This is a genomic window from Kitasatospora sp. NPDC048194 (genome assembly GCF_043202455.1).
Lineage (GTDB): Bacteria > Actinomycetota > Actinomycetes > Streptomycetales > Streptomycetaceae > Kitasatospora.
This window is the reverse complement of record NZ_JBIDAK010000042.1, coordinates 1-57,177: the sequence shown is the minus strand read 5'-3', so window position 1 is coordinate 57,177 and position 57,177 is coordinate 1. Positions and strand designations below refer to the sequence as shown.

At 74.7% G+C, this 57,177-nt stretch carries 42 protein-coding genes, 3 tRNA genes and 1 pseudogene (1 of these 46 only partly in view); 28 read left to right on the top strand and 18 right to left on the bottom strand.

Annotated features, from left to right (window positions below; all coding sequences use genetic code 11):
- From ACGF07_RS32335 to trpS, 3 genes are all read right to left on the bottom strand, one after another.
- Positions 1-267, bottom strand: the beginning of a protein-coding gene (locus ACGF07_RS32335; protein WP_392904642.1) for a nucleoside/nucleotide kinase family protein. The gene continues 408 nt to the left of window position 1, outside the view; the window shows 267 of its 675 coding nt (coding positions 1-267); its start codon is at positions 265-267; its stop codon lies off the left edge, out of view.
- 131 nt (positions 268-398) lie between these two features.
- Positions 399-1,349: an LD-carboxypeptidase gene (locus ACGF07_RS32330; protein ID WP_392904640.1), complete on the bottom strand. Its 951-nt coding sequence runs from the start codon at positions 1,347-1,349 to the stop codon at positions 399-401.
- A gap of 164 nt (positions 1,350-1,513) precedes the next feature.
- Positions 1,514-2,581, bottom strand: coding sequence for a tryptophan--tRNA ligase (gene trpS, locus ACGF07_RS32325; RefSeq protein ID WP_392904637.1), 1,068 nt, complete (start codon positions 2,579-2,581; stop codon positions 1,514-1,516).
- A 554-nt stretch (positions 2,582-3,135) separates the two neighbouring features.
- Here trpS and ACGF07_RS32320 point away from each other — a divergent pair.
- Positions 3,136-4,623 carry a hypothetical protein gene (locus tag ACGF07_RS32320; RefSeq protein WP_392904635.1) on the top strand — a complete coding sequence of 496 codons (1,488 nt, stop codon included), beginning with the start codon at positions 3,136-3,138 and terminating at the stop codon, positions 4,621-4,623.
- A 128-nt stretch (positions 4,624-4,751) separates the two neighbouring features.
- Here the strand turns inward: ACGF07_RS32320 and ACGF07_RS32315 are convergent, their stop codons facing one another.
- A complete protein-coding gene (locus tag ACGF07_RS32315) occupies positions 4,752-5,285 on the bottom strand; it encodes an NUDIX hydrolase (protein ID WP_392904633.1) in 534 nt (177 codons plus the stop codon).
- Positions 5,286-5,549: 264 nt separating this feature from the next.
- Here ACGF07_RS32315 and ACGF07_RS32310 point away from each other — a divergent pair, with 264 nt between their 5' ends.
- Positions 5,550-6,497 carry an ATP-grasp domain-containing protein gene (locus ACGF07_RS32310; protein WP_392904631.1) on the top strand — a complete coding sequence of 316 codons (948 nt, stop codon included), beginning with the start codon at positions 5,550-5,552 and terminating at the stop codon, positions 6,495-6,497.
- 207 nt (positions 6,498-6,704) lie between these two features.
- Here ACGF07_RS32310 and ACGF07_RS32305 read toward each other — a convergent pair whose 3' ends face one another.
- A complete protein-coding gene (locus ACGF07_RS32305; RefSeq protein ID WP_392904648.1) occupies positions 6,705-10,664 on the bottom strand; it encodes an ABC transporter transmembrane domain-containing protein in 3,960 nt (1,319 codons plus the stop codon).
- A 693-nt stretch (positions 10,665-11,357) separates the two neighbouring features.
- Positions 11,358-12,074: a TetR/AcrR family transcriptional regulator gene (locus ACGF07_RS32300; RefSeq protein WP_392904629.1), complete on the bottom strand. Its 717-nt coding sequence runs from the start codon at positions 12,072-12,074 to the stop codon at positions 11,358-11,360.
- 128 nt (positions 12,075-12,202) lie between these two features.
- Between ACGF07_RS32300 and ACGF07_RS32295 the strand changes: the two genes are divergently transcribed.
- From ACGF07_RS32295 to ACGF07_RS32280, 4 genes are all read left to right on the top strand, one after another.
- A complete protein-coding gene (locus tag ACGF07_RS32295; RefSeq protein WP_392904628.1) occupies positions 12,203-13,915 on the top strand; it encodes a carboxyl transferase domain-containing protein in 1,713 nt (570 codons plus the stop codon).
- Positions 13,916-14,123: 208 nt separating this feature from the next.
- On the top strand, positions 14,124-16,451 hold the full coding sequence (locus tag ACGF07_RS32290; RefSeq protein ID WP_392904626.1) for a biotin carboxylase N-terminal domain-containing protein: 2,328 nt from the start codon (positions 14,124-14,126) through the stop codon (positions 16,449-16,451).
- A gap of 56 nt (positions 16,452-16,507) precedes the next feature.
- Entirely contained in the window at positions 16,508-17,458 is a 951-nt protein-coding gene (locus ACGF07_RS32285) for a hydroxymethylglutaryl-CoA lyase (RefSeq protein ID WP_392904645.1), read from the top strand.
- Between the two features lie 167 nt (positions 17,459-17,625).
- Positions 17,626-18,816 (top strand): acyl-CoA dehydrogenase family protein, encoded by a 1,191-nt coding sequence (locus tag ACGF07_RS32280; RefSeq protein WP_392904624.1) that lies wholly within the window; start codon positions 17,626-17,628, stop codon positions 18,814-18,816.
- A gap of 245 nt (positions 18,817-19,061) precedes the next feature.
- Here the strand turns inward: ACGF07_RS32280 and ACGF07_RS32275 are convergent, their stop codons facing one another.
- Positions 19,062-19,538, bottom strand: a complete 477-nt coding sequence (locus ACGF07_RS32275) for a universal stress protein (RefSeq protein WP_350742688.1) — start codon at positions 19,536-19,538, stop codon at positions 19,062-19,064.
- Positions 19,539-19,709: 171 nt separating this feature from the next.
- Between ACGF07_RS32275 and ACGF07_RS32270 the strand changes: the two genes are divergently transcribed.
- Both ACGF07_RS32270 and ACGF07_RS32265 read left to right on the top strand, forming a co-directional pair.
- Positions 19,710-20,303 carry a hypothetical protein gene (locus tag ACGF07_RS32270; protein ID WP_392904621.1) on the top strand — a complete coding sequence of 198 codons (594 nt, stop codon included), beginning with the start codon at positions 19,710-19,712 and terminating at the stop codon, positions 20,301-20,303.
- A gap of 470 nt (positions 20,304-20,773) precedes the next feature.
- Positions 20,774-21,943: an HAD-IA family hydrolase gene (locus ACGF07_RS32265; RefSeq protein ID WP_392904618.1), complete on the top strand. Its 1,170-nt coding sequence runs from the start codon at positions 20,774-20,776 to the stop codon at positions 21,941-21,943.
- A gap of 340 nt (positions 21,944-22,283) precedes the next feature.
- Here the strand turns inward: ACGF07_RS32265 and ACGF07_RS32260 are convergent, their stop codons facing one another.
- The gene (locus ACGF07_RS32260) at positions 22,284-23,084 is read right to left on the bottom strand and encodes a GNAT family N-acetyltransferase (RefSeq protein ID WP_392904615.1); all 801 of its coding nucleotides are present in this window, start codon (positions 23,082-23,084) and stop codon (positions 22,284-22,286) included.
- Positions 23,085-24,193: 1,109 nt separating this feature from the next.
- Between ACGF07_RS32260 and ACGF07_RS32255 the strand changes: the two are divergent.
- From ACGF07_RS32255 to ACGF07_RS32235, 5 genes and pseudogenes are all read left to right on the top strand, one after another.
- Positions 24,194-25,175 (top strand): annotated as a pseudogene (locus ACGF07_RS32255) (helix-turn-helix domain-containing protein); the annotation flags it as partial.
- A 913-nt stretch (positions 25,176-26,088) separates the two neighbouring features.
- Positions 26,089-26,691: an oligoribonuclease gene (gene orn / locus ACGF07_RS32250; protein ID WP_350742658.1), complete on the top strand. Its 603-nt coding sequence runs from the start codon at positions 26,089-26,091 to the stop codon at positions 26,689-26,691.
- A 357-nt stretch (positions 26,692-27,048) separates the two neighbouring features.
- Positions 27,049-27,124 (top strand) — tRNA-His (locus tag ACGF07_RS32245).
- Between the two features lie 132 nt (positions 27,125-27,256).
- A complete protein-coding gene (locus ACGF07_RS32240) occupies positions 27,257-27,703 on the top strand; it encodes a DUF4442 domain-containing protein (protein WP_392904612.1) in 447 nt (148 codons plus the stop codon).
- A gap of 111 nt (positions 27,704-27,814) precedes the next feature.
- Positions 27,815-28,702 carry a hypothetical protein gene (locus ACGF07_RS32235; protein ID WP_392904610.1) on the top strand — a complete coding sequence of 296 codons (888 nt, stop codon included), beginning with the start codon at positions 27,815-27,817 and terminating at the stop codon, positions 28,700-28,702.
- A gap of 346 nt (positions 28,703-29,048) precedes the next feature.
- Here ACGF07_RS32235 and ACGF07_RS32230 read toward each other — a convergent pair whose 3' ends face one another.
- On the bottom strand, positions 29,049-29,954 hold the full coding sequence (locus ACGF07_RS32230; RefSeq protein ID WP_392904607.1) for a spermidine synthase: 906 nt from the start codon (positions 29,952-29,954) through the stop codon (positions 29,049-29,051).
- A 106-nt stretch (positions 29,955-30,060) separates the two neighbouring features.
- A complete protein-coding gene (locus ACGF07_RS32225; protein ID WP_392904605.1) occupies positions 30,061-30,573 on the bottom strand; it encodes a hypothetical protein in 513 nt (170 codons plus the stop codon).
- 263 nt (positions 30,574-30,836) lie between these two features.
- Here ACGF07_RS32225 and ACGF07_RS32220 point away from each other — a divergent pair, with 263 nt between their 5' ends.
- Entirely contained in the window at positions 30,837-32,468 is a 1,632-nt protein-coding gene (locus tag ACGF07_RS32220) for a tetratricopeptide repeat protein (protein ID WP_392904602.1), read from the top strand.
- 151 nt (positions 32,469-32,619) lie between these two features.
- Here ACGF07_RS32220 and ACGF07_RS32215 read toward each other — a convergent pair whose 3' ends face one another.
- Positions 32,620-33,282 (bottom strand): histidine phosphatase family protein, encoded by a 663-nt coding sequence (locus ACGF07_RS32215; protein WP_392904600.1) that lies wholly within the window; start codon positions 33,280-33,282, stop codon positions 32,620-32,622.
- 363 nt (positions 33,283-33,645) lie between these two features.
- Complete coding sequence (locus ACGF07_RS32210) at positions 33,646-34,527, bottom strand: SDR family oxidoreductase (protein ID WP_392904597.1); 882 nt, start codon at positions 34,525-34,527, stop codon at positions 33,646-33,648.
- Positions 34,528-34,612: 85 nt separating this feature from the next.
- Here ACGF07_RS32210 and ACGF07_RS32205 point away from each other — a divergent pair, with 85 nt between their 5' ends.
- The 4 genes from ACGF07_RS32205 to ACGF07_RS32190 all read left to right on the top strand — a co-directional run bounded on the left by ACGF07_RS32205 (position 34,613) and on the right by ACGF07_RS32190 (position 39,672).
- Positions 34,613-35,194, top strand: a complete 582-nt coding sequence (locus ACGF07_RS32205) for a helix-turn-helix domain-containing protein (RefSeq protein WP_350747660.1) — start codon at positions 34,613-34,615, stop codon at positions 35,192-35,194.
- Between the two features lie 175 nt (positions 35,195-35,369).
- A complete protein-coding gene (locus tag ACGF07_RS32200) occupies positions 35,370-36,626 on the top strand; it encodes a hypothetical protein (protein WP_392904594.1) in 1,257 nt (418 codons plus the stop codon).
- Positions 36,623-38,242, top strand: coding sequence for a hypothetical protein (locus tag ACGF07_RS32195; protein ID WP_392904592.1), 1,620 nt, complete (start codon positions 36,623-36,625; stop codon positions 38,240-38,242). Before ACGF07_RS32200 ends, ACGF07_RS32195 begins: the two co-directional genes overlap by 4 nt.
- Entirely contained in the window at positions 38,242-39,672 is a 1,431-nt protein-coding gene (locus ACGF07_RS32190) for an AAA family ATPase (RefSeq protein ID WP_392904591.1), read from the top strand. Before ACGF07_RS32195 ends, ACGF07_RS32190 begins: the two co-directional genes overlap by 1 nt.
- 6 nt (positions 39,673-39,678) lie before the next feature.
- Here ACGF07_RS32190 and ACGF07_RS32185 read toward each other — a convergent pair whose 3' ends face one another.
- Positions 39,679-40,164, bottom strand: coding sequence for a hypothetical protein (locus tag ACGF07_RS32185; protein ID WP_392904589.1), 486 nt, complete (start codon positions 40,162-40,164; stop codon positions 39,679-39,681).
- A gap of 245 nt (positions 40,165-40,409) precedes the next feature.
- Here ACGF07_RS32185 and ACGF07_RS32180 point away from each other — a divergent pair, with 245 nt between their 5' ends.
- The 3 genes from ACGF07_RS32180 (at position 40,410) to ACGF07_RS32170 (ending at position 41,607) form a co-directional block, all read left to right on the top strand.
- Complete coding sequence (locus ACGF07_RS32180) at positions 40,410-40,766, top strand: hypothetical protein (RefSeq protein WP_350747675.1); 357 nt, start codon at positions 40,410-40,412, stop codon at positions 40,764-40,766.
- A gap of 111 nt (positions 40,767-40,877) precedes the next feature.
- Positions 40,878-41,435: a bifunctional DNA primase/polymerase gene (locus ACGF07_RS32175; protein WP_392904586.1), complete on the top strand. Its 558-nt coding sequence runs from the start codon at positions 40,878-40,880 to the stop codon at positions 41,433-41,435.
- Positions 41,436-41,533: 98 nt separating this feature from the next.
- Positions 41,534-41,607 (top strand) — tRNA-Lys (locus ACGF07_RS32170).
- 120 nt (positions 41,608-41,727) lie between these two features.
- Here ACGF07_RS32170 and pgi read toward each other — a convergent pair.
- Both pgi and ACGF07_RS32160 read right to left on the bottom strand, forming a co-directional pair.
- Positions 41,728-43,389, bottom strand: coding sequence for a glucose-6-phosphate isomerase (pgi, locus tag ACGF07_RS32165; RefSeq protein WP_392904584.1), 1,662 nt, complete (start codon positions 43,387-43,389; stop codon positions 41,728-41,730).
- A 189-nt stretch (positions 43,390-43,578) separates the two neighbouring features.
- Entirely contained in the window at positions 43,579-45,162 is a 1,584-nt protein-coding gene (locus ACGF07_RS32160; RefSeq protein WP_392904582.1) for a Na+/H+ antiporter, read from the bottom strand.
- 248 nt (positions 45,163-45,410) lie between these two features.
- On the opposite strand from ACGF07_RS32160, the gene ACGF07_RS32155 reads away from it, so the two are divergent.
- The 4 genes from ACGF07_RS32155 to ACGF07_RS32140 all read left to right on the top strand — a co-directional run bounded on the left by ACGF07_RS32155 (position 45,411) and on the right by ACGF07_RS32140 (position 48,370).
- Positions 45,411-46,316, top strand: a complete 906-nt coding sequence (locus ACGF07_RS32155) for an NADP-dependent oxidoreductase (RefSeq protein WP_392904580.1) — start codon at positions 45,411-45,413, stop codon at positions 46,314-46,316.
- A gap of 94 nt (positions 46,317-46,410) precedes the next feature.
- Positions 46,411-46,484 (top strand) — tRNA-Lys (locus ACGF07_RS32150).
- Positions 46,485-46,769: 285 nt separating this feature from the next.
- Positions 46,770-47,741: a GlxA family transcriptional regulator gene (locus ACGF07_RS32145; protein ID WP_392904577.1), complete on the top strand. Its 972-nt coding sequence runs from the start codon at positions 46,770-46,772 to the stop codon at positions 47,739-47,741.
- Positions 47,741-48,370 (top strand): DJ-1/PfpI family protein, encoded by a 630-nt coding sequence (locus tag ACGF07_RS32140; protein ID WP_392904574.1) that lies wholly within the window; start codon positions 47,741-47,743, stop codon positions 48,368-48,370. Before ACGF07_RS32145 ends, ACGF07_RS32140 begins: the two co-directional genes overlap by 1 nt.
- 10 nt (positions 48,371-48,380) lie before the next feature.
- Here ACGF07_RS32140 and ACGF07_RS32135 read toward each other — a convergent pair whose 3' ends face one another.
- On the bottom strand, positions 48,381-49,637 hold the full coding sequence (locus ACGF07_RS32135) for an MFS transporter (RefSeq protein ID WP_392904572.1): 1,257 nt from the start codon (positions 49,635-49,637) through the stop codon (positions 48,381-48,383).
- A gap of 178 nt (positions 49,638-49,815) precedes the next feature.
- Positions 49,816-51,537, bottom strand: coding sequence for a chitinase (locus tag ACGF07_RS32130; protein ID WP_392904570.1), 1,722 nt, complete (start codon positions 51,535-51,537; stop codon positions 49,816-49,818).
- Between the two features lie 223 nt (positions 51,538-51,760).
- Here ACGF07_RS32130 and ACGF07_RS32125 point away from each other — a divergent pair, with 223 nt between their 5' ends.
- Positions 51,761-54,994 carry a S41 family peptidase gene (locus ACGF07_RS32125; protein WP_392904567.1) on the top strand — a complete coding sequence of 1,078 codons (3,234 nt, stop codon included), beginning with the start codon at positions 51,761-51,763 and terminating at the stop codon, positions 54,992-54,994.
- 73 nt (positions 54,995-55,067) lie between these two features.
- On the opposite strand, the gene ACGF07_RS32120 is transcribed toward ACGF07_RS32125, so the two are convergent.
- Positions 55,068-55,292 carry a hypothetical protein gene (locus ACGF07_RS32120; RefSeq protein ID WP_350743709.1) on the bottom strand — a complete coding sequence of 75 codons (225 nt, stop codon included), beginning with the start codon at positions 55,290-55,292 and terminating at the stop codon, positions 55,068-55,070.
- Positions 55,293-55,442: 150 nt separating this feature from the next.
- On the opposite strand from ACGF07_RS32120, the gene ACGF07_RS32115 reads away from it, so the two are divergent.
- Entirely contained in the window at positions 55,443-56,222 is a 780-nt protein-coding gene (locus ACGF07_RS32115; RefSeq protein ID WP_392904564.1) for a phosphoribosyl-dephospho-CoA transferase MdcG domain-containing protein, read from the top strand.
- Positions 56,223-56,398: 176 nt separating this feature from the next.
- Entirely contained in the window at positions 56,399-57,043 is a 645-nt protein-coding gene (locus tag ACGF07_RS32110; RefSeq protein WP_392904561.1) for a dihydrofolate reductase family protein, read from the top strand.
- The last annotated feature ends 134 nt before the right edge of the window (positions 57,044-57,177 follow it).

Sequence of the window (57,177 nt, the reverse complement as noted above, 5' to 3'; positions counted from 1 at the left end):
GCCGTGGGCGTCGAAGGTGGCCGGAGCTCCCTTGCGGTGGGCCAGGCCGAGGCGGTCGAGCTGGGCCGCGGAGAGGTGGAAGCCGTCCAGCGGGACGTACGCGGCGGTGCCGGGGCCCTCGACCCGTTCGACCTCGGCGACCAGGTGGCGGGCCAGGGTGGACTTGCCGGCGCCGGGCGGGCCGGCAAGTCCGAGGATCGTGCGGGCGTTGCTGCCCGGGCCCCGGAGGAATCCGAGGGCGAGAGCGGTGAGGCGGTCCTCGTTCATGGCCGCACCCTACTCACTCGTCCCGCACTCCCCACTCGCTCGTTTCGCACTCCCCCGGTCCTCGGCGAAGTGCTGGGGACCGGCCCTGTGAGGACGAGGCCCCCACGAGGGAGCCGCTGGGGAGGGACGGCTCAGGTGAGGGCGGCCGATTCGAGCGTGAGGGTCCCGGCATCGGCATCGAGCAGGGCGGGGACGCCGAGCGGAACGGTGAGGCTGGACGGGCAGTGGCCGAAGCCGAGTTCCCAGAGCACCGGCACACCGAGGCTGCCGAGCCGGTCGAGCATGACGTCCCGGACGCGTTCGGGGCGTCCGCACCCCTCCCACGACCCGAGGGCTATGCCGGCCACGCCGTCCAGGGCGCCGGAGCGCAGGAACTGGGTGAGCAGCCGGTCGAGCTGGTACGGGTGCTCGTTCACGTCTTCGAGGATCAGGATGGCGCCCGCGTAGGAGGGGCGAGCGGCGGGTGTGCCGCGCTCCGCGGCGAGCACGTGGACGCACCCGCCGGCGGTGACGCCGCGGGCGCGGCCGGGGACGAGCGCGGTGGCGGTGGGCGAGGTGAGGACGGTGGTGGCGGCGGGTTCGAAGAGGGTGCGGCGGAGGTGCTCGGCGGTGGGGCCGTCGTTCACGAAGGAGTCGCCGGAGGCCAGTGGCCCGTAGAGGGTGGCGAGGCCGAGGCGCTGGGCGAAGGCCTCGTGCAGGGAGCTGACGTCGCTGAAGCCGACGAAGGGCTTGGGGCGGGCGGTGCGCATCGCGGTCCAGTCGAGCACGTCGACGATGCGGTGGACGCCGTAGCCGCCGCGGGCGCAGATGACGGCGTCGACGGTGGGATCAAGCCAGGCGTTCTGCAGGTCGGCGGCACGATCGGCGTCGGTGCCGGCGAGGTAGCCGAGGGTGGGGTGGGTGTCGAGGACGTGCGGGCCGACGGTGACGCGCAGGCCCCAGGAACGGAGGATCGCGCAGCCGGCGGTGAGGCGCTCGGGATCGATCGGTCCGCTGGGGGCGACGACGGCGATGTGGTCGCCGGGGCGGAGGTGGGGCGGGCGGGTCAGCGCCTGGCCGGGCGTGGTCGGGTGGTGGTCCATGGGCCGGGCCTTTCGGGCGAGGAGGGACGGTGGGCGGCCGCGGGGCGTGGTCGCGGCCGCCCGGTGACGATATGCCCCCGCGTCAACCGGCCGATGTCCGTGGCGCCGACGGCCTGACGGTGCCTCGGACCGGTCGGCGGTGCTCCGGCTCGGCCGGACGCTCTTCAGACCGCTCCCATCACCTCCCGCACCTCCGCGAGGGTGGCGTCGGCGACGGTGTTGGCCCGCTCGGCGCCGTCGCGCAGGACCTGCCGCAGGTGGCCCCGGTCGGCGGCGAGTTCGGCTCGTCGGGCGCGCAGCGGGCGGAAGTACTCGTTGACGGACTCGGTGACCGTCCGCTTCAGCGTCGCGGCGCCGCCGTCGCCGACCTCCTCGGCGATCGTTTCGGGGGCGCGGCCCTGGCAGAGCGCGGCGAGCAGGACCAGGCCGGAGACCCCCGGGCGGCGCGCCGGGTCGTAGCTGATGCGGCGATCGGTGTCCGTCCTGGCACCGCGGATGATCCGGGCGGTCTCGTCCTCGGTGGCGCCGAACGGGATGGCGTTGCCCCGGCTCTTGCTCATCTTGCCGCCGTCGGTGCCGAGCAGCATCGGGGCTTCGGAGAGCAGGGCCTCGGGGCGGGGGAAGACGGCGCTGCCGTCGGCGTGCGGGTAGCGCTCGTTGAAACGGCGGGCGACGGTGCGGGCGACCTCGAGGTGGGGCAGCTGGTCCTGGCCGACCGGTACGAGGTCGGCCTTGCAGAACAGGATGTCGGCGGCCTGGTGCACGGGGTAGGTGAACATCAGTCCGTTGACGGCCGACTGGCTGGAGTGGGCGATCTCGTCCTTGACGGTGGGGTTGCGGCTGAGTTCGGCGACGCTGACCAGGCTGAGGAAGGGCAGCAGCAACTGGTTGAGGGCGGGGACGGCACTGTGCGCGAAGATCGTGGCGCGTTCGGGGTCCAGGCCGGCCGCGAGGTAGTCGAGGACGAGGTTCTCGGTGTGTTCGGCGAGCCGGTCGGCGAGGTCCCGGTCGGTGATGACCTGGTAGTCGGCGACGAGGACGAACATTTCGACGCCCCGGCTCTGGAGACGGACGCGGTTCCGCAGGGTGCCGAAGTAGTGGCCGAGGTGGAGCGGGCCGGTGGGGCGGTCGCCGGTGAGGACGCGGTGGGCGGTCGGGTCGGTGATCCGCGCGGCGGTGATCGGGGCGGGGGCGTCGGCGGACGTGAGGGCGGGGGTTCGGGTGACGGGCATCGGGGGTTCTCCCTCGGTTCGGCGGTGGTTGCGGCCGTCCGGGGCGAGGGCCCGTCCTGCGGGAGAAACGCAGCAGGGCCGTCCATCCCGGACGGCCCTGGTCAGGCGAGTGGGGTGGCCGTCCTAGGACGGCCACCAGCACAGGCCCGCAAAACACTTCATGTGCTCAACGATAGCGGTGCTCGCCGGGTGGCACCGGCCTTTTGCCGCTGCCCTGCCGTGCTTCGGGCGGGGGCGGTGGGAGCGCAGGAACGGCCGGACGGGCGTGAGCCCGGGCGGCGTCAGCCCGGGCGGCGTCAGCCCGGGCGGCGGCTGCGGGTGGCTGGCCCGGACGACGGTCTCGCCCCATGGCGTGGCCGAGGGCGCGAGGCTGGCGGCGCTCGGCTACGCGTCGGGGCGCAAGGGGTCTGGTGCGCGCGGCAGTTGAGCCGGCACAGCCGGCCGGAAGGGGAGGCGACCTCTCGGTGGTCGCGCGCACACGCCCGGGAACAACGCTTGGAGCTGGTCGCGCGGTGCGGGAGGATCGTCCGGACCGTCCCCCGAAGGGCCAGCCGATGACATCGCTCCGTCGCACCGCCATTGATCCGTCCCTGCCCGGACCGCCCTCCGACGGCGCCGACTCCTCACCGCCCGCCGCCGCACCGCCCGCCGTGGACGTCACGGAGGTCAGGGACGCCAAGGGCATCAGGGACGTCAGGGACGTCAGGGACGTCAGGGACGTCATGGGCGTCGCGGCCAGTTCGGACGCCCTCGGTTCGGACGCCCTCGGTTCGGACGCCCTCGCTTCGGATGCCCTGGGTGGCACGGACATCCCGGCTGCAAGGCCCGGACCGGAAGCGGTGTCCGCGCCGGGCTGCTCGATCACCACGGCGGCCGAGGGTTGCGCGATCGCGTCCCGAGGGGCCGGGCACGACCGTTCCTGCCGCCACGACTCGGTGCCGCAGCCGCGCAGCAAGGAGGACTCGGAGGCCTACCGCGCCGCGACCACGGCCCCGACCCCGGTCGTGAATCCGGCAGTGGACCCGGCGGTGCACACGGCCGTGCGTCCGACCGTGGATCCGGCCGCGGCGGAGGGCGACCCGACGGCGGCACGGCTGCGGGCCGCGTTCGCCGACCGGCTTCGGGCCGCACGCGCGGAGGGGCGCTCGCCGGCCGAACTGGCGGCCGCCTGCCGACGTCCGGTCGAGGAGGTACTGGCACTGCTCGGCGAGAAGCCCGGGCAGGACCACGACGGGGAGGACGCTCCGGTCGTCGGGGCCGAGTCGGAGTCCGTCCGGCCGCAGCAGGCTGCGGTGGCCGTCGAAGCCACCTGGCCGGTACCGGCGCAGCGTACGGTCCCGGAGGCCTGGCGGAGCTTCGGCTTCCGACGGCCGGCCCCCTCGCGTCGGCTGCGCCGGATGCACCCCCGGGCCGAACGGACCGGGCAGGAGGCGGCCGAACGGGAGACGGCCGCACGGGGGACGGTCTCGACCGGCCTGACGGGGTCCCAAGCGCGCGGCGCTGAGCGGGTGGAGGCGCTGCCCGGCGCAGCGAGGTCGGCGGCTGACCACACGGCTTCCGCCCAGGGGGCTGAGACCTTCTCCGGGGGTTCACCGGACGCCTGGTCGGGGCCCTCGTCGAACGCCTCCTCGGGGACCGGGACGGCCGTGTCGGCGGTGCCGAGCGCCGAGCCGGAGACGGGTGTCGGGGTGTCCAGGGCCGAACCGCCGCTCGGCGTCCTGATCGGTGGCGGTCCCGGCCAGCCCGAGGCAGTCGGCCGCTCGGAGGAGCGGACGCCGGTCCGGACGGCGGCGGAGCCGATCCGGGTCGGACGCGGCACCAGTCTGGTGGTGCTGCCCTCCTGGCGTCCCGCCATCGCGGTCTCGGTGTCGACCGAGCAGTTGCTCACCGAAACCGGGCTCACTGTCGAGCAACTGCCCCATGCCGGGCTGACGGTGATGATGAACCCATGGGCGATGCACGACCGGGAGCTGGGCCTGCACAGCTGGTCGGTCGCTCCGGCCGGGAGGCGAGGGCAGGCGCGGCGCAGCGGGCAGGGGTAGCAGCGCCCTTCCGGCGAGCGCGATTGGCCGTGCCCGTCGGGCGGATCGGGTCCGCCGGCCGGCCTACGGGTCGGGACGGCGGGCAGGCGGGGCGGGACAGCGGGCAGCCAACGGCTCGGCGGGGCGGGTCAGCGGACAGTCGGGACGTTCGGGATGTAGCCGAGGTCGACGGGCACCGGAGGGCGCCCGTCGACCGCCCAGCCCGCCCGGACCGCAACCAGCAGCTCGGGGAGCCGGGGCGGCCAGAGCGCGTCGGCGTTCTCATCGGCGAGGTCGGCCGGGGTCCACCAGCGCCAGTCGAGGATCCGGTCCTCGGCGTGCACCGCGCTGACATCGCCGACCGGCCCGCGATGCGGTCCGCGGGTGAGGTAGATGTGCTCGTGCTGGCGGACCGGCGTGCCGTGCCAGGTGAAGTCGTGCTCCCAGGTGCAGAGCAGCGGGCCGGGCTCGAGGTCGGTCCAACCGGTCTCCTCCCACAGCTCGCGCCGGGCGCCGTCCACCGGACTCTCGCCCTGCTCCAACCCGCCCCCGGGCATGGTCCAGTGCACACCGACCTCGTCGTTGTCCGAGCGGAGCAGGAACACCGAGCCGGTCCCGTCCAGGACCACCGTCCGGGCGGCCTGCCGGGGAACGCGTTTGCGGGATCTCAGCAGTTTTCGCACCGGCACACTCTGGCAGCGCCCGACCGGGGCGTCGAGCGGATTCACCGACCCGGCCCGGTGCCGGCATCGCTGAACAGCTGAGCCCCTGAACCGTTGAGTGGTCGAACCCGCCGAACCACTGGACCGCCGAACCGCCGAACCGCTGGGCCGTTGGGCCGTTGGACCGTTGGGCCGTTCCGAGTGGCCGCGCCCGATCGCCCTGGCCGGCTCGCCTCCTGGCGCAAGGGGGCACACGGCCGGTCCGTCGGACGTACTCTGGCCGCCATGCCCGTACCCTCGATCCTCTTTCCCGCCGACCCGCTCAATCCCCGCCGACCCGACCCGCACTTCGCCTGGGAGGCGAGGATCCTGCGGGAGTTGGGCGGCGAGCACCACCTGGTCGACCACGACGCGCTGCTCGCCGGGCAGGCCGAGGAGGCGGTCCGCCGGGTGCCCCGCGGCATCGGCCCGCTCTGGTACCGGGGGTGGATGCTTCCCTCCGCCCGCTACGCCGAGTTCACTGCGGCGCTCACCGCCCGCGGCGGCAATCCGCTGACCAGCGCGCCCGGTTACGCGGCCGCCCACGAACTGCCCGGCTGGTACTCCGTGTTCGAGGGGGCCACGCCGTCCAGCGTCTGGATCCCGTCCGGCGGCTCGGCGGCACCCGGGCCGGAGGAACTGGCTGCCGCCGTGGCCCGGTTGGGCGGCAGCGGGCCCGCGATCGTCAAGGACTACGTGAAGTCACGCAAGCACGAATGGCTCGAAGCCTGCTACGTGCCGGAGTTGGCGGATCTGGCGGCGGTCGGCCGGGTGGTCGGGCGGTTCGTCGAGTTGCAGGGCGAGTTCCTGGCCGGCGGGGTGGTGCTGCGGCGGTACGAGGAGTTCGAGCGGTCGGCCGGCGAGGCGGGCTGCACGGATGGAGCGCCGGACTCTACGGGCGGAGGCTCCGACGGCGCGGACGGGCGGGCCGTGGAGGCCCGGGTGTGGTGGCTGGACGGACGGCCGATCATGGTCGGGCCGCACCCGGACGACCCGCGTCAGCAGGTCGAGCCCGACTTGACCGGTGTCCCCGCGTTGGTGCGAAGACTCGGTTGCCGCTTCGTCACCACCGACCTCGCCAGCCGGGCCGACGGGTCCGGCTGGCGGGTGGTCGAGGTCGGTGACGGCCAGGTCAGCGACCTGCCGCGGGGCATCGACGCCGCAGGGCTGCTGACTTCGCTGATCACGGCCTGAGGGCTCTGCGGCGCCGCGGCCCCTCTCGGCCCCGCTGACTCGGGCTGCGCTGTCCCTGACCGAGTCGCCCCCGTGGTCCGGTGGCCCTGGCCTGAGCCGCCCGGCCGAGTTCCGCTCGTCCGGGTCACCCGGACGAGGACCGCTCCAGGCCGGCCCCGCCCCCTGACCGGGGCCGGGGCCTCACCGGGGCCGGGGCCTCACCACCGGCTACCGGGCGCTGACAGCCTCGGCCGCCGGGTGGCCGTCCGCGATGAACGCCTGCCAGAGCCGGGCGTACGCACCGCCGCGCGCGAGCAGTTCGGTGTGGGTGCCGTCCTCGACCACCCGGCCGTGGTCCAGCACGACCACCCGGTCGGCACGCTCCGCCGTGGTCAGGCGGTGCGCGATGACCAGCGTGGTGCGGCCACCGCTCAGCCGGTCGGCGGCCTGGTTGACCGCCGCCTCGGAGGCCAGGTCCAGAGCTGCGGTGGCCTCGTCCAGCAACAGGATGTCCGGGTCGACCAGTTCCGCTCGGGCCAGGGCGATCAACTGGCGCTGGCCCGCCGACAGATTGCGTCCGCGGCCCGCGACCTCGTGGTCGTAGCCGCCGGGCAGCCGGACGATCATGTCGTGAGCGCCGACCGCCCGGGCCGCCGCCTCGACCTCGGCCGCCGAGGCGTCCGGCCGCCCGTACGCGATCGCCTCGCGGACCGTGCCCGCGAACAGGTACGCCTCCTGGGGCACCACGCCGAGGCGGTGGCGGTACTGGGCCAGGTCGTACCGGGTGAGGTCGACGCCGTCGACCCGGACGGTACCGGCCGTGGCGTCGTAGAACCGGGCGACCAGCTTCACCAGCGTCGACTTGCCCGCACCGGTCTCGCCGACGAGCGCCACCGTCTGACCGGCGGGAATGTGCAGGTTGACGTCGCTCAGCACCTCCGGGGCGCCGTCCGCCCCGCCGTTGTAGGCGAAGCCGACGCCCTCGAAGTCGATCTCGCCGCGCAACCCCTTCGGCACCGGGACCGGGTCGGCCTGCTCGGCGGTGGCGGTCGGGGTGCGCAGCAGTTCCCGGATCCGCCCGAGACCCACCGAGGCCTGCTGGTAACCGTCGAACACCTGGGACAGCTGGTTGACCGGGGCGAAGAACAGGTCGATGTAGAGCAGGTACGCGACCAGCGCGCCGACCGTCAGCGTCCCCGCGTCCACCCGGGCCGCGCCGACGATCAGCACCAGGGCGGCGGCCACGCTGGAGAGGAACTGGACGAAGGGGAAGTAGAGCGAGATGTACAGCTGTGCGCGGACCCGCGCCTCCCGGTAGGCGATGCCGCGGGCCACGAAGCGGTCGGTGTTGGTGTCCAGGCGGCGGAACGCCTGGACGATCCGCATGCCAGCCACGTTCTCCTGCAGATCGGCGTTGACGGCGCTGATCAGGTCGCGGGAGCGCTCGTACTGGTCCCTGGACTTCTTGCGGAACACCAGTGTCGCGATCACCAGCAGCGGCAGCACGGCGAACACCACGAGCGCCAGGCCGGCGTCGATGATCAGCAGAGCGGCGAAGATCCCGGCGAAGGTCAGCAGGCTGACCAGGGCGGTGACCATGCCGGTCTGCAGGAAGGACGTCAGCGAGTCGAGATCGGTGGTCATCCGGGTCATGATCCGGCCGGTCAGCTCGCGCTCGTAGTAGTCCAGGCCGAGCCGGTTGAGGTGGGCGAAGATCTTGAGCCGGAGCGCGTACAGCACGCGCTCACCGGTGCGGCCGCTGACGCGGTTCTCGGCCCCCTGCACCAGCCAGTCCACCAGGACCACGGCCAGCGCGGTGATCGAGGCCACCGCCACTCCGGCCATCATGCCCTTGCGGACGCCCTCGTCTATGCCGTGCCGGATCAGCACCGGGAGCACCAGGCCGGCGGCCGCGTCCAGCGCGACCAGCAGGAAGGCCAGGGCCAGCGGGGCGCGGAAGGGACGGAGCAGTCGGCCGAGGGTGAAGTCGGGGTCGCCGGCCTCGGCCTCGGCGCGCGGGATGGCGGGGACGTCGGAGGCCGGCGGCAGGGCGGCGACCTTGGCCATCAGGTCGGGATCGGCGGTGCGGGCCGCCTTGGCGAGGGCCGGGGTGGCGGCGGCGGGCGCGGGTGCGGGTACCGGGGGCTGTTCGGCGCGACTGCTCTGCCCGGGCTGCTCGTTCCGCTCGCCTGCGTCGGCCTGGGGCCCGGACTGGGACTGGAGCTGGGGCCGGGACTGGAGCTGGGACTCGGACTGCAGTTGGGGCCGGGACTGGAGCTGGGGCTCGGGCTGCGGCGCGGGGTTGGGGATGCGGCCGGCTTCGGGGTCGGTGATCAGGGCCCGGTACTGGGGACATCGGGCTTCGAGTTCCTCGTGGGTGCCGATGTCCAGCAAGCGGCCGCGGTCCAGGACGGCGATCCGGTCGGCGAGTTGGAGGGTCGATCGGCGGTGGGCGATCAGCAGGGTCGTCCGGCCGGCCATCACCGAGCGCAGCGCCTCGTGGATCTCCGCCTCGACCTGCGGGTCCACCGCCGAGGTGGCGTCGTCCAGCAGCAGGATCCGCGGGTCGGTCAGGATGGCCCGCGCCAGGGCGATGCGCTGGCGCTGGCCGCCGGAGAGGGTCAGTCCCTGCTCGCCGACCTTGGTCTCGTAGCCGTCCGGCAGCGCGCGGATGAACTCGTCCGCCTGGGCGGCGGCCGCCGCGGCGAAGATCTGCTCGTCGGTGGCGTCCGGCCGACCGTAGGCGATGTTGGTGCGGACCGACTCCGAGAAGAGGAAGCTCTCCTCGGGGACGATGCCGATCGCCGCACGGACCGAGTCCAGGGTGAGGTCGCGCAGGTCGTGGCCGTACAGGCGGACAGCACCGGCGGCCGGGTCGTAGAAGCGGGGCACCAACTGGGCCACCGTCGACTTGCCGGAGCCGGAGGCGCCGACCAGGGCGAGCGTCTCGCCGGGGGCCAGCTTCAGGCTGAGGCCGTGCAGGACGGGGGCGGGGTGTTCCGGGTCGTAGCGGAACTCGACCTGGTCGAACTCCAGGGCGACCTCGCGTGTCCGCGGACCGACGGTGGTCGCACCGGCGGGAGCTCCGGTCGGGGCTTCAGCCGAGGCACTGGCTGGGGTGCCGGCCAGGGCGCCGGCCGCAGCGCCGGCCGCGGTTCTGTCCCGAGCGAGGTCCTGGGCGGCCTGGTCGGGTTCCTGCGCGAGGTCCGCGGTGAGCTGGAGGGTGAGCGCGCCCGGGCGCTCCTGGACCAGCGGGCGCTCGTCGATCAGCTGCAGGACGCGTTCGACGCCGGCGCGGGCCTGCTGTCCGACCGTGATGACCATGGTCAGCATCCGCACCGGACCGGTCATCTGGGCGACGTAGGTGGAGAAGGCGACGAAGGTGCCGAGCGAGACCCGGCCGTCGACCGCGAGCCAGCCGCCGAAGGCCAGCACCGCGACCTGGGCGAGGGCCGGGATCGCCTGCATCGCCGGGTTGTAGCGGGCGTTGAGGCGGATCGACCTCAGGCGGGCGGCGAACAGGTTGCGGGAGGCCAGCTCCAGCTTGTCCCGCTCCTGCGCCTCCTGACCGAAGCCCTTGACCACCCGGACACCGCCGATCGCGCCGTCCACGACGCCCGCGACGGCCGCCGCTTCCTGCTGGGCGGCCCAGGTGGCCGGGAACAGGCGCTTGCGGCTGAGCACGCTGACCCACCACAGCGCGGGAGCCATGACCAGGGCGATCACGGTGAGCGGAGGGGACAGCCAGAGCATCACGGCCAGCGACATCACGAACATCAGCAGGTAGCCGGTCATCATCGGCAGCATCGAGAGCAGGCCGTTGATCAGCTGGAGGTCCGAGGTCGCGCGCCCGACCACCTGCCCGGTGTCCAGGCGGTCCTGACGGTGGCCGTCGAGCCGTCCGAGCGAACGGAACAGGTCGCTGCGCATGTGGTGCTGGACGTCGAGGGCGAGCTGGCCGCCGAAGTAGCGGCGGACCTGGGTGCAGCCGAAGACGACGAGGGCGGCGAGCAGCAGCACCACGGCCCACGGCGCCAGCGAGCGGCTGTGCGCGACGATCACGTCATCGATGATCAGCTTGGTGACCAACGGCACCAGTGCGGTGACGGCCATGCCGAGGAGCGAGGCGCCGAAGGCCAGCAGCAGGCTGCGCCGGGACCGCCAGCTGTAGCCGACCAGTCGGCGCAGCCAGCCGTCGGCCGCGGCCCGGCCGTCGGGGCGCGGCTCGGGGCGCGGCTCGGGTTGCCGCCCGACGCGCGCGTTCGTGGGCGGCTCGGGGGCCGCCGGGCCGCGGGATTGCTCCACCGTAGATCCGTGAGTCTCACGCATATTTAGGGATGCTAACCATTTCGTCGGATCGTCGCCATGGAATTCCGGCCGCCGGGGCGCTCGGCGCACGCGCCGAGGCCGACCGGATCGTCCGGTCCGGCGGACTGGGCAACAGTCTGCGGCCTGCGCTGATTCCCACCCGGCGTCACCGCGCCCGGCAAGCCCGCCCGAATCTCCAGGGTCACCGACGGACCGCCTGGCGCCCAGCGGCCCGGGGGCGGGTCGACACCGTTCTTTGGACCTAGGGCCACCGGTCCGCGCGCGGGCAGTGCGGACCCGGGCATGGGGCGGCGCGGGAGGGCGCCCCCAGCGCTCGGGCGCTCAGCCGTTCGGGGTTCCGCCGTTCAGGGGTTCCGCCGTTCGGGTGTTCGGCCGTCCGGACACCTTGGATGCGGGCCGCTCCCGTCGACCTCGGGGGCGTACGGGCGCGCGGACCACCGGATCGGGCGGTCGCCGGCCGCCCGGACATCGGAGCCGCCCGAAAGCCGGACCGGCTCGGGCGCCAGGCCGGCTCGGGTGCCAGCCGGTTTGAACGCCGGACCCGCCCAGAGGTCAGACCCGCTCGGACGTGTCGGCGGGAGCCGTGTCCGCGGCGGCGGACTCGGCGGCGGACTCGGCCGCGGACTCGGCCGCGGAAACGGCGGCGGACTCGGCGGCGGCCGCGAAGGCGCCGTGGGCGAGGGTGTGCAGCAGCGCGGCCATGCCGTCGCGCTGGAGGCCGGTGCGCTCGCCCTGGGCCGGGTGGGGACCGAGGCTGTGCGGGGTCGAGTTGATCAGACCGAAGACCGCGTGCACGGCGGCCCGGGCCACCGGCTCGGCGGCGGGCCCGGCCAGCGGCGGGTAGGCCTGCCGGACCACGTCCACCCACAGCTCGACGTAACCGCGCTGCAGCCGCCGGACGGTTCGGCGGTCCTCCTCCTTGAGGTTCAGCAGTTCGCGGTCGTGCAGGGTGATCAGGTCGCGGTCGTTCAGGGCGAAGTCGACGTGGCCGCTGATCAGGGCGTCCAGCGCGGCGGACGGGCCGTCGCCGCCACCCGCCCGGCGCCGCCCCTCCTCCAGCAAGCGCTCGCTGATGCCGATCAGCAGGTCGGCGAGCATGGCGTCCTTGCCGGCGAAGTGCCGGTAGAGCCCGGGGCCGCTGATGCCGACGGCCTTGCCGATCTCGTCCACGCCCACGCCGAGGAAGCCCCGGGCGGCGAACAGTCGCGCGGCCTCCCGACGGATCTGGTCGCGGCGTGGGAGCGCGGAGGCTGCGGGGACGTTCGGCATGCTGCCCATCGTAGACAGTCGGGTTATCGGCCGTTAACCTGGCCGCGTAAGTTAACGTTAATTAACGTGATCGGGCGCACGGCGCTCGGTCCGGTCACCTGCTGCCGAGGGCAAGGGAGCTCTTGGGAATGGTCATCTCAACCAGCGGCGCCCCCTCCGGCGCCCGGCTCAACGCGGCCAACGGCGCGGCGGCGGCCCCGGGTGCGGTGCCGCCGGGAGCCGCCGCTCCGGCTCCCCGGCTCGGCACCTCCGTCGACCCGGGCTCCGTGGCCTACCGGGCCAACACCGAGGCGCACCAGGCGCTGGTCGCCGAACTGCGCGCCAAGCTCGACGCGGCGGCCCTCGGCGGCGGCGCCAAGGCCCGCGCCCGGCACACCTCGCGCGGCAAGCTCCTCCCGCGCGACCGGGTGGACACCCTGCTCGACCCGGCCTCGCCCTTCCTCGAGCTGGCCCCGCTGGCCGCCGACGGGATGTACGACGGAGCGGCGCCCGCGGCCGGGGTGATCGCCGGCATCGGCCGGGTCGCCGGACGCGAGGTGGTGGTGGTCGCCAACGACGCCACCGTCAAGGGCGGTACCTACTACCCGATGACGGTGAAGAAGCACCTGCGCGCCCAGGAGGTCGCGCTGGAGAACCGGCTCCCCTGCGTCTACCTGGTCGATTCGGGCGGCGCGTTCCTCCCCATGCAGGACGAGGTCTTCCCGGACCGCGACCACTTCGGCCGGATCTTCTACAACCAGGCCCGGCTCTCCGCGGCGGGCATCCCGCAGATCGCGGCCGTGCTCGGCTCCTGCACCGCGGGCGGGGCTTACGTCCCGGCGATGAGCGACCAGGCCGTGATCGTCCGCAACCAGGGCACGATCTTCCTGGGCGGCCCGCCGCTGGTGAAGGCCGCCACCGGCGAGGTGGTCACGGCCGAGGAGTTGGGCGGCGGCGACCTCCACTCCCGGACCTCGGGGGTGACGGACCACCTGGCCGAGGACGACGCCCACGCCCTCTCCATCGTCCGCACCATCGTGTCCGGGCTCGGCCCGCGCGCAGCCAGGCCGTGGCCGCTCGCCCCGGTCGAGCCGCCGGCCGTGGACCCGGCCGGCCTGTACGGGGCCGTCCCGGTCGACCCGCGTACGCCCTACGACGTGCGCGAGGTGATCGCCCGGCTGGTCGACGGCAGCCGCTTCGCCGAGTTCAAGGCCGAGTACGGCGCGACCCTGGTCACCGGCTTCGCCCGGATCCACGGCCACCCCGTCGGCATCGTCGCCAACAACGGTGTGCTGTTCTCCGAGTCGGCCCTCAAGGGCGCCCACTTCATCGAGTTGTGCGACCAGCGCGGCATCCCCCTCCTCTTCCTCCAGAACATCACCGGGTTCATGGTCGGCCGGCAGTACGAGGCGGGCGGCATCGCCAAGAACGGCGCCAAGATGGTCAACGCCGTGGCCTGCACCCGCGTCCCGAAGCTGACCGTGGTGATCGGCGGCTCGTACGGAGCCGGCAACTACTCGATGTGCGGCAGGGCCTACTCCCCTCGCTTCCTGTGGATGTGGCCGGGCGCCAAGATCTCCGTGATGGGCGGCGAACAGGCGGCCTCCGTCCTCGCCACCGTCCGCCGCGACCAGCTGGAGGCGCACGGCGAGGAGTGGCCGGTCGAGGCGGAGGAGGAGTTCAAGCGCCCCGTCCGCGAGCAGTACGAGCGCCAGGGCAACGCCTACTACGCCACCGCACGGCTCTGGGACGACGGCGTGATCGACCCGATGGACACCCGCACCGTCGTCGGTCTCGCCCTCACCGCCTGCGCCAACGCACCCCTGGCGCCGCCCGCGCCGTACGGGGTCTTCCGCATGTGACGCCTCCTGTGGTGCGTCAGGCGGCGCCTCGCGATGAGACGCCTCGCTTCGTGCCCTCCTCGGTGTGACCCTCGTGATGCGCCCCTGGTGTGACCCCGCTCTTCCGGGTGTGACTCCTGCGGCGCCGGCCCGCCTTCCGGGCCGGCGCCCCGATCGCCCACCGCCACCTCCTTCGTACGGCTCCCCTCGACCCGGAGGAACGCCTCCCATGTTCGACACAGTTCTGGTCGCCAACCGCGGAGAGATCGCCCTGCGGGTGATCCGCACCCTGCGGCGGCTCGGTGTCCGCTCGGTCGCCGTGTTCAGCGACGCGGACGCGGACGCCCCGCACGTCCGCGCAGCCGATGTCGCGGTCCGCCTCGGCCCGGCCGACCGCAGCGACAGCTCGGCCGCCGAGACCTACCTGCGCACGGACCAGATCCTCGCCGCCGCCCACCGCACCGGCGCCCAGGCCGTCCACCCCGGCTACGGCTTCCTCGCCGAGAACTCCGGCTTCGCCCGCGCCTGCGCCGACGCGGGCCTCGTCTTCATCGGACCACCTCCCGGTGCCGTCGAGCTGATGGGTGACAAGATCAACGCCAAGGAGGCCGTACGGGCCGCCGGCGTCCCGGTGGTCCCCGGCAGCCAGGCCACCGCGCCCACCGACGAGGACCTCGTCGCCGCCGCCGACGAGATCGGCTACCCGGTGCTGCTCAAGCCCTCCGCCGGCGGGGGCGGCAAGGGCATGCGCCTGGTGCGGGACCGCGCCGACCTGCCCACCGAGATCGCCGCAGCCCGCCGCGTCGCCCGCACCGCCTTCGGCGACGACACGCTGCTGCTGGAGCGCTGGATCGACCGGCCGCGCCACATCGAGGTGCAGGTGCTGGCCGACGCCCACGGCACCACCGTCCACCTCGGCGAGCGCGAGTGCAGCCTCCAGCGCCGCCACCAGAAACTGATCGAAGAGGCTCCCTCCGTTCTCCTCAATGCCGAGACCCGCGCCGCGATGGGCGCCGCGGCCGTCCGCGCCGCGGAGTCCTGCGGCTACACCGGAGCCGGCACCGTGGAGTTCATCGTCCCCGGCATCGACCCGGACGCCCCCTCCTCCGCCGCCGAGGGGGTGCGGGACTTCTTCTTCATGGAGATGAACACCCGTCTCCAGGTGGAACACCCCGTCACCGAGCTCGCCGTCGCCGTCGGCCCGGACTCGGCCCGGCTCGACCTGGTCGAGTGGCAGCTGCGCGTCGCCGCCGGCGAACCGCTCACCTTCTCCCAGTCCGACATCTCCTTCCTGGGCCACGCGATCGAGGCCCGCATCTGCGCCGAGGACCCGGAGCGCGACTTCCTGCCCACCGGCGGCCGCATCCTCGCCCTGGACGAGCCGCAGGGTGAAGGCATCCGCGTCGACTCCGGTGTCGCTCCCGGCACCGTCGTCACCAGCGCCTACGACCCCATGCTCGCCAAGGTCATCGCGTACGGGCCCGACCGCCCGACCGCGCTGCGCCGGCTCCGCGCCGCCCTGGCCGACACCCGGATCCTGGGTGTCACGACCAACACCGGCTTCCTGCGCCGGCTGCTCGCCCACCCCGAGGTCGTCGCCGGACGACTGGACACCGGGCTGGTGGAACAGACGGCCCAGCAGCAGCCGGCCCTGCTCGCCGCGCCGTACTCCCCGTCCAACGCGCCGGCCCCGGTCGGCTCCGCGGACGCTGCCGGCTCCCCGGCCGCTGCGGACGCCGCGGGTTCGGCGCACTCCGCGAACCCGGTGGACTCCGCGGGCTCGGTGGACTGCGCGAACGGAACCGCGGCTGCGGCGCCCGAACCGCCGTCACCCGCTCACCTCCTCTACTACGCGGCCGCACTCGCACGGCACCTGGAACTCACCCCGGCCGCCGACCCCGGCGGCTGGACCGACCCGTTCTCCCTTCCCTCCGGCTGGCGCCTGGGCGGCACCCCCGCCTGGACCACCCACCGACTCCGTACCCCCGGCCAGGACCCGGTGTCGGTGCGCATCCGTTCGATCACTGCGGGCAACGTAACCGGCGCCACTGACAATCCGGCCGGGCTCACCCGCGAGGTGGAACTCCGGCTCGACGCCGGGCCGGTCCACCGCGCCCGCGCGAGCCTGGCCGGGGACCGGCTGCACCTGACCGTCGACGGCGTGCAGACCGCCTTCGCGCTGGCCACCGACACGGCCCCGGGCCTGCCGGCCGGCCCGGTGACCTGGCTCGGCATCGAGGGCGACGCCTGGCCGCTGCACGCCTACGACCCGGCCGTCGAGAGCGCTGCCGGAGCGGGCGCGCACCACGGCGCCCTGACCGCCCCGATGCCCGGCACCGTCACCGTCGTGAAGACCACGGCGGGCGAGGCCGTCCGCAAGGGCCAGCCCCTGCTCGTGCTGGAGGCCATGAAGATGGAACACGTGATCGCCGCCCCGCACGACGGCGTGGTGGCCGAGCTGCGGGCCGCCGCCGGCGCCACCGTCGCGATGGAGGACCTGCTGGTCGTGGTCACCCCGGCAGCGGAGGCCACCGAGCCCGCGGAGGTGCGGTCGTGACCGCCCGGGAGCCCCTCGCCGACGAGACCGTCGCCCGCGACCCCGACACCCTCGACCTGGGCCTGCCCGACCCGGTCCGCGCCCCGGGGCTGCCCGAGGAGGTCCGGATCCACGAGGTCGGTCCGCGCGACGGTCTGCAGAACGAGGGTTCGCTGGTGCCCGCCGAGGTCAAGGCGGAGTTCATCACCCGGCTCGCGGCCGCCGGGCTGCGGACCGTCGAGGCCACCAGCTTCGTTCACCCGAAATGGGTACCCCAGCTCGCCGACGCCGAGGAACTGATGCCCCGGCTCGCCGACCTGCCCGAGCGCCACCCCGGCCTGCGGCTGCCGGTGCTGGTGCCCAACGAGCGCGGCCTCGACCGCGCGCTCGCCCACCGCGCCACCGACATCGCGGTCTTCGCCAGCGCCACCGAGACCTTCGCCCGGCGCAACCTGAACCGCTCGGCGGACGAGGCCATGGCGATGTTCCGCCCGGTCGTGACCCGGGCCGCCGAGGCCGGGGTCACGGTCCGCGGCTACCTCTCGATGTGCTTCGGCGACCCCTGGGAGGGTCCCGTCCCGGTCGAGCAGGTGGTGCGGTACGGCGTGCAGCTGCTGGAGATGGGCTGTGCGGAGCTGAGCCTCGGCGACACCATCGGCGTGGCCACCCCCGGCCAGGTCAGCGCCGTGCTGGCCGGTTTCGCGCGGGCCGGCGTGCCGGCCGACCGGCTCGCCGTGCACTTCCACGACACCTACGGCCAGGCGCTCAGCAACACGCTGGCCGCCCTGCGCGAGGGCGTCACCACGGTGGACGCCTCGGCCGGCGGGCTGGGCGGCTGCCCGTACGCGAAGAGCGCCACCGGCAACCTGGCCACCGAGGACCTGGTGTGGATGCTGCACGGACTCGGCATCCGGACCGGCGTCGACCTGCGCGCACTGGTCGCGACCAGTGGCTGGATGGCCGAGCGCCTCGGTCGTCCGAGCCCGTCCCGCACCGTCCAGGCGCTGCTCGGCACCGCCCGGGGCTGACCGGCCCCGGCCCGACTCCCCGGCGCCGGCCGCCCGTTCGGTCCGGCCGGCGCCCCGCGCACCCCGTTCATCCCTCAATCACACCGTGCGACCGTCACACCGTCAGACGGACTGCCGGTACCCCGTTGACGCCCGCGGCCACCCCGGCCGGGCACCAGGAGGATCAGATGCTCGACCACCGGCTCAGCAGCGAGCACGAGGAACTGCGGCGCACCGTCGCCGAATTCGCCCAGGACGTGGTGGCGCCCAAGATCGGCGGATTCTACGAGCGGGAGGAGTTCCCCTACGAGATCGTCCGGGAGATGGGGCGGATGGGCCTGTTCGGCCTGCCCTTCCCGGAGGAGTACGGCGGCATGGGCGGCGACTACTTCGCGCTCGGCCTCGCCCTGGAGGAACTCGCCCGCGTCGACTCCTCGGTGGCGATCACCCTGGAGGCCGCGGTCTCGCTCGGCGCGATGCCGATCCACCTGTTCGGCACCGAGGAGCAGAAGCGGGAGTGGCTGCCCCGGCTGACCTCCGGCGAACTCCTCGGCGCCTTCGGCCTGACCGAGCCGGAGGGCGGATCGGACGCCGGCGCCACCCGGACGACCGCCCGGTACGACGAGACCACCGACGAGTGGGTCATCAACGGGACGAAGTGCTTCATCACCAACTCCGGCACCGACATCACGGGTCTGGTCACCGTCACCGCGCTCACCGAACCGATCGCTCGTTCGAGTGAAGAGGGCGAATTCCGCTCGCCTGTGCGGGAGATCTCCTCCATCATCGTGCCCACCGGGACCCCGGGGTTCCAGGTCTCGAAGAAGTACTCGAAGGTCGGGTGGAGCGCATCCGACACCCGCGAACTGTCCTTTACCGACTGCCGCGTTCCCGCGGCCAACCTGCTGGGCGAGCGTGGCCGAGGCTACGCCCAGTTCCTGCGGATCCTCGACGAGGGCCGCATCGCGATCGCAGCCCTGGCCACCGGCCTGGCCCAGGGGTGCGTGGACGAGTCCGTCAAGTACGCCGGCGAGCGCCGGGCCTTCGGCCGGCCGATCGGCGCCAACCAGGCCATCCAGTTCAAGCTTGCCGACATGGAGCTGCGCGCCCACACCTCCCGCCTGGCCTGGCGGGACGCCGCCTCCCGGCTGCTGCACGGCGAACCGTTCAAGAAGGAGGCCGCGATCGCGAAGCTGTACTCGTCCGAGGCCGCCGTCGACAACGCCCGCGAGGCGACCCAGATCCACGGTGGGTACGGCTTCATGAACGAATTCCCGGTCGCCCGCTTCTGGCGCGACTGCAAGATTCTCGAGATCGGGGAGGGCACGTCCGAGGTTCAGCGCATGCTCATCGCCCGGGAGCTCGGCATCACGTCGTGACGAACATCTCCTGATGGTCACTTCCTGTACCGAGCCCGCCGGTCAACCTGCCGCTCCTCAGAGGGTGTTGAGGAGCCGCCGACGGTGGAGGAGGCACCAGGGGACATCAGGGACAGCACCACGCCCGGGACCGCGCCCGGCCCACGCCCGGGCCGGCGAGAGGGTCCGCGAGGCGTCCGCGAGGCGTTTGCGGAGCCCGAGCCGACCCGACGGCTCCGCAGGCCTCGCGGAGCCCCGGGGCGTCGTCAAGGGATCACGATCACCGGGCGGTTGGCCCGCCGCGCCAGCCGTCCGGAGACCGAGCCGAAGAGCTTGCCGAGCAGGCCGTGCGTCGTGCCCACGACGATCGCGTCGGCGGCGTACTCCCGTCCGACCTCCTCGATCTCGTGGCAGATGTCGCCGCCCCGTTCGATCAGGATCCACGGCACGCCGGCGAGGAAGTCCGCGCAGGCGAGTTCCAGGCCGAGGACCTCGGTCCGGTGGTCGGGCAGGTCCACGAAGACGGGGGGCTCACAGCCCGCCCAGACCGTGGCCGGCAGCCGGTTGGCGACGTGGACGATCACCAGGCCGCACTGCGACCGGCGGGCCATGCCGACGGCGTAGGCGAGTGCTCGCTCGCTCGACAGCGAGCCGTCGAATCCGACCACGACGCCGTGCTGGAACACGGGGTCGAGGGAGCGTCCGGGCGCTTCCTGCGCCGAGGGATCGGTGGTGCCCCCGATGGCGCCGGGAACCGCCTCCGGGCGCTCCGCGTCCGGGCCGGGGCGGCCCGTCACCGGGGGCTCCGCAGGGCCCGACGGCAGCCCACCGCGCCGTTGCCGGGGCGCTCCTGGACGCTCGCGCCGGGCGAGGGTGCCACGGCGGGCGAAGCTGCGCAGCGCTCCGACGAGGCCATGGGGTTGCCCGCGTTCAGCACCTGCGGACGCGGGAAGGCCCTCGAGGCGGGAGACACCGGCGACGCGGGACAGCATGCCGGCCGGGGCGCCACCGGGCGAGTCTTCAAGCGAGTCATCGGGAGCGCCGGCGGATTCGTCAGCCGGAACGCCGAGCGGCAGGTGGCCGACCGCCTTGGCGGCATCGGCATCGGCATCGGCATCGATGGCGTCGGCGACATCGACGTCCTCGGCGTGCGGGGTGTGTCCGTCTGCAGGCGCCTCACCGGAGCGGGCAGCACGGTCGGAGGGGTCGGAGCGGTCGCCGGCGTGGCCTTCGCCATGCTCGTCCGGGACTTCCTCGCCGCACCGCTCCCCGCCCCCTTCGTCCCGCCCGTCGAGGCGTCCGTCGGTGCGCTCGGCTCGGCGCCCGTCGGCCGGAGGGAGGTCCGTTCGGGCGCCGTCACCCTCGGGCCCTGCGCCCGTACTGCGAGGCGCGTCCGGCTCGACCGGTCGGGAAGGCTCAAACACAGCCATGGCTCACGGCTCTTCGAGGGAGAGGGGCCGACAGGAGAGGACAACGCTGCCCGGGCGGCAGGCCCGCCCACGGGATGACGTCGGTCTACACCGAGCAGCACCGTATGTGACCTGTTCCTTTCAGAGTACGACGGGCAGGGGGGCCAGCCCAGCGGCAGAGCCCCGGAGCGATGTTGTTCCCGCGAAAGAGGGATGCGCACGCCGAAACAGTGCGCCCTGCCCGCAAGCGATCGCGCCCCCTACGGAAAAGAGGTTCCCTGGAGCTTGACTGAGCCGACCGGAAGGCGCAACAGGCCCGCCGGACACCGTGACCGGACTGTCATGGATTGGCGACGATCAGTTGCCGGATGTCGCGAACCGTTACGCCGCGCACACCCCGCCGGCGCCCCTGGTCGCGCCGTGGTCCCGGTCCCCCACCCCGCCGGACCACCCGCGCCGGACCCCGTCCGTCCCGCGCGCCGGGCCCGTTTCGGCCACTCTGTACGGCTTCACGACGCGCTCTGGCATTTGCCAGGTGCATAGGCTCGGGCGCTGGCACCATGCTCGGCATGCCGCTGCTCCTGTTCGACCTCGACAACACGCTGCTGCCCCGGGACGCCGCCTTCCGGGCCTGGGCGGAGGACTTCCTGTCCGAACACCGCCTACCGCCCGGTGACCTCGACTGGTTCGTCACCCTCGACGGCAGCGGGTACGTGCCGCGCAGCACCGTACTGTCCGCCGTGCGGCGCCGCTACGGCCTGGACGCCTCCGTCGAGTTCCTGCTCGCACACTTCCGACGCGGCATCAACTCGCACATCCACTGTCCACCCCGCCATGTCGAGGCGCTGCGGGCCGCACGGGCGGCGGGGTGGACGCTCGGGATCGTCTCCAACGGCGGCACCAGACCCCAGTTGGAGAAGATCCGGCGGACCGGACTGGGGTCCCTGGTCGACGGCTGGGTGATCTCGGAGGAGGCCGACTGCGTCAAGCCGGACCCGCTGATCTTCGAGATCGCGGCCCAGCGGTGCGGCGTCCGGCCGTCCGGGGACTGGCAGGCGCACACCTGGATGGTCGGGGACCATGCCCCCGCCGACATCGCCGGCGCCGAACTGGCCGGGCTGCGCAGCGTCTGGCTGCACCACGGTCGGCCGTGGGCGGAGAACGGATACCGGCCGACCCTGAAGGCGGCCGGTCTGCCGGAGGCCGTCGGACTGGTGCTGGCCGCCCGCAACGCACCCTCGGCCCGGTCGGGACTGCGGGCCGACGTCCGGCTCGGCGTCCGGGCGAGCGGGCCGGTGCGTCGGCAGGCCGCCACGGCGGCCGCGCACGGGCCACTCCGTGCGACGGCGCTGCTCGGCGCACGGTCCGGCGCACGCCCGCCGGGGACCGCCCTGGACGGCCCGAGTGCGCCCGTTCCCGGAAGCGCCGGGACGGTCGGCGCCTCGGGCTCCGGAGCGGTTCCCGCTGTCCGAAACCGATCAGGCGAGTTTGCCTTGATCGCCGACGGCCGCCAGGGCACCGGGGCGGGCGTGGAGCCGGGGCCGAAGGCTGCTGGCGGGGCCCTTCCGGGGACGTCCGCCGGGACGCGGCCGGTCGCGGACGACGGCCCGGCGGCTGCGCCGGCGACCCCAACGCCCCTTCGTAGGAGGGCTGATGGGATCGTACCCGCCCGGACCGTGTTCGTCGCGCCGCAGCCGGTCGCACCGACCATGACGACGCCCGCCGCGGCCGCCCGGTAGCGCCCGAGCCGGTTCCGTCCGGCGCCGGGGGCCCCGCCCGAAACCGGACACACGACGTCGCCGCATGCGCCGCCGCCGCAGGCGGCCACCTCCTTCCGCCCGCAGGCCCCGCTACGGCATGCCGGAACCCCTGCCCCGGCACCCCCATGCCCCGCCCGAACCCGAACTCGGAACCCCGAGCCCGATCCCGAGCCCGGGGATCTGATCCCTGGCCGTGCGAGCGCCCCCACCCGGTGCCTCGGCCCTTCGCCCCCGCCACCACGCTGCGCTCCGCGCCCTGCCTGCTGCGCCCCGCCTCTGCCGCCCCTGCGCCCCGTCCCCGTGCAGCCGATGCCGCTGGTCAGCCACCCAGCGAGGTGCGGCTCCACCAGCAGGTGCGGGCCCGTTCGGCGAACCCGAGGGAGCGGTAGACCGGTTCACCGGCCGAGGTCGCGACCAGGGTGGCCGGGCGGTCCGGGTGGGCGTGAGCCAGGGCGGTGCGCAGCAGGGCGCGGGCCACTCCGCGGCCGCGCCGGTCGGGCAGGGTGGCGACCCAGTACACCCCGGTGGCCCGGCCGTCGTCGTACGTGAGGCAGGCAGCCGCCGGGGCACCGTCGACCCGGCCCAGCCAGGCCCGGCAGTCGGGTCGGCCCAGGAACCGGTCCGGGAGCGCGTCGTTGCGCGTCCAGGGCTGACGGGCGGGCAGGGGGAATCCGTCCACGATGGTCCGCTCGACCTGCGCGAAGCCGTCCCCGTCCGTCGCCTCATCCACCGTCAGGGAGCCTCCGTCGCGCAGTTCGACGACGACGGGAAGCCCGGTGGCAGCGCCCGCCACCGGGCCGGGCTCACGCACCATCACCGGCATGATCAACGCCCGGGCGGCTCCGAGGCGGGACAGGTCGAGCCTGCCGTACGGGTCCTCCAAGGTGAAGCGAACGGTCTCCCAGTCCTCCAGGATCTCCGCCAACTCCTTCTCCAGGAGCGCGGGTTCACGGGGGGCTCGGGTGACCACGAAGCGGTGGGCGTCGTCCGGGGTGCGCGCGCAGCGGACCGCCGTCAGCCCCGGCTGGACCCGGGACCGCCAGTCGTGCGCACGGGCTTGGGCGAGCCAGAAGGCTGCGGCGTTGTCGTTGGCCAGTTCGAGCCGGCTGTCGCTGGTCATGGCAGGACCGTAGCCCCCGTACCCGCGCCCCTGCTCAGCCGTACCGGCACTGGCCGGATGAAGCCTGGGAGGCGCACGGCCTGCGCCCGTGCGCCCTCACGTGCACCGCCGATTTTCAGTCAAAATCCTGCTTGTCCCTCCACCTTGGGCAAACCCGCAGCCCAGACCCGCCTCCCGGGTGCCCGGAAGCCGGACGCCCCAGGAACCGTCCCGCCACAACCAGCCACCGTTGCACCGGCCCTCTTCCCAGAAAGGTCGACGGGTGCCACGCTTCGTGATCGAATGCATCACGCCAAATTGCCATGTCGACATAGCGTCGGATGGTGAACTTGTCACAACGGCAATGGTCGACCCGATAGATTTCGATCTTGGCTAGCAGTGCCGCACCACCCACACCACACCACCGAGGGGGCTTGAGCGCCTTGAGCAGGGTGAGCAGGAGCGACGCGGGTCCTGACAGCGGCCAGGCGCCGGCCGGCACCGCGGGTCGGTCCGCGAGAATCACCGGCGCCTCCGGCACCTCCGCGACCGCCGCCACCACCCGCACCTCCGGCACCCCGAGCGCCCCGGGCTCAGCCTCGCACTCCTCCTGCCCCCCGGCACCGTCCGCCGCCACCAGCGCCGCCCAGGCCGAGCACGGAGGCCCCGGGCACGGCGGTCCCGGATACGGAGGAGGTCACGGAGGAGGTCAGGGATACGGCAGGCCGGCGCCGTACGGGACGCCACCGTCCCAGGGCGGATTCCCGAACCAGGCCGGCCACCCCGTCCAGGGCGGCCACTCCGTCCAGGGCGGCCACCCGAGCCACGCCGGGCAGCCCTCCGGCCGAGGATCCGTCAACCCTTCGTCCCCGTACGGCGCCGCGGCCCCTGCCTTCACGGGCGAGTACTCCGGCTACAACGGCCACCAGTCATACCCCGGCGCCGGCCCGGCCCCGGCCCCGGCCCCGGCCCCGGCCCCGGCAGTGAACGGCGCCGGCGGCGCACTCGGCGGCCTCCCCCTGGGCACCGTCCAGGGCCACGGTCCGCTGACCCACGGCGGCGCCCCCGCCGGGGCGCCCGGAGGCGTCACCGCCACGGCGAACCCGTCGCCCGCCGGTGCCCCGCGCAAGCTGTCCGGTCGGCGGCGCCGGGAGACCGTCGCGGTGCTGATCTTCGGCGGCGCCCCGATCTTCGAGAGCTCCATCCCGCTCTCCGTCTTCGGCGTGGACCGCCAGGACGCCGGGGTCCCCCGCTACCGGCTGCTGGTCTGCGCCGGCGAGGAGGGCCCGCTGGCCACCACCGGCGGTCTGACCCTCTCCGCGCCGTACGGGCTGGAGGCCCTCGCGCGGGCCGGCACGATCGTCGTCCCGGCCTGGCGTTCGATCTCTCAGCCCCCGCCGGTCGAGGCGATCACCGCCCTGCGCAAGGCCCACCACGAGGGCGCCCGGATCATCGGGCTCTGCACCGGCGCCTTCGTGCTCGCCGCCGCCGGCCTGTTGGACGGCCGCCCGGCGACGACCCACTGGATGTACGCGCCGACCCTCGCCAAGCGCTACCCCCGGGTGCACGTCGACCCCCGCGAGCTCTTCGTGGACGACGGCGACGTGCTCACCTCGGCCGGTACCGCCGCCGGGATCGACCTGTGCCTGCACGTGGTCCGCAGCGACCACGGCGCCGAAGCTGCCAACGCGCTGGCCCGCCGGCTGGTGGTGCCCAGCCGCCGCGGCGGCGGTGGACAGGCCCAGTACATCGATCAGTCTTTACCGGAGGAGATCGGCAACGACCCGCTGGCCGAGGTGGTCACCTGGGCACTGGAGAACCTGAACCAGCAGTTCGACGTCGAGGTGCTGGCGGCCCGCGCGTACATGAGCCGCCGCACCTTCGACCGACGGTTCCGCACGCTCACCGGCAGCGCGCCGCTGCAGTGGCTGATCACCCAGCGGGTGCTGCAGGCGCAGCGGCTGCTGGAGACCTCGGAGCTGTCGGTGGACGACGTCGCGCGCCGGTGCGGCTTCCGTTCTCCGGTGGCCCTGCGCGGTCACTTCCGCCGTCAGCTCGGGGTCTCCCCCGCCGCGTACCGGACCAGCTACCGGGCCCGTCGGCCCGGTCAGCAGGCGCCCGGCCCGGCCGGGACGCACGGCGGCGACCTCCGGCTGCCCGGTGGGCTGGCGCACCCGGCGTCTGCCGCCGCGGCGGCGGCCTCGGCGGGCGGGGCACCGTTCGGCGCGGCGGCGCACGGCGCGCAGCCGGCCCACGCGTTCCCGGCCGGGGGCGGGGCACAGGGCCCGGGCGGTCAGCCCGGCCAGCACGGTCAGGCGGGACAGCACGGGCAGCAGGGCCAGCACGGGCAGCAGGTCGTCCCCGGGCAGCCGGTGCTACACGGCCACGCCGGTCCGTACGGGCCGGGGCAGGCCGGGACGTCGACCGCCCCGGGCTTCCACACCCGCGCGGGCCAGCCCTATCCGCACCAGCAGGCCGGGCAGCAGCCGCACTCCGGGCAGCAGGGTGCGGCGCGCGGTCCGGTGCGGGCTCCGCTGGTGCCGCCGCAGGCGGGGCCGGGTGCGGGGCGTCCGCCGCGGACGGCCGAGCACGCGGCGGCCGAGGACGGCCACCCCCAGCCGGGGGCGCGCGGTCAGGGTCAGGGTCACCGCAGTGCGGTGGAACGGCCCGGGGACGAGCCGGGTGCGGCCGGGCGCCCGCACGGTGCGCCGGGCGGCCGGGTGCCGACCACCGCCGCCGGGCAGTCGGCGGCCGGGGCGGGCGAGCTCCGGGGCCGGCAGTCCCGGGCGCCGCAGGCACGCCCCCAGGGCGGTCGCACCGCGGCGCCGGACGGCGGACGGACACCCCGCGAGGGGCGCCCCGCACGGGACGGCCACGGCGGCCGCGGTGCCCGGGACGGCGAGCACCCGGACGGCCGGGGCCCGCACGGCGAGGCGGAGGAGCGTCAGGCCGAGGGGGTCGCTCCGGCGCCGCGCTCGGCTCCAGCGGTGCCCGCGGCGCGTGATCGCGCCGTAGGGTGAGTTGCGTGAATGACCGTTTGGTATGGATCGACTGTGAAATGACGGGCCTCGACCTCGACCGGGACGCCCTGGTCGAGGTCGCGGTGCTGGTGACGGACTCCGAGCTGAACATCCTCGGCGAGGGCGTGGACGTCATCATCCGCCCTCCCGCGGAGGCGCTGGCGAACATGCCCGAGGTGGTGCGCGAGATGCACACCTCCTCGGGTCTGCTGGAGGAGCTGGAGCAGGGCGTGACCCTGGCCGAGGCCGAGGAGCGGGTCCTCGCGTACGTGCGCGAGCACGTGCCGGAGGCCGGGAAGACGCCGCTGTGCGGCAACTCGGTGGCCACCGACCGCGGCTTCCTGGCCCGGGATATGCCGGCCCTGGAGAAGCACCTGCACTACCGGATCGTGGACGTCTCCTCGATCAAGGAGCTCGCCCGCCGCTGGTACCCGAAGGCGTACTACAACAGCCCGCGCAAGGGCGGGAACCACCGGGCGCTCGCCGACATCCGCGAGAGCATCGACGAACTGCGGTACTACCGCGAGGCGGTGTTCGTGCCGCAGCCCGGCCCGGACGCCGATACCGCGCGCGCCATCGCCGAGAAGTACCAGGCCCCGGCCGGCTGAGCCCGCCGGCGCGACCGGTCCTGCCGGCGACCGGCCTGACCCGGCGCGGGCGACGACCCCTGTCGCGGCGACCGAACCGCCCGGTCCGGTCGGCCGACCGGGCCGGTCCCGACCGGCCGAGCCCGACCCGCCCGACCCGGCCTCGCCGAGGCCCGAGGGTTCCGCCGAGGCCCTACGGCTCCGCCGACGCCCAGGCCCGTCGGCCGCCGCGACAGGGGTCGCCCGAACGGTCCTGCGGGGCCGGAGGGGGTGCCCGCGTCCGCCGGAACGAAACCCTGGCGCGAGCACCCTCTCGGATCCTGTAGAGTTCTTCCTGTCGGAACGGGAACGCGAGAGCGGGAACGGACCGGACAGATGGTGGGTGTAGCTCAGTTGGTAGAGCACCTGGTTGTGGTCCAGGTGGTCGCGGGTTCGAGTCCCGTCACTCACCCCAGAGCCCGAGGGGCCGATCTCTTCAAGAGGTCGGCCCCTCGGGCGTTTTCGCATGGCCTCAGTTGTGCACGGTGGTCAGGGATTTCCGCTCGGCCCCTGCCGCAGGAAGCTACCGGCTAGTAACATCGTCGCCATGACCACTCCTTCGATCGGCCAGATGCTCGACGCCACGGTGCCGATGGCGCACACCCTGAAGCTCGAGTACCTGGAGACCACCCCGGAGCGCGCCGTCCTCCGGCTGCCCGACCAGCCCGCGTACCACAACCACGTCGGCGGCCCGCACGCCGGCGCGATGTTCACGCTCGCCGAGTCCGCCAGCGGCTGCATCGTGCTCGCCGCCTTCGGGGACCAGCTGTCCCGCGCCGTTCCGCTCGCCGTGAACGCCGAGATCGCCTACAAGAAGCTGGCCATGGGCGACGTCACCGCCACCGCCGTGCTCGGCCGCCCGGCCGCCGAGGTCGTCGCCGAGCTGGACGCCGGCGGCCGTCCCGAGTTCCCGGTCACCGTCGAGATCACCCGCGCCGATGGCGCCGTCACCGGTGTGATGACGGTCACCTGGACCCTGCGCCCCAACTCCTGATCCCCGCGCGGTCGGTGGGGCCCCGGGTTGACCGGCCCGGGGCCACCGGCGCGATGACTGTCCGTGACGGCGGGCGTGACCTCGGCGCCCGTCCGCTCGTTCTCAATTCACATGCGAGCCAATCACGCGACGAAGCCCCTGGAACCCGTCCGCCGCGGCATCGCCGGAGCGGGACGGGCGCTCGCCCGGTGGCTGCCCCGCCCAGGCACCGTCGCCGCCGGAGGGGCCCTGCTCGCACAACTCTGGGGCGTGGGGGCGCCGGGCGCGTACGCCGCCCCGGTCGAACCGCCACGCGGACAGACCCAGCCCGCCGTCCGCGGCGCCCTGCGCGGCGGCCCGGTGATCGACGGCCAGTCAGCCGTCCGTCCGCCGGCCCCGGCCCCGACATCCATCCCGCCGTCGGCCTCGACGTCGGGCTCCCCGGGGCTCGCCGGGGAGCTGACCGGCGTGGCGCCGGTCAGCGGAGCCGGCGGCGGGATCGGCGGCGTCCTCCAGCAGCGCATCCGGGACGGCGGACTGCCCCTCCCCGGGCAGCAGGCCGCGGTGCCCGACGCCTTCGCGCTCGCCTCCGGACTGCTCGGCAGCGCCCCCGCCCAGGACCGCCCGGCCGAGGGCCGGGCCTCCCGCGCCGGCGAGCCCGCCGAACCGCCCACCGACGCGCAGCCGGGCGACCGGCGGCCCGTGCCCCAGCCCGGGTCCGGGACGGCGGACGCTCCGCCGGTCCAGGAGGCGGCGGTCCACGAGGAGCAGGACGCGGTGGAGCCGGCCGACGCGGCAGGCGCCGCAGCCCCCGCCACCTCCTCCGCGTCGTCCGGCGAACCCGCCACCCCGGCGGAGGGCGGGCAGCCCGAGACGCTTGCCCTGGCCGACACCTCGACCGAGACGGCCGTCGACGACGGCTCCGCGACGGCCACCGCGGTGCTCGCTCCCATCGCCGCCGGGCTGCTGCTCACCGGCGCCGCAATGTTCAAGCACCGCGGACTGCCGCGCGGGCACTGATCGACGGCCGGCCCACGGACCGAGCCCGCGCTCCTGCGCATCGCAGCGCGAGCCGCCGGAACCTGACCCGGCGGGCGAGCTCTCGTCGGCAGGCTCCACCGTCCCGGCGCGCTCCGCCCGGCGCCGAGAGTGAGGCGGCACGAGCGAGGCGACACGAGCGGAGGGCGAGGCGGCGCCTGCCCGGTGCTCGGGCCTCGCCGCCGTGCAGGGCGGAACAGGACCGGTCAGCGCCACCGCGCCCGCCCGCGGCGGCCGTCAACGCCCTCCGCGGTGGCCAACCCCCGTCAGCGGTTGCCCCTGCCGTCAGCGGCCGGCAGAGGCCCGGCCCTTCGCAGAAGACCGGCCGTCAGCGGAAGACGCCCGGCGGAGGGGCCGGGGACGGCGCGGCGGTGGCGTCCGTGGCCGGAACCGCCCCGGCGGTGAAGTCGCTGAGCGCACGCCCGTGTTCGACCCGCCCGTGGGCGGAGTCGGAGGCGACGCGACGGGTGAGGTCGGGAACGGGGAGCGGTGTGTGGGCCGCGGCGAGGACCAGGTTGCCGAAACGCTTGCCGCGCAGCACCGCCGGGTCGGCGACCAGGCAGAGTTCGGGGAAGACCGCGGCCAGGGTGGCGACCTGGGAGCGGGCGAAGGGCAGGGCCGCGCCGTCGGCGATGTTGGCGGTGTACCAGCCGCCGGGGGCGAGCGCGCGGGCCGCCAGGGCGGTGAACTCGACGGTGGTGCAGTGCGCCGGGGTGCGGGCGCCGGAGAAGACGTCGGCGATGACCAGGTCGACGCTGCCTTCGGGGGTGCGCTCCAGCACGCTGCGGGCGTCCGCGCCGCGCACCTTGATCTGCCAGCCGCGTTCCAACGGGAGTTCGGTGCGGACGAGTTCGGTGAGTGCGGTGTCGATCTCGGCGACCTGCTGGCGCGAGCGCGGTCGGGTGGCGGCCACGTAACGGGCCAGGGTGAGGGCACCGCCGCCCAGGTGCAGCACGGTCAGCGGGCGGCCGGGCGGGGCGGCGAGGTCGATCAGGTGGCCGAGCCGGCGCTGGTACTCGAAGCCGAGGTGGGTCGGGTCGGCGAGGTCGACCATGGACTGCGGGGCGCCGTCGATGAGCAGCGTCCAGGCGGCGGAGCGGTCGCGGTCGGGGCGCAGTTCGGCCGTGCCGGAGCCGACGGGGCGGGTGAGCGGGCCCTGGGCGTGGGTGCGGCCGCCCGGCCCGGTGGTGACCGCCGGTTCCGGGCCGCGCACGGCTCTGCTGCTTCGTCCCATGGCGGCCATTATCGCCGCCGCAGGGCGACACCCCTGGTCCGGGGCGTGCCGCAGGGGCCCGGCCGGGGACGGTACGGGGCCCGGCCGGGTCCTCGCGGCACGCCGGTCAGAACGGGCCGAGACCGCCCGCGGTGAGCGTGCAGGCGGCCTCGCAGAGGGCGGAGCGGAGCACCCAGGCGTCGGTGGGGCGGACGGCACGGCCGGCGCCGGCGGGCGGGATCACCCAGCACGGGTCGCCGGCGGCCGGCACCAGCGCGCCGGCCGTACAGGAGCTGCCGGGCAGGTGCCACGTCTCCCAGGTGCCGGCGGGGACGAGGAAGGAGACGGCGCTGCCGTCGCGGCTCTGCAGGACGGCTCCGCAGGCGCGTCGCAGACGCAGGATGTCGACCGCTTCCAGGCCGTGCCGGAGGGCGACCGTCACGGTGTCGCAGGTGGTGACGAGGGTGCCCTGCTCGGGAGCGGCGGCGTCCCGGCGCCGGCCGCCGCAGGGGCCGCAGCCGCCGCCGACCTGGCCCCCGCCCGGGAAGCGGTCGTCGGCGGGGTCGGGGAGCAGGGCGGGGGCGGCGCCGGCGAGCACGCCCCCGGGGACGGGTCGGTACTGCGGCAGTCCGGTGGCCATCACGGGCCCTCCTGTACCTCGTCGGGGTCGGAAGCGCGGCCGCCGGAGGTGGGGCGCCGGGGCGGGGACGGGCCGGGGACGGCCTGGGCTTCCACGTATCAGGACAACGCGGAGATGGCACCCGAGGCCACGGGGCGCCTTACAGCAAGGCATGGCATTTCATGGCGGATATCCCGCAACAACGCCCGGTTTGTGCGGAATTGACGGCCGATGTCCCACAAACCGACTGTGGCCGGTCGGTAACTCCGAGTACTCTCGCCCCCATGGCAGCCACCCCACCGGCCGAGCCGAACCGACCGTCCCCCAACACCGTGATGCGCGCACTGCGCGGCGACCGCTCACCCGGCGAGTTCGCCATGGCCGTGCGACGGGCAGCCCGCGAGATCGGCGAGCACGTGTCCTGCGACGCCCGCTACATCGGGCGCATCGAGTCCGGTGAGATCCGCTGCCCCAACTACGCCTACGAGCGGGTCTTCCGGCACATGTGGCCGGGCCGCACCCTCACCGACCTCGGCTTCGCACCTCGCGCCGCCGTCCGCCGCCGCTCGGCGGACGGCGGCGGGGCGGCCGGGGCGGCGGAGGCGCCCCCGCTCCGCTCCGTGCTCCACCCGCCGTTCCCGCCCCTGCCAGCCCCGCGCCCACCGCTCTCCACCCAACTCCCGTACGCTGCCTCGCCGTACCCGGATCCAGCCGCTCCGGACGGGCCCCCGTGGCCGAGGGCCGGCGCGGTGCCCAGGGGGCCCGACGGATCGCCCTATCTCGACGAGGAGAACGACGACGTGCGTCGCCGTACGTTCCTGGCCGGCGGCTCGACCGCGCTGGCCACCGTGATCGGCATCGACCGGCCGGCCGCGGCCGGTCCGGTGACCGGCGCCGGCTCCCGACCGGCCGCCCGCCAAGGTGCCGTCCCGGGTGCGGAGTTCACCGCACCCGCGCTGCTCGGCCTGGAGCCGGTGGTGCCGGGCCGCCCCGGGCCGGTCCCGCCGCCCCGCAAGGTGGGCGCCGCCGAAGTGCTCGGCGTCGAACGGGCCGTCCGGGAGATCCGACTGGCCGACGACGCCCACGGCGCCGACGCCCTGTACGACATGGCCGGGCAGTCGCTGCGGACCGCCTACGTCCTGCTGAACGAGGGCGAGTACACCGCCGAGACGGAGCGCAGGCTCCAGGCGGGAGCGGGCGAACTAGCCATCTCGGTGGGCTGGTTGGCACACGACTCGAACCGGCTCGCGGACGCCCGCTCGTTCTACGCGGAGGCGCTCGCCACCGCCCGGATGGCCGGGGACTCCGCCCTGGAGGCGCACGTCTTCTGCAACAGCGCATTCCTCGCCCGGGACGCCGGGCGCCCGCGCGAGGCACTCCGTGCCGCACAGGCCGGGCAGTCCGCCGCCCGGCACCTGGACTCCGACCGGCTGCTCGCCCTGCTGGCGATGCGCGAGGCCGGCGCCTGGGCCCTGCTGCGGGACCGCCCCGCCTGCGAACGCGCGCTCGCCCGGGCGTACACGCTGTTCGACCGGGGTCCCTGCGAGGCCGATCCGGAGTGGATGACCTTCTTCGGCGAGGCGGAGATCGCCGGTCTGCAGTCGCAGTGCTGGTCCGCGCTCGGCGACTGGGACCGCGCCAGCGAGCAGGCCGCGCTCGCCATAGCGCTGCAGGAGCCGCACTTCGTCCGCAACCGGGTGCTGTACACCGCCGAGCTGGCCCACGACCGGCTCGGCCGGGGGGACCTGGCGGGCGCGGCGCACCACGGCTCGGCCGCCGTCGCCCTGTTCGGCGAGGTCCGCTCGGCCCGGATCCGCAGCATGCTGGCGGACACCGCGGGACGGCTGCGTCCGCACGCCAGGGTGCCCGAGGTCCGCCGCTTCCTGGCCGGCTACGACCAGGCCGCGGCAGCCTGAGCGGCGGCGGGCCCGGGCCTGCCGACCAGCAGCCTGGCGACCGGGGGTCCGGCGAGCCGGGACCCGGCTACCCGAGGCCCGGCGGGCTCGGCAGAGCGGGCAGCGCTCAGCCGGGTCTGGCCGGTCAGGCCGGCCATCCCGGCCGGTGGGGTCAGTGCCCCGGCTTGAAGCCGAGTCCTTCCAGGTGGGACAGGTCGTTCCACACCTCGACCGCCGGAGCGCCGTACTCCCAGGACAGCACGGACAGCGCCGCCGTCCCGAGCTTGAACCGCTGGGCGAACTCGGGCGGCAGACCCAGCCAGCGGGCGGTCAGGATGCGCAGGAGGTGGCCGTGCGCGAACACGATGACGTCCTGGTCCGCGCAGTGCATCACGGTGGTGTCCGGCTGCGGGACGCCGTGCTCGTCCTTGAGGCCGGCGAGGAAGGAGTCCACTCGGGCGGCCACCTCGGAGAGCTTCTCGCCGCCGGGCACCCCGTCGCGCCAGATCAGCCAGCCCGGGTGGTCGGTGGCCCGGATGTCCGCTCCGGTGCGGCCCTCGTACTGGCCGTAATCCCACTCCAGCAGCTCGGGGCGCTCAACCGCGCGGTCCCCGAAACCGGCCAGTTCGCAGGTCTCCTCGGCCCGGCCGAGCGGGCTGGTGTAGACGAGCGCGCCCGGCAGCCCGTTCCAGGGCGCCTTGGCGAGTCGGGCGCCGAGCGCCCGGGCCATCGCGCGGCCCTGCTCGGTCAGCGGGATGTCGGTGCGGCCGGTGTGGCGGCCGGTGGCCGACCACTCGGTCTCACCGTGGCGGACCAGCACGATTCGGGCGGGCATGGGAGGGCTCCTCGCAACGGGGCGGTCAACGGTCGGTCTCACCCTTGAGCACCGGGCTCCATGATCCCCCACCCGGGCGGCGGCCACGAGGGCGGGCCCGGTGACCGGCCGTTTCAGTGGTCGGCCGAGGTGGTCGCCACTGCCGAGCATCGGCTCGTCCGGGGCCTGCCCGGCGGCCGGCCGGACCCGGACGAGCAGGGCCCGGACGGGCGGTACCCGGACGCACCGGACCCGGGCGGGCGGGACCTCGGGCGGACGAGCCGGACCCGAGGGGGCGGGACCTCGGGCGGACGCGCAGTGCGGACGGACGAACTCACGCGCGTACGGGCCTGCCGTCGGGCGCCGGCCGACCCGGCGGTCCCCTCAGGCTCCGATGTTCTCCAGGTCGTCGAGCAGGCTCGGCTGCGTCGGCTCCCAGCCGAGGGCACTGCGGGTGTGACCGCTGGACGCGGGCTGGTCGGTCGCGAAGATCGGGCCGAGGGGCCCGAAACCGTCCTGCGGGACCGGCTGGACCGGCAGGCCGAGCCGCCGCCCGATGACCGCGGCGATGTCGCGCACCGCGTCGCCTTCGTCGGCGACGGCGTGCCACGCCGTTCCGGCCGGGGCCTTCTCCAGCGCGAGACGGAACAGCCGGGCGGCGTCGAGCGCGTGGACGGCGGGCCAGCGCTGCGCGCCGTCTCCGGGGTAGCCGGCGACTCCGGTACGGCGGGCGATGTCGGTGAGCAGTCCGGCGAATCCGCCCTGGCCCTGGTTGTGGACGGTGCGCGGCAGCCGCACCTCCGAGCTGCGCACGCCCTGCGCGGCGAGGGCGAGCGCGCGGTTCACCGACGTGCTGCGTCCGCCGACCGGCCCGTCCAAGGGCAGCGGGTCCTCCTCGGTCGAGGCGCGCCCCGGCACGTGGGGCGTGCCGGACACGGTGACGAGCGGGCGGTCCGTACCGATGAGGGCGTCACCGAGCGCCGCGAGCGCGGCACCTTCTTCGGCGACCGCGCGCGCGAGCGCCTCGGGCGAGCTGAAGTCGTGGTTGAAGGCGAGGTGGATGACGCCGTCCGCCCGATCCGCGCCGGTCCGCAGCACGTCGAGGTCGGTGAGACCGCCACGGAGCACGTCGGCTCCCGCGGCTTCGGCGCGGGCCGCGGAGGCGTCGGAACGGGCGAGGGCGGTGACGGAATGGCCTGCGTCGAGCAGTTCTGCGACGACGGCGGAGCCGATCAGACCCGTTCCGCCGGTGATGAAGACGCGCATGGCAAGCTCCAGGGGAGTGATGCGACTGGTGTCCCATCACCGTACACCGCGATGGGACGGATGTCGCATCACTTAGGATGGCCGTATGCCGAGATGGAAACCGGATGCCCGGCAGCGCCTGGTCGTGGCAGCGCTGAGCCTGTTCGCCGAGCAGGGCTATGACGACACGACGGTCACGCAGATCTCCGAGCGCGCGGGGCTCACCCGGAGCACCTTCTTCCGCCACTTCTCCGACAAGCGGGAGATCCTCACGGCGGGACAGACGACGCTCAGCCGCCTGCTGGCCGAGGGCATCGAAGCCGCCCCGGCGGACGCGACACCGCTGACGGCCGTCGCGGCCGGCCTGGAACGCGCCTCGGGCGAGATGACCTCGTTCAACCGCGAGCTCAGCCCGCTGCTGCACGCCGCGATCGAGGCCAACGAGGAGTTGCAGCGGCGCGACGCGCTGAAGAGCATCGGCATGGCCGCGGCCATGGTCGACGCGCTGGGGCGGCGGGGCGTGCCGGAGTCCACGGCGCAGGTGGCCGCCGGGCTCGGCGTGCTCGCGTTCAGGCTCGGGTACACCCGGTGGGCCGACCCCGCCCGCGACGAGGACCCCGGCGAGCTGGCGACCTTCACCCGAGCCGCCTTCGACGAACTCCGCGCGGCAGCCGCGGAGCTCCGCTAGCACCCGCAGTCGCCCCCTCGGCGGCGGACCGCAGCAACGATGCGCCGTCCCGACCCCCGCACACCGCCCCGACCACCCAACGCACCGCTCCGACCCCTCCCCGCGCACCGTTTCCGGCCGGAACGCGCCGGTCCGCCCCGCGTTGTCGGACCCGGATGCGACACTGGGCCGCACCATGAACGCCTCGACGAACGTCCCGCTCAGCGGGCCCGCTGAGCCGCTCGCCCAGCGGCTCGCCGAGCTGCGCGGACCGGCCCCCCAGCGCAGTCTGAACGCCCGCGCCCTCGCCGCGCTCGCCGCCAATCCGGGCTGTCACCGCCGCGCGGTGCTGGACGCGGTCGGGGTCGACAAGTCGGCGCTGGCCGCGCGGCTCGGCCGGCCCGCGCCCTTCGGCCAGTCACCCTTCGCGATCGCCCGTGGCGTGATCTTCGAGTCCCGGCTGAAGGCGGACGACTACTCGGCGCTGCTGGAGCCGCTGCGCGCCCACCTCGGCGTCCCGGCCGACGACCGCGCCCCGCTGTCGGTGCCCGACCTGCTGCACCGCTCCGGCCCGGCCGTCCGCGCCGACCGGACGGCCCAGGCGCTGGCCGCGGCAGCGGCCGAGCCTCAGGCCTGGACGCTGCTGGACCACCCGATGCTGCGCCTGGAGGTCGCGGGCGGCACCGCCTACCTGGAGCCGGACGCCCTGGTGGTGCACGGCGGGCGCTGCACGGTGGTCGAGATCAAGTCCTTCCCGGTGCTGGACGGCGGCGCCGACCCGGCGAAGGTCGGCGCCGCGGCCCGCCAGGCGGCGGTGTACGTGCTGGCGCTGCAGCGGACCGCCGCCGCGGCCGCCGGGCAGGCGCCGCCCGACGACCCGTACACCGATCAGCGGCTACCGGGCAGCCCCCGCACCACCGTGCTGCTGGTCTGCCCGAAGGACTTCGGCAACCGGCCGACGGCCGTCGCCGTCGACGTCCGCCGCGAGCTGGCCGTCACCCACCGCCAGCTGAGCCGGATGACCGGCATCGAGCGGCTGCTGGACGCCCTGCCGCCGGGCACCGACTTCGACCTGGCCACCGACGAGGACGGCACCCCGGCCCGCACCGCCGAGCAGCTGACCGCCGCGGTGGAGGCCGTCCCCGCGGCGTACAGCCCGGACTGCCTCTCCACCTGCGAACTCGGCTTCCACTGCCGCGCCCGGGCCCGCTGCGACGACAGGGTCGAGCAGCTCGGCCGGGGGGTGCGCGGGGAGCTGGGCAGCATCCGTACGGTCACCGAGGCGCTGGCCGCAGCCTCCGGCAGGGGCACCGCCGGTGCGGCCCCCGGCCCCGGCGACGACATTGCCGCCGAGCGCGGCACGGGCGAGTACGGCCCGGCCGAGTACGACGCGGCCGAGCGCCTCGCCTACGCGGCCGCCCTGCGCGCGGAAGCACTCGGTGGCCCGGCATGAGCCTGCTCACCACCCTCGCCCGGCTGGAGGCCGTCCGCAGCGGGCGCGCCGAGCCGCTGGCCACCGTCCGGCACCGGCACCTCTCCGAGCGCCCGATGGTGCTGGTCCCGTTGGCCGCCGCCGGCGAGTCCGGCGCGCCGCTGGCCGTGATGCTGGGCACCGACCGGGACGCGCCCCGGCTGCACTTCGTCCCCCAGCCGCTCAACCGCGCCCTGCGGTTCGACTTCCTGGCCGAACTGGCCGCCGACCTGCTCCCGTACCTGGAGTCCTTCGCCGACGACGTCGAGCAGATCGAGGGCTCCGAGAAGGACCCGGAGACCGGCGAGAAGACCCAGGTCTTCCGCGAGCTGTGCAGCGACGCCCCGCAGCTGATCGTCCCCAACAGCGGGGGCGTGCGCCACCTCGCGCTGATCGGCCGCTCCACCCGGTTCCGCCGCACCGCCGAGGACGCCGACCCGGGCCCGTACCCGGCGCCCCTGCGGGTGCCGCTGCTCGGGCGCTGGCTCACCCACCTCACCGACCGCGCCCAGGTGCCCGGCTCCAGCCTGCTGCTGCCGATGACCGGCCTGCTCGCCCGGCACTGGGCCACCGGCCAGAGCCATCTGGAGGACCAGCACCTGGCCGCCCAGCTGGCCTGGCACGACCCGCCGCCCGGTCTGACCGGCGCGCAGGCGGCCGAGCTGGCCGAGTCCGGCCGGGACGAGCAAGGCCTGCTGCTGCACCCGCCGGCCGGCCCGACCACCGACCCGCGCTTCGACGAGTTCGTGCTCGCCCCGGCGATCGCCCGCTACGACTCGGCCGTCACCGCCCTCCAGCACGGTGCGGACCAGCACGACGAGGTGGCCGCGGAGCGCGCCCGGGCGGCCGTCCGCTCGGCCGTCGACCAGCTGCGGGACGTGCTGAGCGCCGCCCTGCTGCCCACCTGGCGGGACGTCTGGCGGGGTCTGGACCTGCTGCGCGCCCTGCCGCCGGCCGGCCACCTGGAGGAGCGCTGGACCGGCGACCGCTGGTCCTACACCGGCCACCGGGACCGCCTGGCGGCCGGTGAGCCCCCGCAGCCCCGGCAGGACGACGCCGTCACCGCCGCCCGCAAACTCGCCCAGCGCGAGCGCGAGCAGGCGCGCCTGGACGTCCAGGAGGCGCTGGACGACCCGCTGGCGATGGCCGAGCACCGGCTCGCCGGTGAGGCGTTCAGCGGGGTGGTGACGGAGGTGGTGCCGGACTGGGACACCTCCGGCCGCTCCCCCAAGCCCCGCCCGCTGGTCACCGTGCGCACCGCCGACCGCCCGCACGCGGACCCCGGCCGGGAGGTGCACCGGGTGCACGGGCCGTCCGCGCAGCGGGCCGAGATCGTCGCGGTCGAGCCCGCCGAGGGCACCATCACCCTGCGGGTGCTGTCCGGCATGGGCCGCAAGAAGGAGCCCGAACCGGGCAGCCTGCCCGAGCCGGGCGAGCCGGTCACCTTCACCCTGTTCGAGCTGACGGTCCGCCAGTCCGCTCCGCTGCCCGAGCCGGACGACACCCCGTGGACCCACGGCGGCCCGCCCGGCGCCGCAGCCTCAGCCGCAGCCGCAGCCGCAGCCGCCCCGTCGACCGCCTCCGAGGAGTGGGAGTGATGGCCGGACCGACCCCCGACCAGGCCGGGACCCCGGCCCCCGGCCAGGCCGTGCCCCCGGGGGCGCTCCCCGAGCGGTCCCCGGGCGCCGAGTCCCCGGGCGCCGCCGCCGACGCCGCCGTGGCCCGGATCCTGGCGGCCACCGTCCACCCGGCGGTCGGCGCCCCGCGCGGCGTCGTGGTGGACTCGCCGCCCGGAGCCGGGAAGTCCACGCTGGTGGTGCGGGCCGCCCGCGAGCTGGTGGCGGCCGGCGAGCGGCTGATGATCGTGGCCCAGACCAACGGCCAGGTGGACGACCTGGTCGGCCGACTGGCCGAGAAGGCACCGGAGTTGACGATCGGCCGGCTGCACGCGGCGGACTCGGCGCCGGGCCCGGAGGTGTTGCGGCACGCCAACGTCACGCCCTCCGACAAGGTCGCCGACCTGGCCGGGCAGGACGTGGTGATCTCCACCTCCGCGAAGTGGCAGTGGGTCCGGGCGGAGGCGCCGTGGCGGCACGCGATCGTCGACGAGGCGTACCAGATGCGCTCGGACGCCCTCCTCGCGGTAGCCCGGCTGTTCGAGCGGGCGCTGTTCGTCGGCGATCCGGGCCAGCTGGACCCGTTCACCGTGGTCGGCACCGAGCAGTGGGCGGGCCTGTCCTACGACCCGTCCGGCAGCGCCGTGGTCACCCTGCTGGCACACAACCCGCAGATCGAGCCGCACCGGCTGCCGGTCTCCTGGCGGCTGCCCGCGAGCGCGGCGCCGCTGATCTCCCGGGCGTTCTACCCGTACACGCCGTTCCGCTCCGGCACCGGCCCGGACGACCGGCGGCTGACCGCCGCCGTCCGCCCCGACGGCTCGGCGCTGGACGCCGTGATCGACCGGGCCGCCGAGCACGGCTGGGCGCTGCTGGAACTGCCCGCCCGGCACACCGTACGGACCGATCCGCAGGCGGTGGCGGCCGTCGCGGCCACCGTCCGGCGGCTGCTGGAGCGCGGGCTGACGGCCCACTCCGAGCAGGGCCGGGCCCCGCTCACCGCGGACCGGGTCGCCGTCGGCACGGCGCACCGCGACCAGGCCGCAGCCGTCCGGGCGGCCCTGCTCAGGGCGGGCGTCCCGGTGGACGGCGCGGCCGGGCCGGCGGTGACCGTGGACACCGCCAACCGGCTGCAGGGCCGGGAGTACGACGTCACGGTGGTGCTGCACCCGCTCTCCGGGCGCCCGGACGCGACCGCCTTCCACCTGGAGACCGGTCGGCTCTGCGTGCTCGCCTCCCGGCACCGGCACGCCTGCATCGTGGTGGCCCGAGCCGGGATCGCCGAGCTGCTGGACGAACACCCCTCCACCGCGCCGGTCCAGTTGGGCGTCCCGGTGGCCTTCCCGGACGGCTGGGAGGCCAACCACCAGGTGCTCCAGCACCTCGGCGGCCACCGGGTCCGCCTGCGGTAGCCGCGGTCAGTCCTCGGTCTCGCACACCGCGAAGGCCACCACCGAGCCGTGCGCGGCCTGGGCGCTCCAGCCGGTCGCGTCGGCGGTCGGGCCGTTGGCGCGCACCGGACCGTCCGCGTCGGGCTGCAGCCGGTAGCCGCCGCCGGTGAGGTGGGTGCCGGCCGGGCAGGTCGCGGTCGAGACGCCGCCAGGGGCGCTGGCCGGCCCGGTGACCACCTTCGCCGTCTCGGCGGCGAAGGCCGGCGCCGCCGCCGACCCCGGGACGACCGGGGCGAGTACGGCGGCGGCGAGCAGAGCGCGGGCGGACAGAACCCGGGCGAGCCGAGCGCGTCCGGACACGGCCCGGGCGGACAGAACCCGGGCGAGCCGGGCGCGTCCGGACAGGGCCCGGACGGACAGGGTGCGGGCGGACACGGCCCGGGCGAAAAGGGCAGGGGTGACCAGGGCCGGGGTGAACAGGGCTCGGGCGGGCGGGGTCTTCGGCAGGTGCATGGGTACTCCGGTCGGGTGGCGTGACTCCTACACCCGGCCAACCGGTTCGCATGCGATTCGGATGCGATGTGGATGCGCGGCGCCCGTGGCGCGCGCCCGGCGCGCGCCGGGGAATAGCGCCCGCACGCGCACCGTTCCGTTACCGGCTGCCGCCGCGAGACAATGGACGACGGCCACAGCCGGGCGGCGCGGCCCGGAGCAGTCCGCCCGCCCCTCCCTCACCGAAACCCCGGAGGTGTCCGTCCATGCCCGACTCCCCCGCCGAGGCGCCCGAGCCCACGCGGCGGCTGCGCCCCGTGCAGCTGCTGTTCGAGCCGCAGTCCGCCGAGCCGGAGCCGGAACGATTCTTCGACCTGGAGTCCATCGACGACCCCGGGGAGCTGCTGCGCCGCTCCACCGAACTGGCCCTCGCCTTCCGGACCGCCGCCGAGCGGGCCACCGACTTCCAGGCGGTCGCCGCCGCGCAGCTGGCGGACCCGCGCCGGTTCGACGCGCTCTCGGACGCGGAGATCGCCGAGCGGGCGGACTGGACCCCCGACTACGCCGCCAAGATGATCGAGTACGGCCGCGGCCTGCTCCAGCCGCGTCGCCAGGAGGACTGACGAGCGTCCCTGGCATATGCCAGCGCGGAGGGTACGCCGTGTCCCGTCGGCCTGTCCGGCGAACGGCGCTTTTCGTCACACCGGGGGCGTGCACGGCGCACGCTACTGGGCGTGGACATCTGGACGCATCAGTCGGTCGAGTACGTCAGCGCGGCCGGGGAGGCCTGGCTCGCCTCCGCCAGCGAGTACCCGCGCAGCATGCGCGCCCTCTGGGACTCCCGCCCGTGGGCACCCTCGGTGCTGCCCTGCGGGCGCGCCTTCGACGTGATCAGCATGCCGGCGCTGTTCGGCCGCCGGGTGCTGGACGAGCTGTGGGCGTCCGGCCCGGGCTGCGGGCCGGTCGCGGGTTACCGGGGGCGCATCCTGCTGTTCGTCCAGCCCGGCGCAGCGCCCCGGCTGCGCCGGCTGCTGGCCTGGGAGGAGTGGGCCCGGGACGTGCCGCCGCTGCTGTGTCACGGCAGGGGCGACGCGGTGACGGTGCCGCCGCTCCAGCGGATGGTGCACGGCCCGGAGTCCCCGGGCCTGGGCTCGGGGCGCTGGATCGTCGCCCCCGAGGAGCGGGAGCCCTGGCTGCCCGGTGCCTCGGTGGTGCTCTGGGCCTGCGTACGGGCGGTGCGCGAGCCCGGCGCGTCCGCCCCGACGGAGCCGGTCCTCGTGACCGGGAGGTGAACGGGGAGCGACAGCGGCTCGGGACACAGGCGGCGGCCGGGGCGGATATTCGATTTTGGCTCGACCGCGGGCCGCTGCTACAGTTTCCGTGTCAGCAGGCGCCGCTAGCTCAGTTGGTTAGAGCAGCTGACTCTTAATCAGCGGGTCCGGGGTTCGAGTCCCTGGCGGCGCACAGACAGCCGGAAGGCCCTTCGCGAGAGCGGAGGGCCTTCCGGCGTTTCGGCTTCCGGCTGGGGAATCCGGCGGCACCCGGGTACCGGGCCGCCCGCCGGAGCGGGCGGCCCGACGGGGCTCAGCGGCCGCGCAGCTCGCGGTAGCGGGCGACCAGCGCCGCGGTGGAGCTGTCCAGCTGGTCGGCGCCCTCACCGGTCAGCAGCACCGGCTCGATCCGCTTGGCGAGCACCTTGCCCAGCTCGACGCCCCACTGGTCGAAGGAGTCGATGTTCCAGATCGCGCCCTGGACGAACACCTTGTGCTCGTACAGCGCGACCAGCTGGCCGAGCACCGAGGGGGTGAGCTCCCCGGCCAGGATCGTGGTGGTCGGGTGGTTGCCCCGGAAGGTCTTGTGCGGGACCAGCTCGGCCGGCACTCCCTCGGCGGCGACCTCCTCCGGGGTCTTGCCGAAGGCCAGCGCCTGGGTCTGGGCGAAGAAGTTGGCCAGCAGCAGGTCGTGCTGGGCGACCAGGCCCGGCAGCAGGTCGGCGACCGGCCGGGCGAAGCCGATGAAGTCGGCCGGGATCAGCTTGGTGCCCTGGTGCAGCAGCTGGTAGTAGGCGTGCTGGCCGTTGGTGCCGGGGGTGCCCCAGACCACCGGGCCGGTCTGCCAGTTGACCGGGGTGCCGTCGCGGGTCACCGACTTGCCGTTGGACTCCATGTCCAGCTGCTGGAGGTAGGCGGTGAACTTCGACAGGTAGTGCGAGTACGGCAGCACCGCGTGCGCCTGGGCGTCGAAGAAGGCGCCGTACCAGACCCCGAGCAGGCCGAGCAGCAGCGGGACGTTCTGCTCCGCCGGGGCGGTGCGGAAGTGCTCGTCGACCAGGTGGAAGCCGTCCAGCATCTCGCGGAAGGCGTCCGGGCCGATGGCGATCATCAACGACAGGCCGATCGCCGAGTCGTAGGAGTAGCGGCCGCCGACCCAGTCCCAGAACTCGAACATGTTGGCGGTGTCGATGCCGAAGTCCTGCACGCCCTGGGCGTTGGTGGACAGCGCGACGAAGTGCTTGGCCACCGCCTCCGTGCCGGCGCCGAGGCCGTCGAGCAGCCAGTCGCGGGCGGAGACCGCGTTGGTGATGGTCTCGATGGTGGTGAAGGTCTTCGAGGCGACGATGAACAGCGTCTCGGCCGGGTCGAGGTCGCGGACCGCCTCGTGCAGGTCGGCACCGTCGACGTTGGAGACGAAGCAGACGTCGAGGTCGCGCTTGGTGTAGGAGCGGAGCACCTCGTAGGCCATCGCCGGCCCGAGGTCGGAGCCGCCGATGCCGATGTTGACGACGGTGCGGATCGGCTTGCCGGTGTGGCCCTTCCACTCACCGCTGCGGACCCGCTCGGCGAAGCCGGCCATCTTGTCCAGGACGGCGTGCACGGCGGGCACCACGTTCTCGCCGTCGACCTCGATCACCGCGTCCCGCGGGGCCCGCAGCGCGGTGTGCAGGACCGCGCGGTGCTCGGTGTTGTTGATCTTCTCGCCGCGGAACATCGCGTCCCGCAGCTCCGCGACGCCGGTGGCGGCGGCGAGCTCGCGCAGCAGTTCCAGCGTCTCGTCGGTGACCAGGTGCTTGGCGTAGTCCACGTGCAGGTCGCCGACCTGCAGGGTGTAGCGGCTGCCGCGCTCGGGATCGGCGGCGAACAGCTCGCGCAGGTGCGTCCCGCCCAGCTGCTCCCGGTGCTTGGCCAGGGCGGCCCACTGCGGGGTGCGGTCGAGCGGGGTGCGGGCGTCGGCGCGGGTCTCCGACATCGGTGGGTCCTCGATTCATCTGGGTGCAGAAACCGGCAGGGCCAGGCGGTGGGCCCCGGCGTGCGGGGCCCGTGCGAGGTCGTGCGGGTACGGGTGGTGCGCCGACTCCGTTGACGGCCTGCCCGGGATCAGCCTATGCAACCCTGGGAGCGGTCGCGCACATTCCGGCCGGTGGGCGCGGACTGCCCGTCACTTCCGTTCCGTGCGCAGGTCCAGGCCGCGCAGCACCTGGTCGACCAGCTCCGGGTCGGCCCCCAGCTCGCTGCGGGCGACGAGCATCTCGCGCCGGGAGGCGGCGATCATCTCCTGTTCGACGTCCCGGGCGACCCGCCACTGGGCGAGGCGCTGCTTGGCCTCGATGGCGTCCTCCTCGGCGTACTTCTCGGGGCAGAGCCGGGCCAGCCGGTCGTGCTGACGGTCCCGCAGGCGGTCCGCGACCTCGGCGGGCAGTCTGTCCTGCTCCTCCAGTTCGCCGAGCCGCGCCAGCCCGGCCTTGGCGGCCCGCCACCAGAGCTGACGGACGGCCTGCTCGTGCTTGTCCTGGTCGATGTCCAGCTCCAGCCGCTTGGCCAGCCAGGGCAGGCTCAGGCCCTGGACCAGCAGGGTGAACAGCACCACGCTGAAGGCGATGAAGACCAGCCGGCCCCGTTCGGGGAAGTCCGCGCCCGAGTGCAGGGAGAGCGGGATGGCGAGGGCCAGCGCGACGGTGGCCACGCCGCGCATGCCGGACCACCAGAGGATCACGCTCTCCTTCCAGCTGAACGGGGTGTCCTCGTCGTCACCGCGGCGCAGCCTGCGCGACAGCCAGCCGGCCGGCAGCAGCCAGAACAGCCGGACCAGCACGACGACCGCGATGACGACGGCGGCGTCGCCGATGAATCCGGTCCAGCCCCGGCCTGCTTCCTTGAGCACGGTGGCCAGCTCCAGGCCGATCAGGCCGAAGGCCACGCCGGTGATCAGGATCTCGACCACCTCCCAGAAGGCGTTGCCGACCAGGCGGTAGGAGACGGCGTCGGCGTCGGCGGCCCGCTCGGCGAGGTAGAGCGCGCAGACGACGACGGCGAGCACGCCGGAGCCGTGGATCTCCTCGGCGAGGGTGTAGGCGGCGAAGGGCACCAGCAGGTTGAGCGCGACCTGCTGGGTCGGATCGTCCAGGAGCCCGGCGAGCTTGGCGTTCATCCAGCCGAGGGCGACGCCGACGACCACGGCGAGCACGGCGGACAGGACGAAGCGCAGCGCCGCGTCGCCGATCGAGAAGTCGCCGCTGACCATGGCCTCGATGGACAGTGAGTAGATGACGATCGCGGTGACGTCGTTGAACAGGCCCTCGCTCTCCAGGATCGCCACCAGACGCCGGGGCAGTCCGATGCTGCCGGCGACCGCGACGGCGGCGACCGGGTCGGGCGGGGAGACCACCGCGCCGACCGCGATGGCGGCGGCCAGCGGCAGCGCGGGCAGCAGCCAGTGCACCGCACCGGCGACCGCGATGGTGGTGACCACCACCAGGGCGACGGCCAGCAGCAGGATCGAGCGGATGTTGGCCTTGAAGTAGCGGACCGAGGAGCGCCGGGCGACCGCGAAGATCAACGGTGGCAGCACCAGCGGGAGGATCAGCTCGGGATCGAGCGAGACGTCCGGGATCTGGGGGATGAGCGCCATGGCGATGCCGAGGAGGGTCATCAGGACCGGTTGCGGCACCCGTGTCCTGCGGGCGAGCGGCATGGTCACCACGGAGGCGAGCAGCACCAGGAAGAACAGCGGCAGCTGGCCCACGGGGAGGTTCCTCTCGACGGCGGACGGCTGAGCGCCGCCAGGATAAATCTGACAATGCGCCCATCCGGGAAGACGCGCCGTACGGCGGCTTGACCTCAAGCGGGCTTCAGCTCCGAGGATCGGGAGCGGTCGTCGGCAGTGGCCGGCGGAGGGGGCCGGCAGTGAACGCCGGCGGCAGTGGTCATCGGTAGACGCCGGCGGCAGTGGTCGGCGGCGGAGGTCGAACGGTCGAGAGCGCGGGAGCAGACATGAAGGCGGTCACCGTGACGGGTTCCGGCGGTCCGGAGGTCCTGCGGGTCGCCGAACTGCCCGATCCTCAGCCGGGCCCGGGCGAGGTGCGGGTGCGGGTGTACGCGGCCGGGGTGCAGCCGGTGGACCTCGCGATCCGGGAGGGGTTCCGGCCACCGGGCACGGCGGTCGAGCCGCCGTTCGTCCTGGGCAACGAGTTCGCCGGGGTGGTGGACCGGCTGGGGCCGGACAGCGGCGGGTGGCGGGTCGGCGACGAGGTGCTCGGCTTCCGGATGCTGGGCAGCCACGCCGAGCTGGTCACGGTGGACGCCGCCCAGCTGGTCGCCAAGCCGGCCGGCATGCCCTGGGAGCAGGCCGGCTCGCTCTCCGCGTCCGGCCAGACCGCGCACACGGCACTCACCCTGCTCGGGGTCGGCCCCGGCGACACCGTCCTGGTGCACGGCGCCTCCGGCGGCGTCGGCACGGTGGCCGTCCAGCTGGCCCGGGCCTGGGGCGCCACCGTGGTCGGCACCGCGAGCGAGCGCAACCACGCGTACCTGCGGGACCTCGGCGCGATCCCGGTCGCGTACGGGGAGGGGCTGGTCGAGCGGGTCCGGGCGGCGGCGCAGGGAGTGACGGCCGCCCTCGACGCCGCCGGACGGGGTGCGCTGGATGCCTCGGTCGAGCTGGTCGCCGACCGCGACCGGATCGGCACCGTGACCGACTTCGAGGGCGCCGCACGGCTGGGCGTGCGCCCGCTGCGCACCCGGCGCACGGCCGCCCGGCTGGCCGAGCTGGTCCGGCTCTGGGAGGCCGGCGGGCTGCGGCTGGAGATCGCCGAGGCCGTTCCGCTGGCGGCCGCGGAGCGGGCCCACCGACTGGTCGGCACCGGGCACGTCCGGGGCAAGGTCGTGCTGACCATGTGAGGCCCGGCCCGCCCGACCGGGGTCCGGCCCGGGAGCCCTCGGGGCCGATTGGGTGTTTCGGCCGCTGACCAGGTAATGTTCTCCGCGTCAGCAGGCGCCGCTAGCTCAGTTGGTTAGAGCAGCTGACTCTTAATCAGCGGGTCCGGGGTTCGAGTCCCTGGCGGCGCACAGACAGCCGGAAGGCCCTTCGCGAGAGCGGAGGGCCTTCCGGCGTTTCGGCTCGGGGCGTTTCCACTCCGGGGCGCTTCTGCTCCGGGCAAAACGACCCCGGGCGTATCGACTCCGGGCGTATCGACTCCGGGCGTATCGACTCCGGGCGTATCGACTCGGGGCCGTTCGGCCGCCGCCGCGTTCCGGCCCCGGCGGTCCCGCCGCCCGGAAGCCCCGCCCGTTGGCAGGAAAGGTGGGAAGCAGGTCATTGCTGCCCTCCGCACCCGCTGACAGGCTGGCCGCATGAGAGCGCGCAGCGTGGTCATCGTCCTCCACGAGGGCGTGCAGAGCCTCGACGTGACCGGCCCCCTGGAGGTGTTCGCCGGAGCGAACGCGGCCTCCGGGCAGCCGGAGGCGTACCGGGTGACCACGGCCTCGCTGGGCGGTGGGCCGGTGCGCAGCTGCAGCGGGCTCCGGTTGCTGCCGGACGCGGACCTCGCCGAGGTCGCGGCGGCCCACACCCTGCTGGTGCCCGGCGGGCAGGGCACCGAGGACCCGGACGACGCGCTGGTGGCGCGGATCCGCGAGCTGGCCGGTCGTGCCGAGCGGGTGGTGTCGGTGTGCACCGGGGCCTTCCTGCTCGCCCGGGCCGGACTGCTCTCCGGGCGCCGGGCGACCACCCACTGGGCGTACTGCGAGGAGCTGGCCCGGCGCTTCCCGGACATCGCGGTGGACCCGGACCCGATCCACGTCCGGGACGGGCACGTCGCCACCTCGGCCGGGGTCACCGCCGGGATCGACCTCGCCCTCGCGCTGGTCGAGGAGGACCTCGGCCGGGAGACCGCACTGCTGATCGCCCGCCACCTGGTGGTCTTCCTGCGCCGACCCGGCAACCAGGCCCAGTTCAGCACCCAGCTGGCCGCCCAGGTCGCGGCCCGGCAGCCGCTGCGCGAGGTGCAGCGGTGGATCGCCGAGCACCCGGATGCCGACCTGTCGGTCGAGGCGCTGGCCCGCCGCTCGGCGCTGTCGCCGCGGCACTTCGCCCGCGCCTTCGCCGCCGAGGTGGGGGTGACCCCGGGCCGGTACGTCGACGGCATCCGGCTGGAGGCCGCCCGGCGGCTGCTGGAGGACACCGACGACGGCATCGAGGAGATCGCCCGCTCCTGCGGCTACGGCACCCCGGAGGCGATGCGGCGCGCCTTCGTCCGGACCCTGGCCGCCCCGCCCGCCGAGTACCGACGCCGCTTCCGAACCCGTCCCGACGGAGGACCCTGATGCGCATCGCCGTCCTGCTGTACCCCGACTTCACCGCCCTCGACGCCGTGGGCCCGTACGAGGTGCTGTCCCGGATCCCCGGCGCCGAGGTGGTGTTCACCGCGGCCCGGCGCGGGCCGGTCCGCACCGACATGGCGAGCCTGGCGCTCACCGCGGACGCCGCCCTGGAGGAGGTGGACTCGGCCGACGTCCTGCTGGTGCCCGGCGGACCGGGGACGGGGGCCCAGCTGACCGACCCGGCCGTGGTCGAGTGGGTGCGCGCCGTCGACGCGACCACCACCTGGACCACCTCGGTCTGCTCCGGCTCGCTGCTGCTGGGCGCCGCCGGGCTGCTCGAGGGCCGCCGGGCCACCTCGCACTGGATCTGCCTGGACCAGCTGGCCGGCTTCGGGGCGGAGCCGACCGGGACCGAGCGGATCGTGGTCGACGGCAAGTACGCGACCGCGGCCGGGGTCTCGGCCGGGATCGACCTCGCGCTGACGCTGACCGGCCTGATCGCCGGGGACACGACCGCGCAGGCGCTCCAGCTGGTGATCGAGTACGACCCGCAGCCGCCGTACGCCGCGGGATCCCTCGCCAAGGCGTCCCCCGAGGTGGTCGAGGAGGCGAACCGGCTGCTGCGGGCCTAGGGGTCCGGCGTCACACCCCCGCCTGCGGGCCCGCGACGCCGGAACCGGTCCGGCCCCGCGTCGCGGGGAAGCCGTGGCGGCGGGCGGCGAGGGTCACCGCCAGGACGGGCAGCAGCAGCGCGAGCACCGTCCAGGGCAGGGCGCCGGTGCCGAGACGGCCGAGGACCAGGCCGCCGACCACCCCGCCGCCCGCCATCGCGGCGTTCCACAGGGTGACCAGCATCGCCTGGGCGGCGTCCGCCCGTTCGCCGCCCGCGTCGCCGACGGCGGTCTGCAGCAGGGTCGGTGCGCCGCCCCAGCCCAGGCCCCAGAGCAGGGCGGCGAGGTGGACGAGCGGCGCGCTGTGCGACCACAGGCCGAGCAGGCCCGCCGTCAGGGCGACCAGCAGCGCGCCGCCGATCGTCAACCGCCGCAGGCGGCGGTGGATGTGGACGCCGGTGAGCCAGACGCTCACCAGGGAGGCCGGTCCGAACACCAGCAGCACGGAGTCGGCGGCACCGCCGAGACCGGCCCGGTCGAGGAACGGCGAGACGTAGGTGAACAGGATGGTGTGGGCGAGCACGAAGAGCACCGTCACGGTGAGCACCGGCGCCACTCCGGGCACGTGGAGGGCGGCCCGGACTCCCCCGTCCGGCTCCGGGCGTCCGTGATCGGCCGCCGGCGAGCGGCCGGGCGGGGGCTGGTCGGGCAGCAGCGCCGCGATCCAGCCGACCACGGCGACGGCCAGGGCCGTCATGGCCAGGAAGGGCACCCGCCAGGCGAGCGCCCGGCCCAGGAAGGTGCCGACCGGCACGCCGACCGAGAGCGCGACCGGCACGCCGGCCATCGCCACCGCCATCGCCCGCCCCTGCGCCTCGACCGGCACCAGCCGCCTGGCGTACCCGGCCAGCAGTGCCCAGGCGAGGCCCGCCGCGACGCCCGCCAGGAAGCGGGCGGCCAGCGTCAGCGGATAGTTCGCGGAGAGCGCCGTCACCGTGTTGGCCACCGCGAAGCCGGCCATCGCGGTGAGCAGCAGCCGTTTGCGGCTCCAGGCGGCGGTGGCCGCGGTGAGCGGGATCGCGGTGACGGCGGAACCGATCGCGTAGACGGTGACGGTCTGCCCGGCGGCCGACTCGCTGACCCCGAGTGCCCGGCTCATCCCGGGCAGGACGCCGGCGGGCAGGTTCTCGGTGAGCGCGGTGACGAAGACGGCGGTGGCCAGGGCGAGCAGGGAGGGGAGCGGAAAGGCCCTGCGGGGTACCGGGGTTGTGAGCTGGGTGGTCGCCATGGGGCCATGCTCGGACCTCACACGGGTGTCAGGTTCAAGCACGGCCCCGCGGGGCCTGATCGCCGGCTCACCAACTCACCGGCTCACCGACTCACCGACCCGGCGGCTCACCGACCCGGCGGCTCGACAGCTCACCGGTTCACGGGCTCACGGGCTCACCGGTTCACGGCTCACCGGCTCACCGGCCGAAGTAGCCGTCGAAGTTCTTGGAGAACTCCTGACCGCCGAACCGGTCCCAGTTGATCGACCAGGTCATCAGCCCGCGCAGGTTCGGCTGGGCTCCCGAACGCGGCACGTACGTCCCGCAGTTGACCAGCTTGGTGAGGCAGTCCAGGGCCTTGTCGACCTCCGCGGGGGCGACGTACCCGTTGCCCGCGTTGGTGGTGGCCGGCATGCCGATGGCGACCTTCGAGGCGGGCAGCGGCGGGAACACGTTGACGGTGTTGCCCGCCACCGGGAAGCCCTTGAGCAGCATGTCCGTCATCGCGACGTGGAAGTCCGCGCCGCCCATCGAGTGGTACTGGTTGTCCAGCCCCATGATGGAGCCGGAGTTGTAGTCCTGGACGTGCAGCAGGGTGAGGTCGTCGCGCAGCGCGTGGATGACCGGCAGGTACGCCCCGGCGCGCGGGTCCTGGCCGCCCCAGGGGCCGGATCCGTAGTACTGGTAGCCGAGTTGGACGAAGAAGGTCTCGGGCGCCATGGTCAGCACGAAGCCCGGGCCGTACTTGGCCTTGAGGGTCTTCAGTGCCGAGATCAGGTTGACGATCACCGCGCTGGTGGGGTTCCTGAAGTCGGTGTCGCCGGTGTCGAGGGAGAGCGAGTGGCCCTCGAAGTCGATGTCCAGACCGTCCAGGCCCCACTTGTCGATGATCGCCGACACCGAGCTGACGAAGGTGTCCCGGGCGGCGGTGGTGGTCAGCTGGACCTGGCCGTTCTGGCCGCCGATCGAGATCAGCACCTTCTTGCCCTGGGCGCGCTTGGCGGCGATGGCGGCCTTGAAGTCGGCGTCGGACTCGGCGGACAGGCAGTCGGTGGTCGGGCAGCGGTTGAAGCGGATGTCACCTGAGGTCGGGGAGGTGGGCTCGCCGAAGGACAGGTCGATGATGTCCCAGGAGGCGGGGACGTCGGCCATCCTGGTGTAGCCGGCGCCGTTGGCGAAGCTGGCGTGCAGGTAGCCGACCAGGGCGTGGCCGCCCGCGGGGGTGCCCGTCGGAGTGCCGGTCGGGGTGCCTGTGGGGGTACCGGTCGGGGTCGGGGTGGGCGTTGCGGTCGGCGAGGACGTGGGCGTCGGAGAGCCGGTGGGCGTGGACGTGGGCGTCGGCGTGGGAGTCGGCGTGGGCGCGCCCGGGCCGTCCAGCGAGACGTCGTCCGCGTAGTAGGTGCCCTGCCCGTACCAGCCGTGGGTGTACACGGTGGCGCTGGTCTGGGTGGCGCCGGTGGTGAAGCTGAGGCTGAGCTTCTGGTAGCCGCCGCCGGTGCCGGGGGTCCAGGTGCTCTGGCCGCCGCCGACGCCGAGGTAGACGTACGAGCCGTTGACGTAGGCGCTGAGGGTGTAGGTGGTGCCGGGCGTGACGGCGACGGTCTGGGCGCACTGGGCGGTGTCGCCCGCACTGGCCGCGGCGGCGAGCGCGTAGCGGCCGCCGTGCACCGGGGCGGTGACGACGCTGCCGGTGTTCCCGGTGCAGGTCCAGGGGCCGAGCGCGCCGGATTCGAAGCCGCCGTTGGCCAGGAACTCGCCGGCCGACGCGGCGGGCGCCAGGCCCAGGGTGACGCCGGCCAGGGTGGCCGCGGCGACGGCGGAGGCGGTGCCGGCGGCGAGGGCGGCGCGGCGGCCCCCGACCGGTGCTGTGCGGGACGTGACCGTGCGGGGCGTCGTTCTGCGGAACGTGGTTCTGCGCATGCGGGGGCTCCTGCGGTGGCGCGGTCGTGGGGGACGTCCGAGGGCACGCCGGAGCACGCGCCAGTGGGGGGAACGGCCCGGCCTGGCACCCAAGTTGGACTAGACCACTGAAGTGGATCCGCCGGTGCGCTGTCAATGGTCCAGACCGGTCCGGACGGAGCCGCACGTCCGACGGCGGACCGCCCCGGTTGCCGGGGGTGACACCCCGTCGAAGGATGGAGGGGTGACCCCGCCCGGCTACCTCCGCCACCCCCACCTGCACGGCGGCCTGCTCACCTTCACCGCCGAGGACGACGTCTGGATCGCCCCGCTGGACGGCGACGCCGGCGCCACCGGACGGGCCTGGCGGGTCAGCTGCGACCGCACCCGGGTCAGCCACCCCCGCTTCTCCCCCGACGGCACCGCCCTCGCCTGGACCAGCTGGCTCGGCCTGACCCCCGAAGTGTGGACCGCACCGGTCGAGGGCGGCGAGGCCCGCCGGCTCAGTTTCTGGGGCAGCCAGGACACCCGGGTGCGCGGCTGGCTGCCGGACGGCGAGGTACTGGCCGTCACCTCCTTCCACGAGCCCTTCGGCCACTACACCTGGGCGCACGCCCTCCCGCCGGACGGTTCCCCCGGCCGCCGGATGCCCTGGGGCCCGGTCGGCGACGCCCAGATGAGCCGCGCACGGACGGTGCTGCTCACCGGCGCCGCCCCGCACGAACCCGCCGCCTGGAAGCGCTACCGCGGCGGCGCGACCGGCCGGCTCTGGGTGGACGGCGAGCTGGTCCTGCCCGGCCACACCGGCCACCTCGCCTCCCCCATGCCGGTCGGCGAGCCCCCCGACGACCGGATCGCCTTCCTCTCCGACCACGAGGGCATCGGCAACGTCTACTCCTGCCGCCCCGACGGCAGCGACCTGCGCCGGCACACCGACCACGCCTCCTACTACGCCCGCGAAGCCGCCACCGACGGCACCCGGATCGTCTACCAGCACGCCGGCGACCTCTGGCTGCTGGACGGTCTGGACGCCTCCGGCCCGCGCCGGCTCACCGTCCCGCTCGGCGGCGCCCGGGCCGGCCGCCGCCCGTACCTGGTCAACGCCGCCACCCAGGTCAAGGACCTCGCCTGCGACCAGACCGGACGGGCCGGGTTGGTCACCGTGCGCGGCAGCCAGTACTGGCTCACCCACAAGGACGGCCCGGCCCGCGCCCTCGCCGACACCCCGGGGGTGCGGACCCGGCTGCCGGTCGTGCTCGGCCACACCGGGGAGGCGGCCTGGATCACCGACGCCCGGGGCGCCGACGCGATCGAGGTGGTACCGCTGCCCGGCCACGAGGACCCCGCCGCCCCGACGAGCGGGCAGCGGCACCGCCACCGGGTGCTCGCCGCCGGGCGGCTCGGCCGGGTCCTGGAACTCACCGCCTCCCCCGACGGCGCCCACCTGGCCGCCGCCACGTCGGACGGCCGGCTGCTGCTGGTCTCCGCCGCCGACGGCGCGGTGCGCGAGCTGGCCGCCTCCGAGTACGGGCCGGTCTCCAGCGCCCGGTTCGCCCCCGACTCGCACTGGCTCGCCTGGTCCCAGCCGGCCGCCGGACGCTCCCTGCGCCGGATCCGCCTCACCCGCACCGACGCCCCCGCACCGGTCGTCGACGTCACCGACGGGCGGTTCGAGGACGAGCAGCCGGTGTTCACCCGGGACGGCCGCTACCTCGCCTTCCTCTCCTGGCGCGGCTTCGACCCCGTGCACGACGTGCACACCGGGGACCTCTCCTTCCCGGTCGGCTGCCGCCCGTACCTCGTCCCGCTCACCGCCGACACGCCCTCCCCGTTCGCCGCGCCCGCCGAGGACGGCGCCCCGCGCGGGAACGGCGGCGGCGACGGCACCGTCCGGGTCGACCCGCAGGGCATCGGCGACCGGCTGCTGCAGTTCCCGGTGATCGCCTCCAAGTACTCGGCCACCGACGCGGTGCGCGGCGGTCTCGTCTGGCTGCGGTGGCCGATCTCCGGCACCCTCGGACAGACCTTCGCCAGCCCCGACGACACCTCCGGGCGCCCCTCCCTGGAGCACTTCGACCTGGCCCGCGGCACCCGCACCACGCTGGTCGACAACCTGGACGGCTACGCCGTCTCCGGCGACGGCGGCTCGATCGCGATCTACTCGGCGGGGACGCTGCGGGTGGTCCCGGTCGCCGCGCCCTCCGCCGGGACCACCGTCGACCTGCGCCGGATCACCCACACCGTGCACCCGGCCGCCGAATGGCGCCAGGCGTACCACGAAGCGGCCCGGATCGTCCGGGACCAGTTCTGGGACGAGCGGATGTCCGGCCTGGACTGGACCGCGCTGGTCGCCCAGTACGAACCGCTGCTGGAACGGATCTGCTCACCCGACGACTTCGCCGACCTGCTGCGCGAACTCCTCGGCGAACTCGGCACCTCGCACGCCTACGTCACCCCCTCCCGGCGCGCCGAGGGCCCCACGCTAGCCCAGCAGCCGCTCGGCCTCCTCGGCGCCAACGCCCACCGCTCCCCCGACGGCCGGTGGCTGGTCGACCGGGTGCTGCCCGGCGAGTCCTCCGACCCGCGCGCCCGCGCGCCGCTGGCCGGCCAGGGCGTACGGGACGGCGACGAACTGCTGGAGATCGGCGGCCGACCGGTGGACCCGCTGCGCGGCCCGCTGCCGCAGCTGGCCGGCACCGGTGGCACCACCGTGGAACTCACCCTGCGCAGCGGCCCGGACGGCCCGGTGCGGCGGATCACCGTCACCCCGCTGACCGACGAGCGGGCCATCCGCTACCAGGACTGGGTGGCCAAACGCCGTTCGCTGGTCCGGGAGTACAGCGACGGCCGGTGCGGCTACCTGCACATCCCGGACCTCGGCGGCTCCGGCTGGGCACAGTTCAACCGGGACCTGCGGCGCGAACTGGACAAGCCCGCCCTGGTGCTCGACGTGCGCGGCAACGCCGGCGGCAACGTCTCCGAACTGGTGCTGGAGAAACTCACCCGGCAGGTCCTCGCCTGGGACTTCACCCGCGACCGCCGGCCGGTCCGGTGGCCCCGGCACGCCCTGCGCGGCCCGCTGGTGGCCCTCGCCGACGAGGCGACCAGCTCGGACGGGGACGTGATCATCGCGGCCATCAAGCTGATCGGCCTCGGCCCGGTGATCGGCAGCCGCACCTGGGGCGGGGTGGTCGGGATGACCGGGCGGCACACCCTGGGCGACGGCACCCAGATCTCGGTGCCGAAGAACGCCTCCTGGTTCACCGGCGGGCTCGGCTGGTCGGTGGAGAACCAGGGCGTCGAGCCGGACGTGCACGTCCTGCGCACCCCGCGGGACTGGGCGCGCGGCCGCCACCCTGAGCTGGTCACCGCCGTCCAGCTGGCCCTGGAACTGCTGGAGGACGCGCCCGCCGCTGCGCCCCCGCCGGAGTCCACACCCCGCCCGGACCTGCGGCGCCCGCCGCTGCCGCCGCGCTGACCCGGCGCGCCCCTTCCCTGGGGGGGGCGCCCCCCAGTCCAAGGGGGCGCCGCTCAGTCCCAGGGGTCGCCGCTCAGTCCCAGGGGTCGCCCTCGGCCGTCATGTTCTCGGCGGCACGCCGGTCGGCCTCCTCCTGGGCCAGGCGCTCCCGGGCCAGCCGGTCCTGCATCTCGCGGGACCGCTCCACCTCGTCCGCGAACGCGTCGGCCGCCTCGTCGTGGGCCAGGGCAGCCCGCTGGGAGCCGTCCCCGCCGACCGCCCCCTGCGGCCTGTGGCGGAACCTGTCGAAGATGCCCATGACTCCTCCTCCTACGAACGGAACGACGGAATACCGGGCTGCCCCCACTCTCACACCGGGCCCGGACGGACGCACCTTGAGTCCTTGGTCCCGGGCGGACCGCGCCGAAGGGCCGTAGCCGCGGGCGGGCGGCGGGCGGAAGGTGGCGGTGTGAGGAACTCGACCGAGGAACTGCACGACGGGCCGCGGCGGCGGGTCGGGCCCCTGGCCGCCCTGGCCGGGCGGCTGCCCGGGACGCACGATCTGCTGCTGATGCAGTGCCCGAGTTCGCTGCGGCCGCTCACGGGCGGCGAACTGCCTCCGTGGGCGCGGACCGTCCTGCGCGCGCACCCCTGGGTGACGGTGGGCCGGGCACCCACGGTGGTCGGCGACCCGGCGGACCTGCCGCGACCACTGCGCTGCCCCCGCGACGAGGAGGCGGCGCCCGAACACTGGATCCCGGTCACCGTGCGCGGCCCCCGGCCGGGACAGCGGCTGGACGCGCTGGCGCCCTGGTCGGCGGTGGCCCGCACGCTGCGGCCCGAACAACTGCCCGAGCGCTGGGGTCGGCTGGCCCCGGACCGGATCGCCGGGATCCCCGCCCTGGCCCTGCTGCCCGAGGCCGCCCGGCTGGTGGCCGATCACCGGCTCTCCTGGGGGCCGATCGGCGCGGCCGGCCACGAGCTGGGCACCGGCCTGCCGGTGGCCGGCCCGCTCAGCCCGCTGCGGCTGGTGCTGCGCACCCCGCACCCGGTCAGCCGCCGGGACGCCCTGCAGCTGCGACGGGCGCTGAGCAGGCTGCCGGTCCCCGTGCAGGCCGAGCTGGAGACCAGGTACGGCGCGGTCCAGCTGGCCGAGTACGCGGCGGGAGTGCACACCTTCACCCTGCTGACGCCGTACGGGCCCCGCGAGGTCCACGACCCGTGGTTCCCGCGGGGCCCGTACGCGTGAGCCGTCGCCCGATCCCCTGCCCACCGGACCTCGCGGTGGTGCGGCCTCCCGAAGCTCCCCGTGAAAAGGAGGTCGCCGCCCGATGTCGATCCGGCCGGCTCCCGTTCGACGTCATGATGGGCGGCGACCCGCCGCCCGACGACCCGACGACACTCCGAGACCTGCCGAGGGAACACGTGGACCAACTGCTCAGAGTCATGAACTTCAACGTCTCGCTCGACGGGATCGGCGCCGGTGAGCACCAGAGCCTCGAGGAGCCGTTCGGCCTCGCCCGTCCCGAGAGGCTGTTCTCCTGGGCCGGAGCAACGGCGAGCTGGCCCATGCGGACCGACCCCGGCGGGACCAGGGGCCTCGACGACTACTTCACGCGGGACTTCGCACGCGACATCGGCGCCGAGATCATGGGCCGCAACAAGTTCGGTCCCCAGCGCGGGCCCTGGCAGGACCACGAGTGGCGCGGCTGGTGGGGTGACGAGCCCCCGTTCCGCACCCCGGTGTTCGTCATGACCCACCACACGCGGCCGTCGTTCACGCTCTCCGACACCACGTTCCACTTCGTCGACGGCGACCCGGCCACGGTCCTCGAACAGGCGCGGAAGGCGGCGGACGGCAAGGACGTCCGACTCGGCGGCGGAGTCACCACCATCCGCCAGTTCCTCGACGCCGACCTCGTCGACACCCTGCACGTGGTGGTGTCACCGGTGGAGCTCGGCTCCGGACTGCGGCTCTGGGACTCGCCCGACGAACTGCTCGACCGGTTCCACCTGGACGTCGTGCCCAGCCCGAGCGGCGTCACCCACCACCTGTTCTGGCGACGCTGACACGGGGCCCCGCCCCCCCCGCGGCGGGGGGGGGGGCCCCCGGGGCCCCCCGCGGGCGGGGGGGTCCCCCGCGGACCCCCGTGCGCGCGCCCACAAAGGGTCCCCGGGGCGGGGGGGGGTGTGGCGGGCACCCG

What these genes read in the sequence shown, in the direction of transcription:
- ACGF07_RS32330 (WP_392904640.1), bottom strand. Translation starts at nt 1,349, where the DNA reads ATGGACCACCACCCGACCACGCCCGGCCAGGCGCTGACCCGCCCGCCC.
- trpS (WP_392904637.1), bottom strand. Translation starts at nt 2,581, where the DNA reads ATGCCCGTCACCCGAACCCCCGCCCTCACGTCCGCCGACGCCCCCGCC.
- ACGF07_RS32320 (WP_392904635.1), top strand. Translation starts at nt 3,136, where the DNA reads ATGACATCGCTCCGTCGCACCGCCATTGATCCGTCCCTGCCCGGACCG.
- ACGF07_RS32310 (WP_392904631.1), top strand. Translation starts at nt 5,550, where the DNA reads ATGCCCGTACCCTCGATCCTCTTTCCCGCCGACCCGCTCAATCCCCGC.
- ACGF07_RS32300 (WP_392904629.1), bottom strand. Translation starts at nt 12,074, where the DNA reads ATGCCGAACGTCCCCGCAGCCTCCGCGCTCCCACGCCGCGACCAGATC.
- ACGF07_RS32295 (WP_392904628.1), top strand. Translation starts at nt 12,203, where the DNA reads ATGGTCATCTCAACCAGCGGCGCCCCCTCCGGCGCCCGGCTCAACGCG.
- ACGF07_RS32290 (WP_392904626.1), top strand. Translation starts at nt 14,124, where the DNA reads ATGTTCGACACAGTTCTGGTCGCCAACCGCGGAGAGATCGCCCTGCGG.
- ACGF07_RS32280 (WP_392904624.1), top strand. Translation starts at nt 17,626, where the DNA reads ATGCTCGACCACCGGCTCAGCAGCGAGCACGAGGAACTGCGGCGCACC.
- ACGF07_RS32270 (WP_392904621.1), top strand. Translation starts at nt 19,710, where the DNA reads ATGGGGTTGCCCGCGTTCAGCACCTGCGGACGCGGGAAGGCCCTCGAG.
- ACGF07_RS32265 (WP_392904618.1), top strand. Translation starts at nt 20,774, where the DNA reads ATGCCGCTGCTCCTGTTCGACCTCGACAACACGCTGCTGCCCCGGGAC.
- ACGF07_RS32260 (WP_392904615.1), bottom strand. Translation starts at nt 23,084, where the DNA reads ATGACCAGCGACAGCCGGCTCGAACTGGCCAACGACAACGCCGCAGCC.
- ACGF07_RS32240 (WP_392904612.1), top strand. Translation starts at nt 27,257, where the DNA reads ATGACCACTCCTTCGATCGGCCAGATGCTCGACGCCACGGTGCCGATG.
- ACGF07_RS32235 (WP_392904610.1), top strand. Translation starts at nt 27,815, where the DNA reads ATGCGAGCCAATCACGCGACGAAGCCCCTGGAACCCGTCCGCCGCGGC.
- ACGF07_RS32230 (WP_392904607.1), bottom strand. Translation starts at nt 29,954, where the DNA reads ATGGGACGAAGCAGCAGAGCCGTGCGCGGCCCGGAACCGGCGGTCACC.
- ACGF07_RS32225 (WP_392904605.1), bottom strand. Translation starts at nt 30,573, where the DNA reads ATGGCCACCGGACTGCCGCAGTACCGACCCGTCCCCGGGGGCGTGCTC.
- ACGF07_RS32220 (WP_392904602.1), top strand. Translation starts at nt 30,837, where the DNA reads ATGGCAGCCACCCCACCGGCCGAGCCGAACCGACCGTCCCCCAACACC.
- ACGF07_RS32215 (WP_392904600.1), bottom strand. Translation starts at nt 33,282, where the DNA reads ATGCCCGCCCGAATCGTGCTGGTCCGCCACGGTGAGACCGAGTGGTCG.
- ACGF07_RS32210 (WP_392904597.1), bottom strand. Translation starts at nt 34,527, where the DNA reads ATGCGCGTCTTCATCACCGGCGGAACGGGTCTGATCGGCTCCGCCGTC.
- ACGF07_RS32205 (WP_350747660.1), top strand. Translation starts at nt 34,613, where the DNA reads ATGCCGAGATGGAAACCGGATGCCCGGCAGCGCCTGGTCGTGGCAGCG.
- ACGF07_RS32200 (WP_392904594.1), top strand. Translation starts at nt 35,370, where the DNA reads ATGAACGCCTCGACGAACGTCCCGCTCAGCGGGCCCGCTGAGCCGCTC.
- ACGF07_RS32195 (WP_392904592.1), top strand. Translation starts at nt 36,623, where the DNA reads ATGAGCCTGCTCACCACCCTCGCCCGGCTGGAGGCCGTCCGCAGCGGG.
- ACGF07_RS32190 (WP_392904591.1), top strand. Translation starts at nt 38,242, where the DNA reads ATGGCCGGACCGACCCCCGACCAGGCCGGGACCCCGGCCCCCGGCCAG.
- ACGF07_RS32185 (WP_392904589.1), bottom strand. Translation starts at nt 40,164, where the DNA reads ATGCACCTGCCGAAGACCCCGCCCGCCCGAGCCCTGTTCACCCCGGCC.
- ACGF07_RS32180 (WP_350747675.1), top strand. Translation starts at nt 40,410, where the DNA reads ATGCCCGACTCCCCCGCCGAGGCGCCCGAGCCCACGCGGCGGCTGCGC.
- pgi (WP_392904584.1), bottom strand. Translation starts at nt 43,389, where the DNA reads ATGTCGGAGACCCGCGCCGACGCCCGCACCCCGCTCGACCGCACCCCG.
- ACGF07_RS32155 (WP_392904580.1), top strand. Translation starts at nt 45,411, where the DNA reads ATGAAGGCGGTCACCGTGACGGGTTCCGGCGGTCCGGAGGTCCTGCGG.
- ACGF07_RS32145 (WP_392904577.1), top strand. Translation starts at nt 46,770, where the DNA reads ATGAGAGCGCGCAGCGTGGTCATCGTCCTCCACGAGGGCGTGCAGAGC.
- ACGF07_RS32140 (WP_392904574.1), top strand. Translation starts at nt 47,741, where the DNA reads ATGCGCATCGCCGTCCTGCTGTACCCCGACTTCACCGCCCTCGACGCC.
- ACGF07_RS32135 (WP_392904572.1), bottom strand. Translation starts at nt 49,637, where the DNA reads ATGGCGACCACCCAGCTCACAACCCCGGTACCCCGCAGGGCCTTTCCG.
- ACGF07_RS32130 (WP_392904570.1), bottom strand. Translation starts at nt 51,537, where the DNA reads ATGCGCAGAACCACGTTCCGCAGAACGACGCCCCGCACGGTCACGTCC.
- ACGF07_RS32120 (WP_350743709.1), bottom strand. Translation starts at nt 55,292, where the DNA reads ATGGGCATCTTCGACAGGTTCCGCCACAGGCCGCAGGGGGCGGTCGGC.